General features: G+C 47.8%; 46 protein-coding genes and 1 riboswitch (1 of these 47 running past the window's edge). Of the genes, 32 read left to right on the top strand and 14 right to left on the bottom strand.

Going from position 1 to position 57,671, the window contains the following annotated elements; translation table 11 throughout:
- Nucleotides 1-376: the 5' portion of a RidA family protein gene (locus J2Z66_RS25370; RefSeq protein WP_209975531.1), read on the bottom strand. The gene continues 29 nt to the left of window position 1, outside the view; only the first 376 of its 405 coding nucleotides appear in the window; it begins with the start codon at nt 374-376; the stop codon falls past the left edge of the window.
- A 469-nt stretch (nt 377-845) separates the two neighbouring features.
- Between J2Z66_RS25370 and J2Z66_RS25365 the strand changes: the two genes are divergently transcribed.
- A complete protein-coding gene (locus tag J2Z66_RS25365) occupies nt 846-1,067 on the top strand; it encodes a hypothetical protein (protein WP_209975530.1) in 222 nt (73 codons plus the stop codon).
- 138 nt (nt 1,068-1,205) lie between these two features.
- Nucleotides 1,206-1,451, top strand: a complete 246-nt coding sequence (locus J2Z66_RS25360) for a hypothetical protein (RefSeq protein ID WP_209975529.1) — start codon at nt 1,206-1,208, stop codon at nt 1,449-1,451.
- A gap of 225 nt (nt 1,452-1,676) precedes the next feature.
- Here J2Z66_RS25360 and J2Z66_RS25355 read toward each other — a convergent pair whose 3' ends face one another.
- A complete protein-coding gene (locus J2Z66_RS25355) occupies nt 1,677-2,057 on the bottom strand; it encodes a hypothetical protein (protein ID WP_209975528.1) in 381 nt (126 codons plus the stop codon).
- Nucleotides 2,058-2,189: 132 nt separating this feature from the next.
- Entirely contained in the window at nt 2,190-3,107 is a 918-nt protein-coding gene (locus tag J2Z66_RS25350) for an ornithine carbamoyltransferase (RefSeq protein ID WP_209975527.1), read from the bottom strand.
- Between the two features lie 133 nt (nt 3,108-3,240).
- Here J2Z66_RS25350 and J2Z66_RS25345 point away from each other — a divergent pair, with 133 nt between their 5' ends.
- From J2Z66_RS25345 to J2Z66_RS25335, 3 genes are all read left to right on the top strand, one after another.
- Nucleotides 3,241-4,239 carry an MBL fold metallo-hydrolase gene (locus J2Z66_RS25345; RefSeq protein ID WP_209975526.1) on the top strand — a complete coding sequence of 333 codons (999 nt, stop codon included), beginning with the start codon at nt 3,241-3,243 and terminating at the stop codon, nt 4,237-4,239.
- Nucleotides 4,240-5,013: 774 nt separating this feature from the next.
- On the top strand, nt 5,014-5,472 hold the full coding sequence (locus tag J2Z66_RS25340) for a NucA/NucB deoxyribonuclease domain-containing protein (RefSeq protein WP_245375829.1): 459 nt from the start codon (nt 5,014-5,016) through the stop codon (nt 5,470-5,472).
- Between the two features lie 178 nt (nt 5,473-5,650).
- Complete coding sequence (locus tag J2Z66_RS25335; protein WP_209975525.1) at nt 5,651-6,247, top strand: YqaA family protein; 597 nt, start codon at nt 5,651-5,653, stop codon at nt 6,245-6,247.
- A 95-nt stretch (nt 6,248-6,342) separates the two neighbouring features.
- Here J2Z66_RS25335 and J2Z66_RS25330 read toward each other — a convergent pair whose 3' ends face one another.
- From J2Z66_RS25330 to J2Z66_RS25305, 6 genes are all read right to left on the bottom strand, one after another.
- Complete coding sequence (locus J2Z66_RS25330; protein ID WP_209975524.1) at nt 6,343-7,194, bottom strand: bifunctional 5,10-methylenetetrahydrofolate dehydrogenase/5,10-methenyltetrahydrofolate cyclohydrolase; 852 nt, start codon at nt 7,192-7,194, stop codon at nt 6,343-6,345.
- A gap of 57 nt (nt 7,195-7,251) precedes the next feature.
- A riboswitch (ZMP/ZTP riboswitch) is annotated at nt 7,252-7,332 on the bottom strand.
- Nucleotides 7,333-7,582: 250 nt separating this feature from the next.
- On the bottom strand, nt 7,583-8,734 hold the full coding sequence (locus J2Z66_RS25325) for a hypothetical protein (protein WP_209975523.1): 1,152 nt from the start codon (nt 8,732-8,734) through the stop codon (nt 7,583-7,585).
- A gap of 19 nt (nt 8,735-8,753) precedes the next feature.
- Nucleotides 8,754-10,028: a hypothetical protein gene (locus J2Z66_RS25320; RefSeq protein ID WP_209975522.1), complete on the bottom strand. Its 1,275-nt coding sequence runs from the start codon at nt 10,026-10,028 to the stop codon at nt 8,754-8,756.
- A gap of 2 nt (nt 10,029-10,030) precedes the next feature.
- Nucleotides 10,031-10,909 (bottom strand): ABC transporter ATP-binding protein, encoded by an 879-nt coding sequence (locus tag J2Z66_RS25315; RefSeq protein ID WP_209975521.1) that lies wholly within the window; start codon nt 10,907-10,909, stop codon nt 10,031-10,033.
- Nucleotide 10,910: 1 nt separating this feature from the next.
- Nucleotides 10,911-11,708 (bottom strand): hypothetical protein, encoded by a 798-nt coding sequence (locus J2Z66_RS25310; protein WP_209975520.1) that lies wholly within the window; start codon nt 11,706-11,708, stop codon nt 10,911-10,913.
- Entirely contained in the window at nt 11,647-12,252 is a 606-nt protein-coding gene (locus J2Z66_RS25305; protein WP_209975519.1) for an RNA polymerase sigma factor, read from the bottom strand. The genes J2Z66_RS25310 and J2Z66_RS25305 overlap by 62 nt, the downstream gene beginning before the upstream one ends.
- A gap of 209 nt (nt 12,253-12,461) precedes the next feature.
- Between J2Z66_RS25305 and J2Z66_RS25300 the strand changes: the two genes are divergently transcribed.
- From J2Z66_RS25300 to J2Z66_RS25255, 10 genes are all read left to right on the top strand, one after another.
- Nucleotides 12,462-13,046: a TetR/AcrR family transcriptional regulator gene (locus J2Z66_RS25300; RefSeq protein ID WP_209975518.1), complete on the top strand. Its 585-nt coding sequence runs from the start codon at nt 12,462-12,464 to the stop codon at nt 13,044-13,046.
- A 274-nt stretch (nt 13,047-13,320) separates the two neighbouring features.
- The gene (locus tag J2Z66_RS25295) at nt 13,321-14,091 is read left to right on the top strand and encodes an ABC transporter ATP-binding protein (protein WP_209975517.1); all 771 of its coding nucleotides are present in this window, start codon (nt 13,321-13,323) and stop codon (nt 14,089-14,091) included.
- A 103-nt stretch (nt 14,092-14,194) separates the two neighbouring features.
- Nucleotides 14,195-15,082 (top strand): ABC transporter permease, encoded by an 888-nt coding sequence (locus J2Z66_RS25290; protein ID WP_209975516.1) that lies wholly within the window; start codon nt 14,195-14,197, stop codon nt 15,080-15,082.
- A 75-nt stretch (nt 15,083-15,157) separates the two neighbouring features.
- Nucleotides 15,158-16,114 (top strand): formylglycine-generating enzyme family protein, encoded by a 957-nt coding sequence (locus J2Z66_RS25285; RefSeq protein ID WP_209975515.1) that lies wholly within the window; start codon nt 15,158-15,160, stop codon nt 16,112-16,114.
- A 91-nt stretch (nt 16,115-16,205) separates the two neighbouring features.
- Nucleotides 16,206-18,482 (top strand): arylsulfatase, encoded by a 2,277-nt coding sequence (locus tag J2Z66_RS25280; RefSeq protein WP_209975514.1) that lies wholly within the window; start codon nt 16,206-16,208, stop codon nt 18,480-18,482.
- 69 nt (nt 18,483-18,551) lie between these two features.
- Nucleotides 18,552-19,586, top strand: coding sequence for an NrtA/SsuA/CpmA family ABC transporter substrate-binding protein (locus tag J2Z66_RS25275; RefSeq protein ID WP_209975513.1), 1,035 nt, complete (start codon nt 18,552-18,554; stop codon nt 19,584-19,586).
- Between the two features lie 187 nt (nt 19,587-19,773).
- Nucleotides 19,774-20,916 (top strand): CAP and S-layer homology domain-containing protein, encoded by a 1,143-nt coding sequence (locus J2Z66_RS25270; RefSeq protein ID WP_209975512.1) that lies wholly within the window; start codon nt 19,774-19,776, stop codon nt 20,914-20,916.
- A 1,500-nt stretch (nt 20,917-22,416) separates the two neighbouring features.
- A complete protein-coding gene (locus J2Z66_RS25265; RefSeq protein WP_209975511.1) occupies nt 22,417-25,101 on the top strand; it encodes a hypothetical protein in 2,685 nt (894 codons plus the stop codon).
- 199 nt (nt 25,102-25,300) lie between these two features.
- Nucleotides 25,301-26,089: a phytanoyl-CoA dioxygenase family protein gene (locus J2Z66_RS25260; RefSeq protein ID WP_209975510.1), complete on the top strand. Its 789-nt coding sequence runs from the start codon at nt 25,301-25,303 to the stop codon at nt 26,087-26,089.
- 48 nt (nt 26,090-26,137) lie between these two features.
- Entirely contained in the window at nt 26,138-27,817 is a 1,680-nt protein-coding gene (locus J2Z66_RS25255) for a right-handed parallel beta-helix repeat-containing protein (protein ID WP_209975509.1), read from the top strand.
- A 285-nt stretch (nt 27,818-28,102) separates the two neighbouring features.
- On the opposite strand, the gene J2Z66_RS25250 is transcribed toward J2Z66_RS25255, so the two are convergent.
- From J2Z66_RS25250 to J2Z66_RS25240, 3 genes are all read right to left on the bottom strand, one after another.
- Complete coding sequence (locus tag J2Z66_RS25250) at nt 28,103-28,972, bottom strand: helix-turn-helix domain-containing protein (RefSeq protein WP_209975508.1); 870 nt, start codon at nt 28,970-28,972, stop codon at nt 28,103-28,105.
- A 179-nt stretch (nt 28,973-29,151) separates the two neighbouring features.
- The gene (locus tag J2Z66_RS25245; RefSeq protein WP_209975507.1) at nt 29,152-30,024 is read right to left on the bottom strand and encodes a helix-turn-helix domain-containing protein; all 873 of its coding nucleotides are present in this window, start codon (nt 30,022-30,024) and stop codon (nt 29,152-29,154) included.
- A 246-nt stretch (nt 30,025-30,270) separates the two neighbouring features.
- Nucleotides 30,271-31,101 carry an AraC family transcriptional regulator gene (locus J2Z66_RS25240; RefSeq protein WP_209975506.1) on the bottom strand — a complete coding sequence of 277 codons (831 nt, stop codon included), beginning with the start codon at nt 31,099-31,101 and terminating at the stop codon, nt 30,271-30,273.
- Between the two features lie 258 nt (nt 31,102-31,359).
- Between J2Z66_RS25240 and J2Z66_RS25235 the strand changes: the two genes are divergently transcribed.
- The 15 genes from J2Z66_RS25235 to J2Z66_RS25165 all read left to right on the top strand — a co-directional run bounded on the left by J2Z66_RS25235 (nt 31,360) and on the right by J2Z66_RS25165 (nt 52,886).
- Nucleotides 31,360-34,032: a hypothetical protein gene (locus tag J2Z66_RS25235; RefSeq protein ID WP_209975505.1), complete on the top strand. Its 2,673-nt coding sequence runs from the start codon at nt 31,360-31,362 to the stop codon at nt 34,030-34,032.
- Nucleotides 34,033-34,151: 119 nt separating this feature from the next.
- Complete coding sequence (locus tag J2Z66_RS25230) at nt 34,152-35,174, top strand: mannonate dehydratase (RefSeq protein ID WP_209975504.1); 1,023 nt, start codon at nt 34,152-34,154, stop codon at nt 35,172-35,174.
- Between the two features lie 49 nt (nt 35,175-35,223).
- Nucleotides 35,224-36,255, top strand: coding sequence for a mannonate dehydratase (locus J2Z66_RS25225; RefSeq protein ID WP_209975503.1), 1,032 nt, complete (start codon nt 35,224-35,226; stop codon nt 36,253-36,255).
- Nucleotides 36,252-37,115 carry an NAD-dependent epimerase/dehydratase family protein gene (locus J2Z66_RS25220; protein ID WP_245375828.1) on the top strand — a complete coding sequence of 288 codons (864 nt, stop codon included), beginning with the start codon at nt 36,252-36,254 and terminating at the stop codon, nt 37,113-37,115. Before J2Z66_RS25225 ends, J2Z66_RS25220 begins: the two co-directional genes overlap by 4 nt.
- 39 nt (nt 37,116-37,154) lie before the next feature.
- Nucleotides 37,155-37,784: a carbohydrate-binding family 9-like protein gene (locus tag J2Z66_RS25215; RefSeq protein WP_209975502.1), complete on the top strand. Its 630-nt coding sequence runs from the start codon at nt 37,155-37,157 to the stop codon at nt 37,782-37,784.
- A gap of 68 nt (nt 37,785-37,852) precedes the next feature.
- Nucleotides 37,853-38,989: an ABC transporter ATP-binding protein gene (locus J2Z66_RS25210; RefSeq protein WP_209975501.1), complete on the top strand. Its 1,137-nt coding sequence runs from the start codon at nt 37,853-37,855 to the stop codon at nt 38,987-38,989.
- The gene (locus tag J2Z66_RS25205; protein WP_209975500.1) at nt 38,980-41,991 is read left to right on the top strand and encodes an extracellular solute-binding protein; all 3,012 of its coding nucleotides are present in this window, start codon (nt 38,980-38,982) and stop codon (nt 41,989-41,991) included. The genes J2Z66_RS25210 and J2Z66_RS25205 overlap by 10 nt, the downstream gene beginning before the upstream one ends.
- Entirely contained in the window at nt 41,988-42,923 is a 936-nt protein-coding gene (locus J2Z66_RS25200) for a carbohydrate ABC transporter permease (RefSeq protein WP_245375827.1), read from the top strand. Before J2Z66_RS25205 ends, J2Z66_RS25200 begins: the two co-directional genes overlap by 4 nt.
- A 3-nt stretch (nt 42,924-42,926) precedes the next feature.
- Entirely contained in the window at nt 42,927-43,787 is an 861-nt protein-coding gene (locus J2Z66_RS25195; RefSeq protein ID WP_245375826.1) for a carbohydrate ABC transporter permease, read from the top strand.
- 45 nt (nt 43,788-43,832) lie between these two features.
- A complete protein-coding gene (locus tag J2Z66_RS25190) occupies nt 43,833-45,845 on the top strand; it encodes a YIP1 family protein (RefSeq protein WP_209975499.1) in 2,013 nt (670 codons plus the stop codon).
- 3 nt (nt 45,846-45,848) lie between these two features.
- Nucleotides 45,849-48,080 (top strand): DUF5696 domain-containing protein, encoded by a 2,232-nt coding sequence (locus J2Z66_RS25185; protein ID WP_209975498.1) that lies wholly within the window; start codon nt 45,849-45,851, stop codon nt 48,078-48,080.
- Nucleotides 48,070-48,990: a carbohydrate ABC transporter permease gene (locus J2Z66_RS25180; protein ID WP_245375825.1), complete on the top strand. Its 921-nt coding sequence runs from the start codon at nt 48,070-48,072 to the stop codon at nt 48,988-48,990. The genes J2Z66_RS25185 and J2Z66_RS25180 overlap by 11 nt, the downstream gene beginning before the upstream one ends.
- Entirely contained in the window at nt 48,987-49,967 is a 981-nt protein-coding gene (locus J2Z66_RS25175) for a carbohydrate ABC transporter permease (protein ID WP_209975497.1), read from the top strand. The genes J2Z66_RS25180 and J2Z66_RS25175 overlap by 4 nt, the downstream gene beginning before the upstream one ends.
- A gap of 145 nt (nt 49,968-50,112) precedes the next feature.
- Nucleotides 50,113-51,483, top strand: a complete 1,371-nt coding sequence (locus J2Z66_RS25170; protein ID WP_209975496.1) for an ABC transporter substrate-binding protein — start codon at nt 50,113-50,115, stop codon at nt 51,481-51,483.
- Between the two features lie 161 nt (nt 51,484-51,644).
- Complete coding sequence (locus J2Z66_RS25165) at nt 51,645-52,886, top strand: sensor histidine kinase (RefSeq protein ID WP_209975495.1); 1,242 nt, start codon at nt 51,645-51,647, stop codon at nt 52,884-52,886.
- 73 nt (nt 52,887-52,959) lie between these two features.
- Here the strand turns inward: J2Z66_RS25165 and J2Z66_RS25160 are convergent, their stop codons facing one another.
- Together J2Z66_RS25160 and J2Z66_RS25155 are read right to left on the bottom strand one after the other, a co-directional pair.
- On the bottom strand, nt 52,960-54,162 hold the full coding sequence (locus J2Z66_RS25160; RefSeq protein WP_209975494.1) for a glycosyl hydrolase family 28-related protein: 1,203 nt from the start codon (nt 54,160-54,162) through the stop codon (nt 52,960-52,962).
- A 92-nt stretch (nt 54,163-54,254) separates the two neighbouring features.
- A complete protein-coding gene (locus J2Z66_RS25155; protein WP_209975493.1) occupies nt 54,255-54,653 on the bottom strand; it encodes a putative phage tail protein in 399 nt (132 codons plus the stop codon).
- Between the two features lie 423 nt (nt 54,654-55,076).
- Between J2Z66_RS25155 and J2Z66_RS25150 the strand changes: the two genes are divergently transcribed.
- Nucleotides 55,077-56,348: an IS110 family RNA-guided transposase gene (locus J2Z66_RS25150; RefSeq protein ID WP_209975492.1), complete on the top strand. Its 1,272-nt coding sequence runs from the start codon at nt 55,077-55,079 to the stop codon at nt 56,346-56,348.
- Between the two features lie 1,021 nt (nt 56,349-57,369).
- A partial coding sequence (locus J2Z66_RS25145) for a transposase DNA-binding-containing protein (RefSeq protein WP_312894763.1) occupies nt 57,370-57,671 on the top strand: 302 nt, incomplete at its 3' end.

Genomic DNA, 57,671 nt, shown 5'->3' with positions numbered 1-57,671 from the left:
TCTTTAATTCAGGTAAACCTAATCCTGTAATATAAGCAATGGTCATTGAAGGAGGTGTGGGACCGAATACTTTATTCCAAATTCCATAGAAATGATCCCAATCAATTTCTTCTGTGGCCCAAATGTTGATTTTAACTACATGATCAGGAGTCAAATTTTGAGAGGAAAGGATTTTAACAATATTGCTCATTGTATTTGTTACTTGTTCATTAAAATTTGCGGGGATATTATCGTTTTCATCGATACCAATTTGACCAGAAAACACATACGTTTCAGCATGTCTACTTATTTTTGTTACATGACTATAGTTCCCAACAGGTTTCGATATGTTTTCCGGATTATATCTTTTCACTACATTATTATTTAAGTTTTCCACGTATAAATGCTCCCTTATAAATATGAAATATACAACTGAAGATAGTTATATATGTTCACTGTTTTTTAATTTCCCTTCATTTTGACAGACTTATCGCGTCAATAATCAATTCTAGAAAAAAACAGCAGTAGAGTACCCGATGCCAGAAGATAAGGATTTAATTGATTTCTTTTTCATCAGGTATTCCTCCTTCATATTTAAAAGTAAATAGCTTATCGCAGAACATTAGTATTATAACATGAAAACGAAATGGCATGAAAGCAAGCTACCAAGCCCTTGGGTCTCTAAGCAAGAAGCCGAAAGGGCAGGGGTTACAGCAGCATATTTTGTATGTAGTCCAAACCCTGGTCGGGGGCTTTTCATAGGATACAGAAGTTATATCAGAGAAATTGTGATTCTTTGATAGCTCTTATTTTGCCTCACAAGAATTTTTCTCGGATACGGTAAATATGATGGGGGGTGAACTAAAATGTATGAAATGTATGATTTATGTATGAGGCATGTGAATTGCAGAGTTCGCATTCATACTTGCTGCGGGTGCTTTGAGGGCGTTATTGAGAGCGTGGATAGAAACAATGTTTATTTGCGGACTTCGGGCGGAGTTCGGACTTCGGCATGGTTTGGGTTTGGACCGAGAAATGATATTTTAACTTTGTCTCTGTTTACTCTTCTTGCTATTGCCTTGATCTAGGGAACAAGTTGCTTCCGTTCAGACCATGCTTCCCAATTGATAAAATCTAGATGAACATCTAGTTAGTGGAAAAAACCTCTAAGACCCTTCTTTAGGGTCTATTTTTATATATAAGCAGACCCATTTCGAAGCGGGAGCATGTCTGGGTACAAAATGTGCTTGCGCTGGCCGAAGCGGCGGTATGTATGCGAAAGACTGCACACATTTGGCCCGCTTAACTTGACAACATTGCGCAGGAACCCGCCCCAAATGGAGTGTGTGCTGCACTTAACGATGTTTTTCATCGTTAAAGTAAGGTTTCCAGGCCAATCCGTCACTTTAACGATGATTTCCATCGCTAAAAGAGGACGAATGGCCTCTCTGAATGGTGAAAAGGGATTTTAACGATGTTTTTCATCGTTAAAGTAAGATTCTGATGCCGACCTCGTACTTTAACGATGAAAAACATCGCTAAAGTAGCAGCTCCTCGCAGATCTTCATCCCCAGCGTCTTTGCCGGTAGGAAATCTTCTCCAATCAAGAGAAAAACCCTGGCTGGTGTCGGTGTGGTCTCTTTTCGATGGAAACATGGGTTGGAGCGATATATGAATGTTATTTCAGAAGCGTTCTACTAGTCATATTGTGAGTAGAGCGCAAGCATATCATCAGCACAGCCAGCTATAATAGTATTTGCTTGTTCAGCATGGTTTACTGCCTCAGCATACAGTTGTAGATTAAAACTAACAGAAGCCATTATTAAATGCCATTCAGCGTCTGTAATTCCCTTATCAGAAACAGTTTGCAGCAGTCCGTATGCTTGCTCAAATGGATTGGTCTGGTCAGAATAATCTTGCAGAACATTCAGTGCCCTTGCATATGCTAAAATCATTTCATATGACCACTGTTCCTGAGGGTACTGCTTCAGGATTGATTTTATTTCATAATAATTATCTACAAGCTTCATTATATCCATCTCTGCTTCAAGTTCGTATATATACTGCATGTCAATCATTCAGCTTCACCTCTGGCTACAGTTATACTAATATACTAAACTGCATGCCGTTCTTTTTACAACATAAAAAATTTCGTTGCGTTCAGGTTCCATTTTCGCGGATGTTTGTATGTGAATTCCTCGCACAACAAATTAACGGCTCTCAAGCAAATAAAGCAGCAAAGCTTTCTGCACATGCATTCTGTTTTCAGCTTGCTGATAAATGATAGATTTCTCCGATTCAATGAGCTCCTCCGCAATTTCAAAGCCGGGATGGATCGGCATGTCGTGCATAATATAAGGGGTGCTGCCATTCAGGTTCTTTTTGTTAAGCTGAAAAGGTATCATCTTTTGGATTCGCTTTTCTTTTTCATCCTGGTTGTGGGTGTTACGGTAAAACTCCATGTCGATCCAGGTGTCCGTATACATATAATCAGAGATGGCAGCGGCTTCACTTAGATTATGCATATTTTTTATATATCCGCTCGCGTAAGCTGTTTGCATCAAATCTTCATCCCAGGAAGCATCGTTAATGATGGGAGTCACTAGTACAAGGGTGATTCCCAGTGTGATGCAGCCTGCAATCAACGAATTGGCAACATTGTTATGAATACCTACGTATGTGAGGGTTAAACCTTGAAATGTACCGGATACTTCATAGATCGTCATCAAATCAGCCAATGCTTGACAGGGGTGGTAGCGATCACAGCAGCCGTTAATGACAGGTACTTGGGCATACTCTACAAGCTGCATAAGGTCTGAATGTTTTTTTAGTCTGGCCATGATCAGATCACAATTTCTTGATGCATACTGCACTTCATATTTGATTGGAGAAATACTGAAATTACTTGAGTCCCAGTCCAAAGGAACAGCGTAACCACCCATCTGATTTATGCCTGATTGAAAAGATAAATTAGTTCGGGTTGAGGTTTTTTGGAACAGCATCAATAGACCTTTTCGCTCGCAAGCATTGAAATAAAGCTGTGGGTGTTTCTTGATTTCGATTCCCTTTTGAACGATGGCGTTGAGATCGCTGTGATTAAGTTCTTTTAAGGATAATAAATGGTTCAATAGCTACACCTCGCAACGAATTTGTATAGTCAGGCCTGCTGCCAAAGTTGAAAAAGGTATTTAAACCGTTAATTCCATATGTTAAGATTGACATGGAATCTTTTTGCAATCATTTTTGAGAGGATCTGCACATATGAACAATTTGAACGCATACATTCAAGGACAGGAAAAATTCGTACCCGATTTTCATGAGCATCTGAAGGTGATTCTGTTAGGAACGGGTTCTCCGCGCGCGGTTTACGGTGTAGCTAAGCCTGGGGCCGTGGTGCTGGCAGGGAACAAGGTGTTTCTAGTCGATTGCGGAGCAGGGACGGTTGGCCAGCTTCTGCTCGCGGGAATTATGCCGCAGTGGATTTCGGATGTGCTGTTTACGCATCACCATAGTGATCATAATTCGGGCTTTTTTGACGTGTTCATTAGCAGCTGGCGGACGCATGTTGTGCCTGGTGCCGTCTACACCAATCGGACCGTTCCGATGCAGGTGTATGGCCCCGAAACTACCAAAGCGATTATTGGGAAGATGGAGGAATCTTTCGCCTTTGACGTCAATCTTCGTATCAACTACAACAAGTCTGCTGTAGACGGGTCAAAAATCGAATATCATGAGTGCAACGAAGGCGTTGTCTATGATCAGGACGGAATTCGGATTACTGCTTTTGAGGTGGATCATCGGCCCGTATATCCAGCTATCGCTTATAAATTCGAATACAATGGAAAGTCAGCAATCATTTCTGGGGACACAATCCCCGTGGACAATATGATCAAGCACGCCAAGGGAATCGATCTGCTGGTGCATGAAGCCTACAATAAAGAATGGCTGGATGCTCTGATCGACATGTATCCGGACCAGGCAACAAGCCTCAATAATCCGGCAAAATATCATACGACGACGCTGCAGGCCGCGGAGATCGCCCAACAAGCCGAGGTGAAGCATCTGCTGCTCACGCATCATATTCCTGCACCAGCCAAAACAAAAGAAGCAGAAGAAGCTTACATCCAGGGGATGAGAGAGATCTATGCAGGACCGATCACGATGGGCAGAGACCTAATGGAATTCGATTTGGCCGACAAATACGCTGATAAACAAGCCGATAACAGACGGATAAGCAGGGAGAAGCAAGGGGACAAATAGGCTTTTAAATAGTGTTGGAAATAGGAACAAATGTTTGTTATAATGTCCATACAGCACTTAAGAGCTCCATTCTAAGGAATGACGAACTACTTATGGAACGTATGCCAGCCCGCTGTTGAAGCGGGTTTTTTTGGAGGTATAAGAAAGTTTAAGTGCTTTACAGTGTTAAAGCATAAGAGGGAAGAGCATACCCCGAAGCAGCCCGCCTCTGTCGAAATGAGCGTGTGCTGCATTTAACGATGATTTTCATCGTTAAAGTAAGTGTTCCAGATCAATCCATCATGTTAATGATGTTTTTCATCGTTAAAAGAGGAAGGATGGCGTTTCAGGGTGGTTAAAAGGGATTTTAACGATGTTTTTCATTGTTAAAGCAAGGATATGAGGCGACCCGGTGCTTTTAACGATGAAAAACATCGTTAAAGTAGCAGACCCTCTCGGTTGCGTGTGCTGGCGGGGCGTTCTTCCTTCCCAGCGCCTAAGCTCGTAGGAAATCTCCTCTAATCAAGAGAAAAACCCTTGCTGGCAGTCCGTTTGAGCTTGGTGTTCGTGCGAGTGTAGCTAAAGAGTGGGAATGGCTGTGGGCGGAAGAGCGAGAGCGTCCGCCTTTAAAGATTTGTTCCTACCTCCTCATCGATACCATTCAAGGGAATAATTCTTTAACAGCGGCTGGAGCCCACAGCCATTCCCTCCCGTAACGCTCCTAAGTTTCAAACATGCACCTCAAAGGACACCGCAAGGTTCTCACATCAAGGATACAACAGGAGGAAGCCCACATTGAAAAGAAAGTCTAAATTATTTACAAAAAAGAAAAACAGTTTATTTGCATTTTTAGTACTTCTTATTGCCGTATTCGTTGTTCCCCGATTAGATTTATTAAATGATGCATCCGTAACAACCTCCTCTACAGAGGCCGATGTTAAGATTGTATTTCCGTCGGATCGTTTTCCAGAGACGGCTAAGCATATTAAGGATGCGATCGCTGCGGGGGAGTCCCCGATTTGTACCATTGATAGAGACGGAGCGGAAGAGAACAGGAAGGAATCGCTCAAAGGCATTGCGACCAAGAAGGGGTACGATCGTGATGAATGGCCGATGGCCATGTGTGCTGAAGGCGGAGCAGGTGCAGATATTGCTTACATAACTCCGTCGGATAATCGTGGGGCAGGGTCTTGGGTTGGCAACCAACTGGAGAAATATACCGATGGTACGAGAGTTGAATTTGTCGTAGAGTAGAACAAACAATCCGGATAGAAACCGTGTTGTGGCATTCCCCGTCCCAGGTCTGGTTATAAAACCGCCGCAGGTCCATTTCGAAAAATGATAAAATAGCATATAATATGCTGATAGGCAATACCTTTGGATCATGGTGTTTTAAATCGCATAAGGCTTTAGGGAAGAGGAGTTTTCTGATATGCTGCAAAATGTAATGGATTTTCTAATGGAGTTCGGCGCATGGGGATTATTTATTCACTCCTTTGCCGATGCCGTCATCTTTCCGATTCCAGCATTTTTTCTACAAGTTTCTTTAAGCATGATGAATCCTTCCACGGCTTTGTGGCTTGCTACTGCGGGATTTATAGGCTGTATGCTTGGAACCCCGCTCGGATATGCTATCGGCAAATTGTTAGGCAACGCTGTCCTCTATAAGCTCCTCAAGAAAGAATGGGTAGATAAAGCAACAGCGATGTTTCAGAAGAACGGTGAGGCTGCAATCCTCATTGGCGCGTTCACTCCGATTCCGTTCAAGGTATTTACCATTATTTCCGGATGCATGAATTTTCCTTTGTGGCGGCTGATTTGCTATGCTGCTCTTGGCCGGGCCGTTAAATTTTATCTCGTTGGGCTTTTATTCTACTTGTATGGTAATGCGGCTGAAGGCATGGTAAAAGAGGTATCGCTGTACATCTTTTTAATTGCCGTTCCTGTTCTGCTGATTGCTATATGGCTTAGACGGAGATACGTGAAAAATCGTGAACGCAAGCTTCAAGCTGACCAAAAAGTCATATAGGGGAGCAACTCCTATTTTGAAATAACGCCTGCTGAGACCACTCAGCAGGCGTTATTTCATTTTTACAAACTTTTCATAAGGCGCCGAAAGGCCGTTTACCTCAAAAACGCCAGCTGCTCAGCTGCATCTACCGTATGCTTTAACAGTGTTGCAATAGTGACTGGTCCTACTCCGGCAGGCACTGGCGTGATCGCACTTGCATGTAATAGACAAGCCTCATAGTCCACATCGCCAACATTTCCTTCGTTGTATCCTGCATCGAGGATCACTGCACCTGGTTGAATCCAGTCACCTTGAATAAACTTTGGTTTGCCAACCGCGGCGACAACAATGTCACCTGTTCCGACAATGCTTGCGAGGTTCTTTGTTTTGGAATGGCAGATGGTAACCGTAGCATTTCTATTCAGCAGCATAAGGGAGACCGGCTTGCCTAAAATTGGACTTCGGCCAACTACCACCGCATGTTTTCCTTCAATCGGGATCTGATAATAATCAAGTATAGCGACAATGGCTGCTGGCGTGCAGGAGGGATAAGCAGCAAATCCAAAAGCATTCTGGGCAAAACCTAATGTGGTTACACCATCAACATCCTTCGTGATATCAATAGCGTCAAAAGCAGCTCTTTCATCAATCTGATGCGGAACCGGATGCTGCAGCAAAATGCCGTGAACATCAGAATCTTCATTAAGCTGTTGGATTATTGCGATTAACTGTTCGGTACTGGTGTCTTTGCCTAAGCTAATACGTCTGGACTCTATGCCCAGTCGTTTGCAGGCGTTGCCTTTCATACGGACATACGTAGCAGAAGCCGGATCATCACCGACTAAAATAGTCGCCAGACAAGGTGTGATTCCTTTTTCAGCTAGTAATTTCACCCTACTAAGCAATTGTTCCTTAATGTCGTTAGCTACACATGCGCCATCCAAAATAAGCTTTTCCGTATTCATCCCACATCGACTCCTCTAATGTATTAGAAAACATAAAGAGGTAAGGGGATATCCCCTTACCTCTGCCCAGGCGTACGGCTGCTTATGCTATGTGCTTCCTCATGGTTAAGCCATGTTCCGCCAGTCACACATAGTGGTTTGTTCTTTTCATAGTAACAAAGATTACCTGTTGTTTCAATATCTTCTTGCTTGGTGTTCGTGCGATTGTAGCTGGAAGAAGGGAAGGGGTGTGGGTGGAAGAGCGATAGCGTCCGCCTTTCCCACCTCTGCATCACCATTCCATTCAAGGGAACAAATCTTTAACAGCGGCTGGAGCCCACATCCATTCCCTCCGCAACGCACCCAAGTTACGAACACACACCTCAATGGAACACCACAAGGCGCCTACTCATCCTTTTATGTCAGCAACCTGCTCCTTTTTCCATCTCACAATAACCATGATCACTGCCGCCGCGGCTAAACTCAGGTACAATAAAGGCTGAACATACTGCGGATAGCGGATATTTATGGAATCGCCGATCAGAACATCTAACAGCAATTTTAATAAAATAAAGAGCAGAGGCACCTGAGCTCCGATAATAGTAATGTAATTAGGTGCGAGGCTTGAAATGAGCAGCGTTAATAGCGTGACAATCATGCCCAGAACATACAGGGCGACCACTGTCAGGACTATGTATTGGATAAAAGTTAGATCATACCAATATGCACCGTAGTTAAAAACCGAGTTAATGTTGGAATTGAAAAACATACTCACATGGTTCGCCGAATACAGCAGGAAAAAGCAGAGCAACTGGGCAGTAGTGATAAGGCATGATGAAACCATAGCCGCGGCTATTTTCTTTTTGAACAAGGGTCTTCCCGTTTTGGCGGTATATTGCAGATCAATGACATGATTTTTCCTGTCTTTTATAAACATCGGAGAGATCATAAAGCTAACACTTAACACGACCAGTACCGCTACATAGGTGATTAAAGTATTATAGTTTTCAAAAACAAGGTGGGGAAAAATGGCTGTGATGCTTTCATTATTCACCAATTGCTCGATTCGGGCTGCTTGCTCCTCTTTGATCGGACTCGGATAAGCATAAGCTCTGAGTTTATCTGTTTCTTTGTTTTCATATTTCTGAATAAGACCTTCCCTTGCTTGTAATTCATAAAAGATATCGACTCTTGATTTATTATAGGCATCTGAACGAAGGGCTTCCAGATCGGAATTAAAAACGGTATTTCTAAAATCTTCATAGGTCGTGATTCCAGCATCAACAAAGCCTTTGTTGGATTGAAGGTAATGATTAGCTTCTTCGACCTGCTCCTTATATTGCTGCTGGAAATGTAGAAATTCCGTTTCATCCATATGTGTGCCGTAATCCTTCAACATTTGTACGCTTATACGATAGTAATCCAGAAACGGTCTGCCGTTGGGAAAGTATTGGAAATAAAAGCTGATAAATAGTTGATAGATGATGGCGCTAATAACGATAAGCAGTGCGAACATTTTCAGAGTGAACACTTTCCTGATTTCATGGCTGAGGATTCTCATCAACAGTCTCCTTAATTTATTAGTCAATACTTTGTTTCATAAACCTTCTGATACTTAACCAGCACAACGCAACCAGCAGCAATGACCAGACAGAGACCGTAATGAGTTCATAATATTTAAATGTGCCAAAAGCTCCACCTTCCATAAACCACCTTTGTGGATTTAGAGTAAGGTTGAAAGGGGTAAATACGCTCAGCAGTATGGCGTTCGAAGAGAAAGGCACAAAGCTCGGGAGGAGCAGGATGACTCCAAATAAAATAGCAAAGCCTGTAAAAACAAGGTAACTGTTGCGGATAAAAGTAGACAGCACAAAGGTCATGGCGCTAAAGAGCAATTGACAGGCATAAGCCAGCACCACAGAGCAGAGTAAAAAGCTTATAAAGGACATTTTCCACCAGGATATATAAGGCAGCTTTTCCGCGTTAAAAAAACTGCTGATCGGCACATGCCACAGCCCGGAATAATCGTAAATGATAAAATAGGCAGCAAAAGTAAGTCCTACAACAATAGTGGTCACAATTCCGCTAGCTGCCAGGGAGACGAGAAGCTTGTCCACCGCCAGTTTTCGGCCCCGTTTCGTGGAGTAGGCAAGCAGATGTGTTTTATTTTCAAACTCATATTTACTTACATATCCGGTAATTAAGACGACCAGAATCATGATTTCGAACAGCATAGTCCGCAGCAGTGTTTTGAAAAGCTTGGTGTGCATTTGATAAATGGGTCCCATAAAGAACAGGTTTTTGTGCTCTCCGTTGGCGATGAGTGTATCCAGCCGTTCACTTAATTTCGCATATTGCTTTCTTACGGTTTCGGCAGCTTGTCCGCTCAAGCCGTACTTTCCGATTTCACTAGTGGCAACCATCATTAAATCCAGCTCATTGTAGGTACTATCGATATCCTGAATCTTGTAAAGGTACATTTCTATAACACGCAGCTCATGTATGAAATCCAGCTCCGCTGGGCTGTATAGCTCAGGCTGTTCCTGCACATAGCGGTTGTAGTTTTCATATTCAAAAAAGTCCCCGGCATACGCGTACGTTTGGCCAATTTTGCGCTGCGTTAATTCATTCATGGCACTGAGCTGTGCGGAATAATCATTTTGAAAATCATTTTGCATTTCAGTATCGATAGCATAGCCAAAACGGTCTACAAGCTTGTTCAAAATCTTTAAATCATCTTTGACATGAATATGGCTGAAAATAAGGAGAAGATTAAAGGCAAAAAATACAGCAGTTAGCGTCAGAATAACAGGCGAGGTGAAAGCTTTTTTCAGCTCGTATAAATAAATGCTCATCCTCATACTTCCTGCGCGGCGGCTTCATCCTGATAAATATATAGAAATACATCCTCCAGGCTTGGAAGCACGGCCCTCCATAGAGGGTCTGCCGTCCCTTTGCTAATAAATCTGACCTTCAGCTTGCCTTCCTCTTGTTTCTCGGACAAGGATAAGTACTGTTTCCTGAATTCAGACGCAGTCTGATGTTCGATTTCCGTTTCGTAAACCCAGCCTTCAATCACTTTGCAAATGTTAGCAATACTATCTTTATACAGCACTTGATTGTCTTTGATCATCACAATTTCGTTGGCAATCGATTCCACATCGGAAACGATATGCGTGGAGAGGATGACGATGCGGTCCCTGGCCAGTTCTGTCAGCAAGTTTCTGAAGCGTACCCGTTCCTTCGGATCCAGCCCCGCTGTCGGCTCATCCAGGATCAGAATTTCAGGATCATTGAGCATTGCTTGCGCGATCCCTACCCGCTGAATCATGCCTCCGGAAAATTTTTTCATCTTTTTATCCACGACCTGCTCAAGCGCCACCAGCTTCAAAAGCTCATGCACACGCTCCTTGGCCTTGCCGGCTGGCATTCCCTTCAGAGCTGAGATATACAGCAAATATTGCTTGGGGCTGTAATTTTTATAATAGCCGAACTCTTGGGGCAGGTAGCCGAGCAGCTCGCGGTAGCGCTCATCCATTTTGACAATGCTTTCACCCTTGTAGAGAATTTCTCCTTCAGTTGGAAACAGCAGGGTCGCGAGCATTTTGATAAGTGTTGTTTTGCCGGCGCCATTAGGGGCTAACAGGCCGTAGACACCATTGGTGAATTCAAGGTTTATTTGTTTAAGGGCACAAAAGCTGCCGAAATGCTTGCTTACCTGATGAACGGTTAACATGCTAAACTACGCCTCCTGTACTTCTGAACGTGATCAGTTTTTTGAGATGCTTGATATAAAAGAAGAAGCAAACAGCCGCTATAACCACATACACATAGATGGGCAAGCTGCTAAGAAACAACGTATACTGCTCCGTATTGAATGTAAATAATAAGAGATTAAGGAGCATCCAGCCGATGGTTAAGCCATATTTGGCGATGCTTGAAGACATTCTGATGATCGTATATAAAAAAGCGGTTGAAAATAAAAATAACGAAGCGGCGGACAGCATCAGGGCATACAGGAAGTTGATTTGGTGAAAAGAGGCCATGATGAAATAAATCAAAATCGCATTTAAAGCCATGCAGATCAGGCTGAATACAAGCATTCGAAAAGCGGCCAGCTGATAAATGTTGTATTTACAGGTCATTTCAACCTCATAGTTAACCCTGTTCTTTTTTTGGATAAAAAAGATTATAGACGTTATCAGATACAACACGGGAGAGAAGATGAAAATAAATGAATACATGGCATCAATTCGGAACGCTAGACTATAATGGGTTCCAATGGCCACAAATAAGAGGATCAAGAAGCCTAATACAAGGGCGAAAATAATTTCCGTGATATCACGGAACATATATTTGAAGCCTAGCTGTCCGTACATATTTTTGAGATAGGAGTAGAAGGATTCTTTGGGAGCCAGGCCTTTTGTGACAATGCTTTTGATCTGCGCTTCGATGGTGCTGTCATCCGGGAAATCAATCGGGAATGGGTCTTGATGGACTTGATGGCACTGATGATTTCGATGGTCTCGATCCATAGGAATCCGCCTCCAGGCTATTTTTGATCTTTTTGATCATGGCATAGTACTTTGTTTTTACCGTAGATTCAGAGAACTGCAGCAGTGCCGATATTTCCGCAAACGTATATTCCGCAAAAAATTTCAGCCTGAATATTTGCTGGGCGGATACGTCCAGCCGATTGACTACAGCGACGATATCTTCAACCTGCTGTTTGTTCTCGACCGTTAGCGTGAAATCCTCCGTTCCCATGAGCTCATCATCCAAGACTGCAGCGGTGCGGCCGGATTTGTAAGTTTTGGACCGGTAGTAATCGACGATTCGGTTCGTTGCTATTTTGTACAGCCAAGTGCGGAATGAAGCCCTTTTTCCATCAAAATGAGCGATAGATTTCAGCATGCTGATGAAAATTTCCTGCGTCAAATCCATAGACATTTCTTTGTTCATCGTCTGTTTGTAGACGTAGGCATAAATCTCCTTATAGTAGCTGGAAATGAGTGCATCGGCTGCAGCTTGACTAGATTTCAGCTTAATTTGTTTGATCCATGTTGCTTCTGTATCCATAACACCTCTCACTTCCGTAGGAGAAATACTGCTTATAAGATATATGCGTAATAGGTCACGAAAAAGTTTTAATCCCATAAGCATACTTTTCCGCTGAATAATTGACAAATAAGTCTCGAATGGTGTCCAATAGGATAAAGTTATTACTATAAGCAGGTTATTACTATAAGCCCAATATATTTACGTATAGCGGGTAAGGGGGAACAAAGTTGGCCAGGAACGTTGAAAGAGATGCCGAGTTCAGGGAGCGACAGCGAAATAATATTATGGAAAAGGCTACGCAGCTGTTCGCATTAAGCGGGCTGCGTGGGGTGCGAATGCAAGATATTGCTCAAGCAGTCGGAATTACAACGGCAAATGTATATCACTATTTTAGCTCAAAAGAGGAATTGATCAGGGAAGTGATCACGCATTCCCAAACTGCTTTTGGCGAAGCCCTGACTAAGCTTTCTGAGGGAAGCGGCACGCCATGGGACAAGCTGGTTTCTATTGGCAGTCCAAAAGAAAATAAGAAATCATATATTGTTCTGCTGCATTTGAATATTGCACTATCGGAAGCTTTGCCTGAAGCACTTAAACAGCAATATAAATCCCGTGCAACTGAAAACTTGAGGATCCTGTCTGGTATTGTTGCAGAAGGACAGAGGCAAGGACAAATTAAAGCAGGAGATCCCATGCAAATGGCGGCACGCTACGTGATATTGCTCACAGGCTTTAATGTCTACTCTTCAACAGAGCTATACGAAGGAATCCGGTTTAAATTTGAGGATATCATAGCACATCTGAGGCCGTAATTTAATTCCTTGTATACAAATGGGAATTATATAAATAATGGATTGACAGCCATTTTTAATCCTGATACACTATTCACAGATTAAACAAAAATTTAATTTGTGAAATTAGCATAGCTGACCAGACCACTGGAGGCGAACAAAGGATTTAAGTGAGGGAGACCTCCATAATCCTGCGTGAAGCCCATCGAGTGGATTTTGTTTTTGGTATTAATCCGATTAAATTCATGGGAATAGGTTGGTAAATGATTTTTATTTCTGGGGAGGGGTAGGAACGATGTCATCAGCAGCTTTAACCATTCGACAGTTGAACAAAACATTCCGTTCGAACGAGACTGCGACTCATGTGCTGGATAATATCGAAATGTCGGTGCAAGAGGGCGAATTCATTTCCATCATCGGCCCAAGTGGCTGCGGCAAGAGCACCCTGCTCAAGATTGTTGCCGGTCTGGATCTTGAGTATACCGGCACCGTGCTGCTTGGGGATAGAAGGGTAGAGCGTCCTTCAAAGGAGAAAGGCTTTATCTTTCAAGAGCATCGCTTATTTCCTTGGCTGACGGTGGAGCGCAACATTGCGGGAGAGCAGTCTCTGAAGAAGCCTGAGGTTCGCCGGAAGGTTGATGAATTAATCTCGCTTGTCAAGCTCCAAGGCTTCGAACGGTCTTACCCGAAGCAGCTCTCTGGAGGGATGTCGCAGCGGGTTGCCATTGCAAGAGCGCTGCTTCGCAGTCCTGAAGTGCTGCTGCTCGATGAGCCATTTGGTGCGCTGGATGCCTTCACACGCAGTCACATGCAGGAGGTGCTGCTTGATATATGGCGGCATAATCGGACGACGATGCTGTTCGTCACGCATGATATCGACGAAGCGGTGTTTCTTGCGAACCGGGTCGTCGTGCTGGATGCACGGCCAGGGAGAATCAAGACGATCATCCCGATTGATCTTCCTCATCCGCGCAAGCGTACAGGGTCTTCTTTCCAAGAATTGCGCAAAGCTGTGCTTCATGCGCTGGAGAAGCTGGAAGAGACCAAAGATAGCTACGAAATATAGAGGTAATGCCAAGCAATTCTAAAGCAATGCCAAGGAAGATACAAGGTAATGATAAGGTAATGCCAAGGCAATGCTATGCTCAAAGAACGAGAGGGAAGAGTCTATGTCCATTCGCACTGATGCTGCTGCATCGAATGTAAACATCAAACAATCCACAGCTGCACAGGAGCTAGATCTTCAAGCTCCCCTTGAAGCTCCCCAGAAAGCCGGAGCAAAGAAGTATTGGGGCTCCAAAACACGCCGTTTCGTATGGGGCAGCGTACTTCCTGCTCTGGTGCTGGTGCTGTGGCAAATCGCAAGCTGGCAAGGCTGGGTGTCTGATTTGCTGTTTCCTTCACCTATTGCTATTTTGAAAGAATTTTACACGATTGTGAAATCAGGAGATTTGTTTTGGCACTTGAAAATTAGTCTGCAGCGCGCGCTTATCGGGTTCGGCCTTGGCGGTTCTGCCGGTTTGCTGCTCGGCTTACTCGTCGGTATGTTCAAACGGGCCGAGGATTTGCTCGATCCAACGATTCAAATGCTGCGGACGGTTCCGCTACTGGCGATAACACCTTTGTTTATCCTATGGTTCGGATTTGGGGAGTTATCGAAGGATTTGCTCATCGCGATGGGAGCCTTTTTTCCACTTTATGTGAATACATTTCTAGGGGTTCGCAATGTGGATGCTAAACTGTTTGAAGTAGCCAAGGTGCTGGAGTTCAACCGCTATCAGCAAATTACCAAGCTTGTGCTTCCCTCCGCATTGCCGAATGTGCTGCTTGGCTTGCGGCTGTCGCTTAGCGTAGCATGGCTCTGCTTAGTTGTAGCTGAATTGATGGGGTCGGATCAAGGCATCGGCTATATGATTCAGGATGCAAGGTCGTTCATGCGCACGGGCGTTGTTTTCGTCGGTATTGCGATATTCGCCTTTGTTGGCAAGTTGACAGATTCACTCGTTCGGATTCTGGAGAATCGGTTGTTGAGATGGCAGGACAGCTATAAAGGATAACATCATCCAAGTCCAATCTGATAAACACGCCCCAAAAAGCTGTATATTATACTTTCAAAATAAGGGGGGAGGACCATGAACCAGCTAGAGCAAAGCTCCTGTTGTTCGGTCAGCCGAAGCGAAGGCGGCGGGCTGCAAGCGGTCAGCATGACCGGACTCGGTAACAAACAGGACCCTTTACAGGGAATGATCGCTCTGCCGGGAGGCACTTTTCTGATGGGGAGCAGCAGTGAAGAAGGTTTCAAGCAGGATGGAGAGGGACCCGTACGTAATGTGAGCATCGCCCCTTTCTTGGTTGATCCTTGTACGGTGACAAACGAGCAATTTGCTGAGTTTGTTCAAGCGACAGGGTATGTGTCGGATGCGGAGCGGTTTGGCTGGTCGTTCGTCTTTCACCTGTTCGCTTCCCCGGAGACGATCCGTTCGGTAACACAACGCGTGGACGGAGCGTCATGGTGGCTTGTAGTGGAAGGAGCGTCATGGGATAAGCCCGAAGGTCCCGATTCGTCGATAGCAGATCGCCTCGATCATCCCGTCGTGCATGTATCGTGGAATGATGCGAATGCATATTGCCGATGGGCGGGCAAACGGCTTCTGAGTGAAGCGGAATGGGAATATGCAGCGCGCGGAGGACTGATTCAGAAAAGGTATCCCTGGGGTGATCTGCTGAAGCCGGATGGCCGGCACGTCTGCAATATCTGGCAGGGGAAGTTTCCGGATAAGAGCAATAAGACCGACAGTTGCGGAGGCACGTCTGCAGCGCGTTCTTTTCCGCCGAACGGCTATGGGCTGTACAATGTTTCCGGCAATGTATGGGAATGGTGCTCCGATTGGTTCCATCCTGAAGCGTATCAGTTCGATACCCCTGACAATCCGAAAGGGCCGGCTGCAGGTACCTCGAAGGTCATTCGGGGCGGCTCCTACTTGTGCCATCGGTCGTATTGCAACAGGTATCGGGTAGCTGCCAGATCCTCCAATACGCCAGACAGCACGACAGGACATATGGGCTTCCGGTGTGCAGCTGATGCTTGACTGCAGTTGAAAAGAGAGCGCCAATGAATTGCAAATGAACTACGATCAAACTACGATCAAAAAATAACGAAATAAAATTGGAGGCATTGAAATGGCAGAAGACAGATTTTCCCGTTACGTTATTAATGAACATGGAACCGTGGGCCATACGCTGGAGGAGACAGTGCCCAGTTGGCCAGAGAAGGTCAAGGCACCAGAAGGGGCACCCAACGTCGTCTATATTGTACTGGATGATTTGGGATATGCGCAGATAGGCAGTTACGGATCGACGATTGACACGCCAAATATCGATGCTTTGGCAGCCGGGGGACTGAGATATACGAATTCCCACGTGACGGCTATTTGCTCGCCAACTCGGGCTAGCTTGCTTACGGGGCGCAATCCACATTCGATCGGAATGTCCTGCGTATCGGATTTAAATACGGGCTATGCGCATACACGGGGCAAGATTAGCAAAGAGACAGGCTTGATCAGTGAAATTTTGAAGGATAGCGGCTACAGTACCTTTATTTCGGGCAAATGGCATCTCGCGCCATACGAAGATCAGAGTGCTGCGGGCCCCTTCGATAATTGGCCGCTCGGGAGAGGATTTGAGCATTTCTACGGCTTCTTGGGCGGAGGTACGAGTCAATTCGAACCGGTGCTGCATCAGGACAATCACGAGGTGCTAGCTCCGAAATCTAGCGCGGAGGGGTATCACATTACCGAAGACCTCACTGACAGGGCTATTGGATATATCCGCGATCAGAAGGCGGCAGCGCCGGATAAGCCATTCTTCTTGTATCTGGCCTATGGAGCAACGCATGATCCGCATCATGCTCCGAAGGCATATATCGATAAGTACAAAGGGAAATTCGATGAGGGCTGGGACAAGATCCGCGAACAATGGTTCGAACGGCAAAAGCAGCTTGGCATCGTACCGGCAAATACTAAGCTGCCCCCAGCTAACGATGGCGTTCAGGCTTGGGACTCGCTGAGTGCAGATCAGCGAAAGCTTTATGCAAAAGCTCAAGAAGCATTCGCAGGCTTCCTCGACCATACCGATTATCATATCGGACGCGTCATTCAATTCCTGAAAGATATCGGACAATTCGACAATACGATCATCGTGTTCATATCTGACAATGGGGCGAGTGGCGAAGCGGGTGAGCATGGCACCTGGAACATGCTCAAGAGCTATAACGGAATCAAGTCAACCTTAGAGGCGAATTTGGCCCATATCGACGAATGGGGAGGCCCGACAACTAACAACCATTATCCCGCAGGCTGGGCTCAAGCAGGCAATACACCGCTGAAGCTATACAAGACATGGCTGCATGCCGGAGGAGTCAAGACACCACTGATTATTCACTATCCGAATAAGATTAAAGACGGCGGAGGCATCCGTCAACAATATCATCACGTTATTGATGTTATGCCAACCGTCCTTGAGTTGATCGGCATCGAGCCGCAGCCTTATATTAACGGTGTGCCGCAGCAGCCGCTTCAAGGTGTCAGCCTTACCTACTCCTTCGATGACGCCACGGCGGTGACCCGTAGAAGTACGCAATACTATGAGATGATCGGCCACCGTGCGATTTACCACGAAGGCTGGAAAGCTGTCACCAACCACCGTGCTGGTTCTAGGTATGAGGATGACGTATGGGAACTATACAATCTGGACGCAGACTTCTCCGAAACGACGAATTTGGCAGATGTGCATCCTGACAAGCTGAAAGAGCTGATCGACAAGTGGTGGATCGAAGCGGAGAAATACGGAGTATTGCCTCTGGATGGCCGTTCACTATGGGATCGTCTGAAGCAATCCTTTGGCGATGAGGGCAATGTTCCGCCTATGGCTAACCACACTTTCTTGAACGGTACACGGTTCTTGCGAGGACCCGATTTACGCAATCGCTCGTTTACTTTCGAAGCTTCAGTAGAACGTGCTTCAAACGGTGACGAAGGGGTACTTGTATCCGAAGGCAGCCGATTTGGAGGTTACTCTTTCTACATAAAAGACAATCAGCTTGTGTTCGTCTACAACTATCTCGGAGAAATCTACAATGTCATCGCTTCGGATATAGAAGTACCAATCGGCAAGTCTACGCTGGCTTTTCGTTATACGAAGACTGGAGAGCACACGGGCGCAGGCAAGCTTTTCATTAACGGCGATCAAGCCGGGGAAGGCATCATTGAGAAGACTGGAGCGGTCATGTTTGGCGGAGGCGGCGGGTTTACTGTAGGGAAAAATTACTTATCGCCGATCACACCTGCATACGAGGCGCCATTTGTTTTCAAGGGCATTTTGAGCAAGGTAGAACTATACACCAAAAATGGAGCGCGCGACATTGCTGCGGACCTGGCAGCGGAAATTGCAAGCGAGTAAATCATGCAATGAAACCATGCAAGAAATCATAGAAGAATCATACTGTGCTTAAAGAGGAGAATAATCATTATGAAAAAATCAGCCTTGTTCGGTTTCGCCCTCATTCTTGTGTTCGCAATGATGTTAAGTGCTTGTGGCAAGGATAACAACCAGGCCTCAAATACGCCAACTACCTCCGATTCATCTTCCTCAGCACCTCCATCTACTGGGGAGGCAAAGCCATTTAAGATTAGCATAGGCATCAATGGCGGCAGCAACCAACTTAAGCTTGCCCAAAGCAAAGGCTGGTTTGAGGAGGAGTTTGCTAAAATTAACGGTAAGGTGGAATGGTCCGATTTCCAAAGCGGACCGCAAGCGATTGAAGCCTTGGCAGCCAAGCGATTAGACGTAACGACACTGGTAGATGGCGGGGTTATTACGGCGATCTCCGGAAAAGTGGATTTGAAGCTGACTTCATTTCTATCCACTGGACTTAAAGGAGTTAACTATGTCATCGTTCCTAAGGGAAGTGATGTCAAAGAATTAGCTGATTTGAAGGGCAAACGCGTCGGATTGGCAAAAGGTACAACGAACCATGTATTTCTGGTGAAAGCACTGAAGAAATTTGATGTCAAAGAATCTGATTTGAACCTCGTGAACCTCCTTATTACGGATGCGCAGCCGGCGTTCGAGAGCGGGCAGTTGGATGCTTGGGTAACCGCTGATCCGTTCGCTTATCAAGAGGTTACTAAGAACGGGGCAACCATTATTGCCAGTGGAGAATCATTGAACATTCCATCCCCAGTGTTCGTGGCGTTCCGGGCTGAATTTACGAAAGAGCATCCGGAGGCGGTCGAAGCCTACCTAAGGGTGATGCAGAAAGCTATCGACTACGAAAAAGCAAACTATGACGAAGCACTGAAAGCATATGCCGAACTGAAAAAACAAGACATCACGCTAATCAAAGTGCTCGCAGATAATTATCAGGCCCAGAATGAACCGATTTCTGATGAGATCGTAACGGAATTCCAAGCGTCGGCGAACCTTCTGCTGGAGCTAGGCTTTTTGAAGGAAAAGATCGATGTGTCTAAGCTCGTGGATAATTCTTTTATTCTGAAAAAATAAGGAAGGAGAACAACCCTATATCTGTGCTACAAATAATGGTGAATATAGCGCTATTAACCTTTACACCCAGTTAGAGGTTTTTTGGGCTGCTGATGGCTCAATAAAGGTGTCGAGCTCTTGAAATGTTGACAAATAAGTATCGAATGGTGTCCAATAGGATAGAGCACTGACTGTAAGGAGGATTACGGTGAAAAAAGGAAAAATCACAAGCTTAAGCCTATTAATTGTTCTTTTTGTTATTGTATCTTTGGTGCCAGCCTATGCTGAAGATTCGCAATTTACTGATCTTAAGCCTACTCACTGGGCATACAGCGCTATACAGTGGGCGTATGAAAACAAGGTCGTTGACGGCTATCCGGACGGTACATTCAAGCCAAACAAGGAAGTATCTGAGGCCGAATTTTTGACGATCTTTATCCAAAGCTACGAGAAAATCGATCGTTCAACTCCGATGACACATTGGGCTGATAGCATTTACAAATGGGCTGAAAACAATAATTACCCGGTGCAGAGCTACAAAGAAGTTAAATTCCGGGATCGCAGCATTACCCGGAAGCAGGTCGCCGAAATCATTGTCGGGGCAAATGGCTTCAATCAAATGGGCGATAAGGCGATTCAATATTTGCTGGACCATGGTTACACACAAGGAAAAACAGGGCCAACCGTTCAAGGGTACAGAGGACAAGACTTACTGACTCGTGCAGAGGCTGTACAATTTATCAAAAACTTGAAAAGTCAGGGAATGGATAAAATTCTCCCTAGACCTCCAGGAGAGGAACCAAATTCTAACGGTTCTGCAAACGAAGGTTTTCCCGACAAGCTGTTGCTTGCCGATGGTATGTACCCGCTTACAGATAGCGAAAAGCAGTTGGCCAGTCTCATTAATAAGTACCGTGAAAAACTTGGCCTTGCAGCTTATAAGCTGTCCAAATCTATGACTAAAGTGGCGCGTTATCATGCTTACGATGCAAATGTGAATGGAGTCCCCGAAGGCGAATGTAATTTACATAGCTGGACTGAGCAGAAAACATGGACGGGAGGGTGCTATACGCCGGACCATCGCAATGCCGCTCTCATGTGGGATAAGCCTAGAGAAATAACAGATGGCAGTTACAAGGGTGAAGGATTTGAGATAGCTTATTGGCATTCCAGCCTTGCAACACCAAGTGATGCGCTAGAAGGCTGGAAAAAAAGCTCGGGTCATCATGATCTTATTATTGGAAAAGGGCCATGGAGTGATCTAAGTGTTATGGGCGTCGCTATTGAGGGGAATTACGCTTTCGTCTGGTTTGGAACGGAAAAGGATCCTAACGGATATTTTAGTGAGTAATGGGAAAAGCGAGAGTAGAATAATATCCGTCCTAGTCGCCTAGAGGCGGATTCGTTATGCCTAGCCAATGGATTGAAATGAGGCTTAGCCTCAATTTTCGGTACAAGGGGCTGGGCTCTTTCCTATGTTTGGCCCAAATCAACCACATGAATAAATTCCATAATATGGTATATTGTCATGCCGTTTTGGTTTAGCTTAACACGGCTGGAGCCTGCATCCTTCCTTCCATCCCCCCTTCCTTCCTCAATGCCATAAAACTCAAATTCACTTACTCAAATAAGAGACCAGCCCTTAGTGACTCTTTTTGGTGCGAAAAGGAGTCCATTTGGATTAGTCGCGTGGTGCGGCTTTAGAGTGATAAAGTATTCGGTATGACTATTCATTCACCAAGGGAATTAGAAAGGAATCAGAAAGGATGCGCAGAATTCCCTATCGCCACTATCCCTTTCTCTCAGGAAGCACCCTCTACTGGTAGTCCCTCCCCCGTTTTGGGCGTGTGCTTCACTTAATGATGTTTTTGAGGCTGTCGATTAACTGGGTACAACTCAAACTCTCACTAAAATCGATCAAAACTGGCCTCTCAGCCTTGGAGGCCAAAGCCTTGGACTCTACCCATAGTAAATGCTGCAAAAGTGCAGGGTTTTTCATCTGAAATCGGGTATTGGCAGAGAATTGCTGCAAAAGTGCAGGAAAATAGTCACTTGGATCGCTCAAACGGACAAAAGACGCCTAAAATCCTGCAGATTTACGGTAATTTCCGGTTATGGGTGTATTCGGGAAAAAATGATGTACTTATGCATCTTTTTGTCCCCCATGGTTGGTTCTTATTTGTCCACAGTTAATCGACAGCCACTTTTTCATCGTTAAAGCAAGTGTTTCCAGTCAACTACGTTAGTGATGTTTTTCATCGTTAAAAGAGGGGGGATGACTTCACTGGGGGGTTAATAGGAACTTTACCGATGTTTTTCATCGTTAAAGTAAGGATGCGGAGAGGATCCGGTGCTTTAACGATGAAAAACATCGTTAAAAGCACCGGGTCCTCTTGGTTGTGGGCCTGGAGGGCCGTTATTCATTCCTAGCATCTGCGTCCACTAGGAATTCTCCTCTAATCAAGAGAAAAACCCTTGCTGGCTGTCCGTTTGAGCTTGGTGTTCGTGCGATTGTAGCTGAGAGAGGTAAGGGGTGTGGGCGGAAGAGCGATAGCGTCCGCCTTTAAAGATTTGTTCCTACCTCTTCATCAATTTCATTCAAGGGAACAAATCTTTAACAGCGGCTGGAGGCCACACCCCTTACCTCCCAAGCACTGGCGTCACGAACACGACCTCAAAGGACGCCACAAGGCGTCTAAGGCGTCTATATTCAAGCACTTATTTTCGTGTCGCAAGATTATATACCCTCATCGCAAAAAAGTGGAATTGAACATGAATATGTTTAATTATACATTATAACTAACTTGGCGGGCGCGAACGCTAGGTATTCATAATTGAAGGAGGAGATCTATTGATAGTACATCATTCCAGAGTCAGGATATGGGCGTGTTTTCTGTCGTTTGTTCTAGTTTGGGGACTTGTCGTGTCCGCAGCTCCAACAATAAGCTACGCCGCAGATCCGATGGTGGTCAACTTGCACAATGCTGATTCAAGCTCCGGATGGTCCGGAGTGACGCTGGATACGAGTGACAAGAAAGAAGGAAGTGCTTCCTTGTCTGGTGACAGTAATCCGGGTATTTCTATCCCCGGATATCCGAGTGCCGTACACATGCAAGGGACCATGGCTCCGGTTCACACAGGGGTAACCTTACAAAATGGTCAGTTGAAGCTGTGGCTATACGTTGCGGATGTTACCAAGCTGGGTGGAGGCGTCGGTGCTATTGAATTGTCCTCCAACGATCAAACTACAGATGTGGATGAATTGGAATGGTATGTATCTAATTTATCGCTTGTGGATGGTTGGCAGGAGCTCACACTAAACTTTTCAGATGCGTATGTATCGGGAAATCCTGACTTGAGTGCAATTACACGTGTCCGTATTTACGCGTTTACAACGGCGGCTACGACGATGAAAGTGGATGATATTCGTGTGACTTCCATTCCAGCATCTGTTCCGTCTGTAGTTTTGCATAACGCTGATACAAGCTCCGGCTGGTACGGGGCGGGCCTTGATACGAGTGACAAGAAGGAAGGAAGCGCCTCTCTGTCAGGAGTCAGTGATACTAATTATTCGATTCCGGGGTATCCAAGTGCGGTTATCATGCAAGGAATTTTCGCTCCAGTGAACACCGGAGTAACCCTACAGAACGGTCAGCTAAAGCTGTGGCTGTACATTTCGGATGTTGACAAGCTGGGCGGCAGAGTCGGCGCTATTGAATTGTCCTCCAACGATCAAACGACAGATGTGGATGAAATTGAATGGCAATGGCCAAATATTAAGCTTGTGGATGGTTGGCAGGAGCTTACGCTAAAATTTTCAACTGCCTATGTGTACGGGACTCCTGACTTAAGTGCAATTAAACGTGTCCGTATTTACGCGTTCACAACGGGTGCGATGACGATGAAAGTGGACCATATCCGTGTAACTCCTATAGGCGGTATTTCGCCTGGAGCTGGAGGCACCGCTGAGTACACGGGAACAGAGCTGGAGGTTTCACTTGATGATGACAAATATGGGGGGCCTCAATTTATAGGGAAGCTGTTTACAGAAGGGTTGGGACGGCTGCCACAGGCTGAAGAGTATACCCACTATATTTCGATTATTGAGGATGAAGGCTGTACGATTGGGACGCTTGCTGATATTGCAGAGGAGTTTTTCGGTGATACGGCATTTACCGGGTTAAGCCTAACTGATGAAGAGCGGGCCTTGGCTGTCTATCGGGCTATACTGAACCGGGACCCTTCTTTGACTGAAGTGAGTGATTTTATCACCCGGTTGAATAATATGGAGTCAGCAGCCTCTATTGCGGAAAGCCTGACGGCGCATACGGAGTTTGCCGCCCTTATGCCGGATATCGTGATCGGACCTTATTATTGGGGTGTCAACAATGAAGATTTCTCACCGTCCAATACGATTATGACCGCATCAGATGTCCAGGATTTACTGGATGGTAATGACACTGTTATTGAGCTGCCCCGCGGAGCGCTTGTGCTCGTCGACGAGACGATAGACATCCCGGCAGGCAAGACGCTGCGAACTGTGGGAGAACCGTCGCATTACGCCAGCAAGGCGAGACTGCTGCGGGTTGCCAATGTGAATACGCCTGTTGTCACGATCCAGGAAGGAGGCACACTGTCCCATATTTGGGTTGACGGCAACAGGACTGCATTTCTCAATGACGTCGGAGGGCTCCAGTACGGAATCAATGTTGTAACGCGCGGAGACGATGTGAATGTGGTGTCAAACCGCATTAATGATGCTACTGCTGCGACGAATCTGTTCGGCTCTGACCTGCTGAGGGGTGCCTACTTTGCCAGGAATCTAGTTACCTGCTATGCTACCAGTCATTATTTAGGTGTTCACGGAGGATGGGCAGATGCTATCACACACGCAAGCACAGACAGCATTATTGAAGAAAATGAGGTTGTCGATGCAACTGACGTAGGCATCATTTTATTCCGTTTTGCATCCAACAATAATGATGTGCCGCAGACGACGATCATCCGCAACAACACGGTCGTCAACCTGGGCAACTCCGCCTATATTGGCTATGTTAACGATTCCTGGCACAGCCAGGGGGACAGGATATTAGATTTTGAGGGTTCAGTATTTATGAATAATGCGATATGGACATCTATGCGGGCGTTCGTGCAAGTTACACTTTCGTTTGCACCTTTGGCCTCAACGGGTAGTCTGGGGAATACGGGAAAAGGTGGCAGCATGATCAATAACTATACACCAGAGGGTTTGTATGTCATGACAGCTGCAGGAATTGTCGCCGACGGCATGGAGGATATTACGATGAGGGGCAATAACTTGAACCTGTATATCGGGCCGTGGGTGGGAAGTGCTAATCTCACTCCACGACTAATCTCTGTTAACGAGAGCACAGCTAGTGGAGAAGTGCAGGGACCTTATGCGGATCTGCCAATGTGGACTAGAAATTCCAGTTTTCTTCTCGTAACCAGCGGACCACAATACCAATCTGTCGTACTCAAAGAAGCTAGAATAAGGGATGCCACGTATTCCCCATAAGTACAGCGGAATTTTCAGCGGAATTTATTGTACTTATGTATTTTATGTATTTATGTATTTATGTATTTTATATATCTATTATATCTATTGAATTTATTGAAATTATTGTATTTATAGACCCGCTGAATAAACTTCTCGGGTCTCATACACCATCTAAAAATTTGCGATTATCTCGCACGCCTTTTAAGGAGGGCTTACAATGTCAACTTTATCTGACCAACAGCTTGATTTTTTTGAAACCTTCGGCTTTCTCAAATTTCCTGGATTACTACAGGACAGCATTGGCCTTATAATTGAAGAATTTGAGGCTGTGTTTAAACACTTAAATGAGTCTGGTCCGCTTGATGAAGGCTTACGCACCAGGATGATTGCCCCATTTATCGACCAACGGGTGCGCTTAAGCGCTCTGCTGGAGGAGCCGCAGATTCAACCTATTCTCACTTCACTGCTTGGTGAGGATTACAACTACATGGGGAGTGACGGCAACTATTACACAGGGAATACCCCCTGGCATCCGGATGGAAGCTCAAATGATTACAGGCATATCAAGATTGCTTTTTACCTGGATACGTTAGGTGCAGCTAATGGTGCGCTTCGGGTCATTCCGGGCAGCCACCTGCATCAGGGACCATTTGCCCAGAAATTGCTTGGCCGCATCCAACAATCCGCGGAGCTGTGGGGCATGAACGGAGACGCGCTCCCTTCTGTTTCGCTGGATGTTGTTCCAGGAGACATTCTTGTATTTGATCACAATTTATTTCATTCCTCATGGGGCGGGAGCCAAAGCCGGCGTATGTTTACGATCAATGCTTGCCAGCGTTATCAAGAAAATGATATCCATAAGTTCCGTGATTATCTGGTTCTTCATCATTCCTATCAGAACGCATCAGAACAATATTATGGTCCCAATATGCTGAAAACTGCGGACTCGCAGCGAAAAAAACATCTGGAGCAGGTATTGGCAAATGTTGATGTTTTGACGGTGTAGGTAGTAGGATAAGTAGGATAAGTGGGGTAGTACGTTAAGGATAGGTAGGTGTGGACAATTAAAAAGACTTGCAGTTTATTGTTGGCTATCTTTCTGCTGATGCTCCTTACTTCATGCGTCAACAAAGAATTGAGATCGCAGCCTAAGGAAAATGTAGCTGAATACACAGGTGAAGAGGTGAAAATATCTCTTGATGACATCAAATACGGAGGCCCTCAATTTGTCGGGAAGCTGTTTACGGAGGGGCTTGGACGTCTTCCGCAGGCTGAAGAGTATACCCACTATATTTCCAATATAGAGAAGAAGGGCTGTACGGTGGAGACGCTTGCGAAAATGGCTGAACAATTTTTCGGGGAAAACAAATTTGCAGAAGCGAAGTTGAGTAGTCAGGAAGCTGCAATGGCGGTGTATCGTGCCATATTGAATCGCGATCCGCGACTAGACGAGGTTGACGACTTCATGAAGCGTATCGATAAGAAGGAATCTGTCTCCTCCATCGCCAAAAGCTTGACTGGCCACAGCGACTTCGCAGCGCTTATGCCTGATATTGTGACCGGCCCTTATTACTGGGGGATCAATAACAAGGAATTCTCTCCAGCCGGCAGCATCATGACAACTACTGATTTACAAACCTTGCTGGACGGGCCGGATAAGATCATTGAGCTTCCGCGCGGAACGCTCGTTCTCGTTGAGCAAACGATTAATGTCCCGGCTGGCAAGACGCTGCGCACTGCAGGGGAGCCGAATCACTATGCGAGCAAGGCGAGGCTGTTGCGAGTGGCCAATCTGGATACCCCAACAGTCACAATTGAGCAAGATGGGACGTTGTCCCACGTATGGGTCGATGGAAATCGTACGGCTTTCGTGAATGATAAGGATGGACTTCAATACGGAATCAATGTGTTAACCCGGGGAGACAACGTTAACGTTGTTTCCAACCGCATCAATGACGGGACTGCTGCGACCAACCTGGTTGGCGCCGATTTGATGAAGAATGCTTATTTTGCCCGGAACCTGATTACCTGTTACGCTACCAGTCATTATTCCGGAAATCGCGGAGGCTGGGCTGATGCCATCACTCATGCCAGTACGGATAGTGTGATTGAAGAGAATGAGGTTGTCGATGCGACCGATGTTGGCATTATTTTGTTCCGCTTTGCATCGGATAATAACGATGTACCGCAAACGACCATCATCCGCAACAACACGGTCGTGAACCTGGGGAATCCAGCGTTTATTGGCTATGCGGTAGACTCATGGCACAGCCAGAAGAGGGTGCTTGATTTCGAGGGCTCAGCGTTCATGAACAATGCCTTATGGACATCCATGCGGGCGTATGTGCATACTGCGTTTTCGTTCGCGCCACTGGCCTCAACGGGCAAAATTGGGGATACCGGGAAAGGCGGAAGTATGATTAACAATTACACGCCTGAAGGTTTATATGCCCTGACGGCCGCCGGTATAGCTGTCGATGGGATGAAGGATGTTACCATGCGGGGCAATAATCTGAACCTGTTTATCGGACCATGGGGCGGAGATGAACAGCTTGGTCTTGCTCCGCGACTGATCTCAATAAACGGGAAAACTTCCAGTGGAAATGTGCAGGGGCCCTATGAAGATGTACCTATGTGGACTGAGAAGGCCAGCTTCTACTCGGTTACTAAAGGACCGCAAGAATCGGCAGTATTATTAAAAAAAGCTATTATAAGAGATACCTTTACCCAATGAAGGGTCAGAAATCAGAAAATCCCCTCTTTTCGCATCAAAATAAAAGGTTTAAACCATTGAATATATCAATAACCCGCGGTCAAGCTTCGCGGGTTTTCTTATGCTTTTGGAAAGCTTTCTGGACGATCTGCAATATTGCAGGTAACATCCGTTTTTTAGGAGTTGAAGGTTGAAGTTGTTTGGATAGATGCTGCATAGAATTCCTCGAATGAAAGTGCTGCTGAAGGCGGAAGAAAGAAATAGACTTGGAGGCTTATTCAAACGCTGGAGTGCGGAGAATGATGGTTAGGATCGGGTGTAGATATTCCGGTACTTGCCGGGAGGCATACTGGTATGCTCACGAAAAACTTTGGTGAAATACTTGCTGTTCTGATAGCCGATTTCCTGAGCAATATATTCCATGGTATGGTTCGAATTCAGCAGCAGTTCGATGGCCCGGTTGATGCGGAGCTTGGTTAGGTACTGCATGATAGTGGAGCCGGTATGGTGGTGGAAAGTACGTGTTATATGGAATTTCGATACGTCAAGTCGATCGGCTAAATCGTCCAAACCAGTCAAGGTTCGATAATCGTTCTCCATCAGCTCGACGATCTGCCTGACTAGCTCTGGCTTAGCGCTCGGTTGGGGCGGCATGATATGGGCAGTACGATATAATTCGGTTAAAAATTGATAAGCGGCTCCCGCCGATTGGAAACCATCGTTCAGATGACCCAGATAAGCTTCCCAGTAGAGACGTACCAAATAACGGATGACAAACGCATCTGTTTCAAAAACGGCAACACTCCCTAACTGCTCGCGAATAAATGACCAGCAGCTGTCTACATGCTCCCCGTTCAAAACGATAAACAACACAAGCCAACCATCATCCTCACCCGGATAATAGTATTCATGGTCGCTTGGCACGTCTACCATAAATGCTTTGCCTGCTTCGAGTGAATGCAGCTGCTCCCCGATTCGGATCATTCCCTTGCCTTTCAACGTGTACTGAAAAATAGAATTTCCTGCTTGTCCTCTCTTCAGTCCATTATAAACGTGGTCAGTGGAGGTTACCTGCATACAGCCAATAGATTTCAATTGAGCCGGTGCATGAGGAGGAGACTCAGCGAAATTAAACACAAATGCATCGGCTGGCATATTTATTTCATGAGATCGCAAGATTCCGTACCCTCCTCGCAGTAGCGTGGATCTGAATACATTTATGGATTAATTATACAGTATGCATATCGGGTTGAGCAACCACATTGCAATTGAAATGAATGAGATCATTTAGCCTGAGGCGCTTATTTTTTCGCAAGAATCAATAGCACGAGTCGTAATGAATCCTGGTGATTATGTTATGATCGGATGTAAATATTTCGGTACTGTCCTGGGGGCATTTTGGTTTGCTCGCGGAAAACTTTTGTGAAATATTTGCTGTTCTGATAGCCGACTTCTTGCGCAATGTATTCCACATTATGATTGGAATTCAGCAGCAGTTCAATGGCCCGGTTGATGCGGATCTTGGTGAGGTACTGGATAACTGTGGAACCCGTATGCTGGTGGAAGGTACGTGTGATATGGAATTTGGATGCATCCAGGCGATCAGCTAAATCGTCTAAGCCCTCCAAAGTTTTGTAATCGCTTTCCATCAGCGTGATGAGGCGGCGGACTAATTCTGGCATAGCATGAGGTTGGGGTGGAATCATATGGGCAGTACGGTATAATTCAGTTATGAACTGGTAAGCGGCCCCTGCAGATTGGAAACCATCGTTCAAATGGCCCTGATAAGCTTCCCAATACAGACGTATCAAATAGCGGATGACAGAAGCATCTGGTTCAAAAACAGCAACACTTCCCAGCTGCTGACGAATAAATGACCAGCAGTCATTAACGTGCTCACCATTTAATACGATAAACAATACACGCCAGCCATCAGCATCGCCCTCATAGTAATATTCATGGTCGCTTGGCACATCTACCATAAACGCTTTACCTGCCTCGAGTGAATACAGCTGTTCCCCGATTCGGATCATTCCCTTGCCTTTCAACGTATATTGAAAAATGGAACTCCCTACTTGTTCTAATCTCTTCAGTCCATTACAAATATGATCCGTGGAGTTTACCTCCATGCAGCCGATCGAGTCCAATTGTGCGGGTGCTTGAGGAGGAGACTCAACGAAATCAAACTTGAATGCATCGAATGGAATATTCATAACATGGGATCGCAAGATTACATACCCCCTTTACCAAAAAGTGGAATTGAAGAAGATGGGTTTATTATACATGATGAATAAGAGTTTAAGCAACAAAAACACATTTGAACCTAATGCGGGCATTCAGCTCTGCAGTGTTTGTGTTTTTCGCAAGAATCAATAGCCAAGTAAGCCAAGTATAAATACCAAGCAGGACCTAGGAAAGCAAAAGCAAGCCGCAGTAGTACTGAATATTGCATTACAAAAAGAGTGAACGGATGTTCACTCTCTTTGTTTGTGAAGCTCACGAAATTCACCCGGGGAACCCTTTTCACATTTCTTGAAAATTTGATGGAAGTAAGTATCGCTATCATAGCCGACGAGCTCAGCAATTTCTTTGATTGTATAAGGGAAATGCAATAAGTAGTGCTTGGCAACTTCCATTCTGTATTGAATTAAATATTGAATAGGGCTAATACCGAATTCGGTTTTGAACAAATGACTTAAATAAAACGGGCTGATATGGGTGAATTGGGATAGTTCCTTGAGGGTGATATCCGTATTATATTTATTTTCAATATAGCGTTTGGCTTTGACAGCAGATTCATGGGACGACGATTTGTTGGATTTGGAGAGAGGACGGCCATTCATAATCCGCATCAATTTACTCAGCAGCACAGACAGCAGCTGGTCTGCAGCAAATTTGGAATGAGGATCGTTGCATGATTTTTCCTGAATGATATCCATCATAAGCAGCTTGATAGAAGCAAAATGATCACCAAGCTGAATAAAAGGCGGCCGGCCGAGCTCCACAAAGTGATTATTGGGGAGATGCTTGACCTTCAAGCTTGTAAAAGTAAGATACAACGAAGAGAAATAGGGGGAAATACTGTGTTCCGCATGCCATATTCCGCTATTGTAGCAAAGAAGACTGCCTGAACCTACCTGATAGGTAATACCATTCACGGTAAATAGGCCTTCCCCGTCCATAATCAATAGCAGTTCAACCGCATCTTTATGAACATGCAAGGGATGATCTAATGAATCGTGTCCCTCCGTATGGATCTCGTAACCATATTCCAATGTTGGCAGCATGACGAATGACTGTTCCATTTTAATCCTTTTTTAAAATATTGATAGTAAATATCCGAATAATTCCTGTCCTCTTAAAGTTAATATTAAATTAACATGAGGGTATGCATCAGTCAATATGTCGCAAGATTATATACCCTATTCGCAATAAAATGGAATTGAACTTTACCTGGTTAAATACTACAGTTATATTAATGGATTTAGCAATATAAGAGCCGCTTTGTCCTGAGTCTAAGAACTGAAAATTTATGTGATCATGGAGAAGAGGGAAAGAAAACTATGGTTATAAAATCTGTAAAGCAAGTGGCTATCTTATGGCATGAAGGTCCTGCCGCAGGAACGATACAAGTGAAGAACGGTACTGTAACGCATGGTAGTTTCACAGGTGCTGGCGAGGACAGAGGCGAATACAAAGACGGATCGTTTCAAATCAAAGAAGCGCCATCTGCTCGCCTTGAGCTGACCGTAGACGGATCGCTGCAGACAGGAAGCGGAAGCGTTATTGTATCTGTCCTGTCAGGTGTGAATGCGTTTTCATTTTTCTTGCGCGACGTCTCTGCTGCTAACCCGATCTGCATTCCGGATTACGGAGTGGCAGTCACGGAAGCAGGAGATCCTCGTTCGTATGAGCAAATTACCGGGAGCATCCGATCGAGATCACTGCTCACGGATATCCAGCGCTTGAGCATAGAGCCTGAAGAGAGCTTTGAAGCAGCGGCAGCCTATACGAAAGATATGAAATTCCAAACGTGGCTGGGACTCTCGCGCGACATGCGCATCTTTGCAGTCGACTTTCACGAAGCATATGGAAGTGTGTTATTTGATTATGTGGAGCCGCGTTTTCACTTGCCGGCTGTGACGCTGCCGGAAACGGACAATGCGCCTGTACGTTACAGCTTCCGCATTGGTCGCGGGGTGGCTAACCGGCCGATTATCAAGAAGAGGCTGGAGGATGGTGTGCTGCCGATCCTGCATGGGGTTGTGGAAGACGGCGATATCATCTACAATACGACGACATTTGTCTCACTGGAACGAAATGAACTGACCAAGGACAATGTGCGTGGCACGCATTTTTTGGTGGCAGACGGCCATACATCGGGACAAATGTTCACCGAATCACAGAAGCAGGAGTATGATCGGCTGCTGCCGGAAGAGCTTAGCCAGGAGGAAGAAACGGTGCTGTATTACCGCATCGAGGCGATTAATACGGCTTCCGTTCCCCGCTACTGCTGGTTTTTTGCTCCGCTGCCCAATGGCCGGTCTTGTCCGACGAATGAAGTGAATACGCTCTCTTATGATTTCGATCCGGAGACCGGGTTTGGTGTTTATGCTTCCGGCCGGGTCTACGGAATTGTTACCGTGAACGGCGAACCGCTGAGAGATAACGAAATGGCTGTGCTGGTCAATCCGGGAGAAACCGCTAAATTTGACATCATCATCCCGCATCGGCCGATCTCGCGCGAACGCGCTGCAGCGCTGGCCGAACATGACTTCACCGAGAGGCACGAGCAATGCCGCACCTATTGGCAGGAGAAGCTTGCGCAAGGCTCACGCTTGCAGCTGCCGGAACGTCGCATCGACGAAATGGTGCGTGCCGGATTGCTGCATCTCGATCTTGTTACATACGGATTGGAGCCGGATGATGCAATTGCGCCGACGATCGGCATTTATGCTCCAATCGGATCGGAGAGCGCACCGATTACTCAGTTTATGGATTCGATGGGCTGGCATGATACAGCCAGACGTTCCATTATGTATTTTCTGGAGAAGCAGCACGACAGCGGGTTTATCCAGAATTTTCAGGAATACATGCTGGAAACGGGTTGTGTCTTGTGGACCATAGGCGAACATTACCGCTATACCCGCAATGAAGCGTGGATCTCGGAAGTCAAGCCAAAAATTGTTAAGGCGTGCCAGTACATACTCGATTGGCGTCAGCGCAATATGACGGAAGAACTGCGGGGCCAAGGCAAAGGGTTTGGCTTGCTGGATGGCAAGACAGCTGATCCGGAAGACCCATTCCGTTCGTTCATGCTTAACGGCTACGCTTACCTGGGACTGAAGAGGATCGCGGAAGTGTTCACGGATTCGGATCCCGATTATGCGGCATTCATCACCCGGGAGGCGGAAGCGTTCAAGCAGGATATTCGCACTTGCTTCTACGATAATTTGGCATTAAGTCCCGTTGTGCCGCTTGGCGATGGCACGTGGAGCCCGACAGCATCGCCGTGGGCGGATGCAACTGGCCCGGTGGCGCTGTTCGCCGACAAGGGCGAGTGGTATACGCATGGCACATTCATGTGCAGGGACTCTCTGCTTGGCCCCTTGTATCTAGTCTTTACCGAGGTGCTCGAGCCCGACGAGCCAGCCGCCAGCTTCTTGCTGAACTTCCACGCCGAGCTAATGCTGCTGAACAATGTTGCTTTAAGTCAGCCTTACTACAGCCGGCATCCTTGGGTTCATCTGAAGCGCGGTGAAGTGAAGCCTTTCCTGAAGAGCTACTATACCTGTGTCTCTGCGCTTGCTGATAGAGAGACTTATACGTTCGGGGAGCATTTATTCCCTTATACGAGCCCGCATAAAACGCATGAAGAAGCCTGGTTTCTGATGGAAACACGCTGGATGTTGTATATGGAGCAGGGAGACACGCTTAAATTGCTTCCAGGTATTCCGCGCAGCTGGATGGAAGAAGGCGAAACCATCGAACTGAAGGATGCTGCCAGCTACTTCGGCCCCTTTACCCTGAAGACGGAATCGAAGCTGCAGCAGGGAAGCATATCTGCTTCTGTGGAATGCCGCTCTGAACGGGCGCCAAGCCTCGTTGAAATTCGGCTGCCGCATCCACTCGGACGTAAGCCGAAAAGCGTGAGCGGTGGCGTGTACGATGCTGAGACGGAAACCGTTCGGATTGAGGCTTTCTCAGGCTTTGCTGAGGTCGAGGTTTACTACTGAAAAAATCAAGGCTAGGCTGAAACAGCTGTTGAAATAGTTGTTGAAATAGTTGATTGAAAAGTTTGTGAAATAGCTTTAGAAATCGCTGTAGAAATAGTAGATGAATAGAGGGATGACATATGGGAAATAAGCTGCGGGTAGCGCTCGGACAGTTCGGCGCATTGACGGATGAGATGGGGAAGTTCGCCAAACAGCTGGGCTTTGACAGCATTCAGCTCAACACGCTCGGAGAGGATGAATCACTCTGGGAATATGAAGGGCTGCTGGCTTTGAGACAGCAATGTGAATCATACGGCTTGACGCTCGAAGCGATCGAAAACGTGCCGATTCAGTATTTTTATAAAATTATGCTGGGTCTGGAAGGCAGAGATGAGCAGATCGCTAAATATCAGCAGATTATTCGCAATATGGGCAAAGCGGGCATTCCGATCCTGGGTTATCATTTTATGCCGGATGGAACCTGGAGGACTTCTTACACGGTGCCTCTGCGTGGCGGAGCGCGGGGAATGGGCTTCGATCTGGATCTGGTGCAAACCGGAGCGCCTGACCGAACAGGCAGCCTGCCGATTGCGCGTGACCCCGAATATCTGAAGCTGCTTAATTCCGTCGCCGACCGTGTATTTACGGAAGAAGAGAGATGGGAATATTACGAGTATTTCATCCGGGCGGTCATTCCTGTCGCCGAAGAAGCTGGTGTGAAGCTGGCACTGCATCCGGATGACCCGCCTGTGCCGATGGTGGGGGGCATAGCCAGACTGTTCCACAATATCGACGGCTTCAAAAAAGCAATGGAGATAGCAGATAGCGATGCCTGGGGCCTCGATTTATGCCTCGGCACGACTTCGTCCATGCTCGGCGGTGCAGATACCGTCCGGGAAATGATTGAATACTTCGGATCACGGAATAAAATTGTGTATGGTCATTTCCGGGATGTTCAGGGTACGGTTCCTAAATTCAACGAATGTTTCCTTGGGGAAGGCAATTTCAGCCCAGTTGAGATGATGCGTGCGCTTAAGAAAGTCGGGTTTACTGGATTTATCATTGACGATCATGTGCCATGGATCGATTATGACGAAGGCTGGGGTTACCGTTCTCATGCTCATCAGAGCGGGTATTTGCAAGGTATTATTGATGCGATTTAGATCTATATGCTGCATAGAGGTTATGCCTACACTTGGAGGTTGAAATTCAATGACCATGAGAATTGCGCTCGGACAATTTACGGAGATCACCGAGGAAACGATGACGTTCGGCAGGCAGCTTGGTATTACAAGCGTACAGCTTAATGTTCCAAGCTTGCCGGGGAAAGCCCGATGGGAATATGAAGACTTGCTCGCTCTGCGCAAAGAGTGTGAGAAGCATGGGATGAAGCTTGAGGCTATTGAAAACACACCTTTTGACTGGTATTTGAAAGCAATGCTCGGCATGGAAGGACGCGATGAGCAGATTGAGCATTACCAGGCAACAATTCGCAATATGGGGCGCGCAGGTATTCCGATTCTGGGCTATCATTTCATGCCGAATTCCGTATGGCGTACCCCCGGGCAAACCGGTCGCGGAGGATCCAAAGTCACTGCTTTCGATATGGGGCAGGTGGAGCCTTACCACGAACGGGACCCGCAAGCTGAGGAAGTGGCCGATCCTGACATTACGGTACAGCGGCTTATGGATGAAGGACCCAATCGTATGGTTACCGAAGAGGAGCTTTGGGATAACTACGAATATTTCATCCGTGCGGTCATCCCGGTTGCCGAGGAAGCTGGTGTGAAGCTGGCGCTGCATCCTGACGATCCTCCGGTGCCGCAAATCGGTGGGGTTTCCAGACTATTTTATAAAATCGAAAATTTCATACGTGCCAGAGAAATGGCCGATAGTGAGGCTTGGGGGCTCGATCTGTGTCTGGGCTGCTGCTCGGAGATGCCTGGAGGCGCACTGGATGTCAAAAAAATGATTGAGTATTTCGGTCCCTTGGGGAACATTTTATACGTTCATTTCCGTGACGTTCAGGGTACGGTTCCGAAATTTCAGGAATGCTTTCTCGGAGAAGGCAATTACGATCCGGCTGAAGTTATGCTTACGCTGAAGAAAAGTGGTTTCACGGGCTTTATGTCCACAGATCACGTTCCCGTCATCGTGAATGATTCACCGTGGCAGCACCGCTCGCGGGGCCATGCCATCGGCTATATGCAGGGACTGATGAAGATGATGGAGGTCCAAGTATGAATGGTCCAAGTATGAATAAACGGCTGACGATTGCAGTAACCGGTGGTGCCGGGACGCTGGGCAAGCAGGTTATCGTGGAGCTGCAGCAGCATGGATATGAGGCGGTATGTCTCGACCTCAAGCCGCATCCTGACCCGGCATGCCAAAGCATAGTTGTTGATTTGCTGAACTTCGAGGATGTATATGAAGCGCTGGAAGGATGCGATGCTGTCATTCATTTGGCAGCCATTCCGGATCCCCGTAACATATCTGGTGTTTTTGCTACCAATGTCGTGTCGACGATGCACGTGCTGGAAGCTGCAGATAAACGAGGGATCACCAAAGCCGTGACGGCATCGAGTGAATCAGCCTATGGTTTTCCGTGGGCGATTCATCCGCTTCTGCCTCAATATTTCCCGGTCGACGAGGCCCACCCGGAGCTTCCGCAGGAAGGATACGGACTCTCGAAGGTGGTAAACGAGCTTACCGGTGCTATGTTCAACCGCAGGTCTGGCATGCAGGTCGTATGCTTCAGGCTCTCGACAATTTGCGTTGCGGCATCGTATCAGGAATTGGTTCGCGAGGGTGAGAGAGACCCGGGTTTCTGGAAACGTATTTTATGGAGCTACATCGATGTTCGCGACGCTGCTGCCGCCTGCCGGCTGGCGATCGAGGCCGAAGGACTCGGCGCCGTAGAGCTGAATATGGCGGCGGACAATACGTTTATGTCGATTCCGACAAGTGAGCTGATGCAAACGTATTTTCCCGAGATAACCGATATCCGGCAGGTGTATGAGGGAAATGAGGCGTTCTACAGCAACAAGAAGGCGAAGCAATTATTGGGCTGGCAGCCGGTGCATGATTGGCGGGATCAAATCTAGAGATTTGGAAGGACCCTCAGCAGAAAGGGAAGTGTAACTATGAAGCTGTATAGATGCAAGCATGTTGCAGTAGATTTTGAAATTGACGGAAATGTGGAGAAACAGCAGTGGGCTTTAGCAGAGCCGCACAACCTTGTGAACACCGAGACGGGGGGAGCTGCCAGACAAGCGACAGAGGTTCGCTTGCTCTGGGGGCCAACGCGCTTATATGCAGCTTTTCATTGCGATGATACTGAGCCTAATGCCACAATGACGGAATTCAACGATAAATTGTATGAAGAAGAAGTTGTGGAATTGTTTATAGATGAAGGCGGAGATGGAACGGTATACATCGAAATTGAAGTGAATCCGCTGAATGCCTTGATGCATTACGCGATTTTCAATCAAGGGGACGGGCAGATACTCACCTTCGCCAGAACGGACCACAGGATTGAAACGGCGGTACGCAAGCACAGCACTGGCTGGGATGCAGAGATCGCTATTCCTTACAGCGAGTTTCGCACGGCGCAGCAGCTGCCTCCCCAAGAGGGCGTACAATGGAACATCAACGCTTACCGCATCGATCGTCCCACAGGAGAAGACATGGAATGCACCGCATGGTCGCCGACGGTGATCAACAATTATCACCTTTCCTCCCAATTCGGTATTCTGGAGTTTGTACAGGAATGAGCGGAGGCGCTTAGTAATTTTATTGACGAACGAAAATGGTTTGTACGATGAGCACTGGGGGATTCAAAATGGGAGCAGTCATCTTTCATCATGTGTACAAAAAATACAAGGGCGAGGTGCAGCCGTCAGTCAAAGACTTTCATCTGGATATCGCAGATGGCGAATTTCTCGTGCTGGTTGGGCCGTCAGGCTGCGGCAAGTCAACGACACTGCGTATGCTCGCCGGTCTCGAAGAGCTGACGGACGGGGATATTTACATTGATGACCGGCTGATCAACTATGTTTCGCCTAAAAACCGTGATATCGCTATGGTTTTTCAGAACTATGCCCTTTATCCGAATTTATCCGTATATGAGAATATGGCACTTGGGCTCAAGCTGCGTAAAATAGCCAAGCACGAAATTGAACTCAACGTCAACCGTGTCGCCCGGGTGCTTGAAATATCGCATTTGCTTGAAAAACGTCCGCATCAGCTTTCAGGCGGACAGAAACAGCGGGTCGCGCTTGGACGGGCGATCGTCCGGGAACCGAAAGTGTTCCTGATGGACGAACCCCTGTCCAATCTCGACGCCATGCTGCGGGCGCAGACGCGGGCTGAGATTATCCGGATGCACAGCCAGCTGAAAACGACGATCGTCTACGTCACCCACGATCAGGTGGAAGCGATGACGATGGGGACGCGGATCGTGGTGATGAAATCAGGAGAAATTCAGCAGGTCGCTCCACCGCAGCAGTTGTACGACAGTCCTGTCAACCAGTTTGTCGCCAGCTTCATCGGCACACCGCAAATGAATTTCATTAAAGGAAAAATTACACATGCTGAAGATGTGTATTATTTCGAAACGAACCGCTGGAAGCTGATGCTGCCGGAGTCGTATACGCCCATTCTGCAGCAGTCTCCGTACAGCTTGCGGAACGTGGTGCTTGGACTGCGGCCTGAGCATATGATGCTGGACGGGGAACAGCCTGTTAAACGGGAAGAGTGGACGGTGAACGCGCAGGTCGATATGAAGGAGCTGATGGGCTCCGATACTTTTCTCTACGTGGATACAGGGCACGGCTCACAGATTGTCCGCGCGCAGGCGCATACGCATGTTGCGGCAGGAGATCCGGTCCGTGTTCAGCTGAATATGGCTAAGGCTCATTTCTTTGACGTGGACACGGGGAATGCGATCGGCCAAGGAGGCGGCCCGAAATGCGACTGAAGTTGTCGAGATGGTCGGGACGCAGTAGAACGATTGTCATTGTATTGCTCTGCATCGTTGTTTTTTATGCGGTGCGGGCCACTTTTTATAATAAGCAAGCAGAATACGAGCCGTTTGATGCGGCTTCCCTTATTAGCAATATCGCAACGGACGGCGTTCCCTACTATATGATGGCCATGCAGCGGGAAGCAGCAGCCGGCATTCAGCAGCCAACTGAACCGATCCTTGTGGACATCGACGCAGCACGCTACCTTACAGCATCGCCTGAAGCCAATACAGCCATTGTGCCGGACGGCAAGCTTGGCAGGGATGTGCTGCATTGGCAAAGCGGGGAGGGTTCAGTTGAATGGGACGTAGAGATCCCGCAGGACGGATTATACGAAATTCAGCTCGAATACATGCCGCTCCCCGGCACATCGGCTTCTGTCGTTCGCGGGCTTCAGATCGACGGCTCCTACCCGTTCCGCGAATCGGAGAAAATCGAGCTCGAACGGCGCTGGAAGGATAGCAAATATCCATATGACCGCAATAAGCTGGGGAATGAAGTGCGCGCTCCGCAGGAGGAAGTCGTCGGCTGGTCGGCGAAGGCGGTTGCAGATTATGCAGCATCCTCATTGCCGCTACAGTATCGCCTTACCAAAGGCCATCATACGCTGCGCATGATTGGAGCACGGGAACCGCTCGCGCTTGCAAGTATCCGTCTTGTGGCAGCTGCGGCTGTTCCGGAATACCGGGACTATGTTGCTGAAAATGAAGCTGGCTATGGAGCAGAAAATGCAGCAGTCCTAGCGACTGAGCAGCCTGAGCAGACGCAAAGCGGCTGGTTTCAAGTGTTTGAAGCTGAACACTTTATCCAGAAGTCCCAGATCGGCATCCAGAAGTATGCGGTGATGGAAGCCAGGGTATCCCCTGATGCTCAGGGAAGGGTCGTCTACAATACGCTGGGTGCAGATCGCTGGCAGCAGCCGGGCCAGTGGCTGGATTGGCAGCTTGAGGTGCCTGCTGATGGCTGGTATGAACTCGATGTGAAATACCGGCAAAGCTATAAGGGCAGTTCGAATGTGTACCGGACGATTATGCTCGATGGCACGGTGCCTTTCAAGGAAATGCTGCATTACAAATTTGCCTACGATAATACCTTTGACATGCATACGCTGCAGGATGACAGCGGAACCCCGTACAAGTTTTATATGACGAAGGGCAGCCATACGCTGCGGATGATCGCTGACGGCTCACCGGATATGCCGGCACTGCTTGCCCTGCAGCAGACGCTTGCGGAATTGCGGCAGTTCGATGCTCCTCTGCGCGCGGTAATCGGTGATTACAATCAATTCAAGGGGCCCAATATCGATGCGAACCGGACATGGGATATTAAGAAATATGTGCCGGACATCGAGCAGAAGCTGGCCGGGTTTATAGATCAGCTGCAGAATATTATGGCCTATATTAATGGTCTGAACGGCGCTGAAACGAATCTGGCCTCGACGATCAGGCCCGCTGTTCTCACACTGCAGTCCATTGCTGAAGATGTGGATGATCTGCCGAATAGGCTGACACAGCTGACGGCGATTCAAACCCAGATCGGCACCTGGATCGGGACGGCCGATTATCAGCCGCTCTTGCTGGATTATTTCGTCGTACGCGATCCAGATACGGTATCACCTCTCCAAACACCCGGACAACTGGAGAAGCTGGCTTATTCGACGAAAAACTTTGTCAGAACCTTCTTCTTGAACTATACGGCGGAAAAATCAGATGATGAACAATCCATTGACGTCTGGGTGCAGCGTGGACGCGATTATGTTGACCTGCTTCAGGAGCACATCGACCAGGATTTTACCCCAAGAACGGGGATTAAGGTCAATTTGAATTTAATGCCGAACCCGAATGCGCTTGTGCTTGGCAATGCGGCGGGAAACCAGCCTGATGTGGCGCTTGGGGTCGGCATGGAGATGCCTGTTGATTTCGCCATGCGCGGAGCAACGGCTGACTTAAAACAGTTTCCCGGCTTCACCGAAACGGTGAGCCAATTCCATCCGGGACTTATGCGCTCCTACACCTATGACGGTGAAGTGTACGGCTTGCCCGAAACGCAAAACTTTCTGCTGTTTTTTTATCGCAGTGATATTTTCGACAGGCTGGCTCTGACGCCCCCAGATACGTGGGAGGACATCTACCGGATGCTGCCGACGCTGCAGGAGAATGGCATGACGTTCTATATTCCGCCTAAAGATTACGTGCCATTTTATTACCAGCATGGTATCGACTTTTATACGGAGAACGGTATGAATACGCGGCTTGATGAAGAAGCGGCTCTCCAGCCTTTCAAGCAGTGGACCGATTTATTCAAGAAATACTATATTCCGCTTGAGGTCCCGGCCTTTTACAACCATTTCCGGTATGGCACCATCCCCGCAGGAATCGCTGATTTCACCACGTATGTGCAATTAACAGCTGCTGCCACGAACATCGCAGGACAGTGGAAGGTTGCACCGGTTCCGGGAACGAAGCAGCCTGACGGGACTGTAGCCAGGTGGACACAGCAGGGGGCCACAAGCATGATGATTATGGAGAAAAGCCGGAAAAAAGCGCAGGCATGGTCGTTCCTGCAATGGTGGTCGGACAAAGAAACGCAGCTTCATTATGCGCAGGAAATCGAATCGTTCTTCGGCATCGAATACCGCTGGAACTCTGCCAATATGCTGACTCTGGCACAATCACCCTGGCCTGATGGCGATTTGCAGGCGATCAAGGAGCAGGCGCGCTGGATCAAGAACGTTCCGCTTGTACCGGGTTATTACTCGCTTGGCCGTGAAATGGATTTTGCCTGGAATCACGTGCTTGTTGGAGGCATCCCTGCCAAGGAAGCGCTGGAGCAGGCAGCTGTTTCCCTGCAGCGGGAACTACGCCGCAAGCAGCAGCAATTCGGGTACGAACCGTCTTCTTCCGATCTGCACATCCCGCAAATTGACCAGCCTTATGATTGGAGGGAAAGCGAATGACGCCGATGCTCCGGGTGGTTCGCGGTCTGAGACAGCTGGCATTTGACTGCTGGCACAGCCGTACGGCCTATCTGTTTATCGCTCCGTTCATGATCTCATTTGTGATCTTTATCATTATTCCCGTCTGCATGGCGATGGGGCTTAGCTTTACCGACTTTGACGGGTTCTCGTTCCCGTCGTTCGTCGGCTTCCAGAATTATATCGATCTCATTACGCAGGATCATATCTTTCAGAAGTATGCGCTGCCGAATACGTTCAAATTCGCACTGCTTGTCGGTCCGGGAGGCTATCTGCTCTCCTTCTTCTTCGCCTGGCTGATCTATCAGCTGCCGAAGAAATGGCGGGACGTGTATACGCTGGCGTTCTATGCGCCATCGCTTGCCGGAGGCGTTGCTCTGACTGTGGTCTGGGCGGCGGCTTTCAGCGGTGACCGTGTCGGCTATCTGAACAACTTCCTGCTGAACCTGGACTTGATCAACCAGCCCGTCATCTGGCTGCAGGACCCGCGATATTTGTTGAACATCATGATCATTGTCACCTTATGGACCAGCTTCAGCATCGGTTTCCTCGCTATGATGGGCGGGCTTGCTACAGTCAATCCGGAGCTGTACGAGGCAGGACGAATTGACGGCATCCGAAACCGTCTGCAGGAAATTTACTACATTACGATTCCGTCCATGAAGCCGCAGATGATATTCAGCGCAATTATGGCCATCGTCACGACGCTGCGCTCCGGAAGTATCTCTACAGCGCTGAGCGGAATGCCGATTACGCCGCAGTACAGCGGCCATCTGATCATTAACCATGTAGATGATTACGCTTTTATCCGTTTCGAGTTCGGGTATGCCTCCGCCGTTTCTGTCGTACTGCTTGTCATGTCCTACCTGATGATGCAGTTCTTCTATAAAATATTGCGGAACAAGGAGGGCTAGCTGATGAGAATGCGGCTATTTGCAAAGCGGCTCCGAAACGCTAAAATGAGCAACGTCATTTTGTACGTTATATTAACCGCTCTTGCTGTATTTATGGCGCTACCGCTTGTCTATATTTTCAATCATGCCTTTAAGCCGCTGCACGAGATGTTTCTGTTTCCGCCGACTTTCCTGGTGCAGCAGCCGACGATTGGCAACTTCACGCAGCTGTTTAACAGCTCGACAGGTGATTTGGTGCCGTTCACCCGATACCTGTTCAACAGCGTTCTCATTTCCATCGTTACGATCGCCAGTGTCATTCTGGTCAGCTCGCTGGCTGCCTATGCGCTGGCTGTGAAGCAGTTTCCCTTCAAGGCGCTCGTTATGTCTCTCATTATGGTCTCGCTGATGTTCGCGCCGGAGACGGTAGCCATACCGCGTTATCTCATCGTCAGCGGACTCGGTATTACCGATACGTACTTCGCCCATATTTTGCCGTTCCTTGCATCTCCGGTCGCCGTGTTTCTACTGATCCAGTTCATGGGTCAAATTCCGAACGAGCTGATTGATGCGGCCAAGCTGGACGGAGCGTCGGAGTTCGGTATTTTCCGCAAAGTGGTGCTGCCGCTTGCTGCTCCCGCCGTTGCCACCATTGCGATCATTTCGTTTCAGGGTGTGTGGACGGATGTGGAAGGCTCGACGCTGTTTGTGCACGATGAAACCATGAAGACTATGGCCTATTATGTGACGACGCTAGCGACCGGCATTGCCGGACAAAATATATCGGCTGCGGCCGGCCTGCTGATGTTTTTGCCAACCTTTATTATTTTCCTTCTGTTTCAACGCAAAGTGAACGAAACGATGGTTCATTCGGGCGTGAAATAAGAATTGCGGGCGGAACTATACAATCTAAGACAAGTGGGGAAGACAATGACCAGAACAACGGTGAGAATTGCTTGTTGCCTGCTATGTTTGCTGCTGACGTTACCGTCCGGCTTTGCGCATGCTTGGGTGACGTATAAGACGAACTATTACGATGATAACGCGAATCGAATACGTATCCAGCCCGTGTATGTGCCGGCGGGAATACTTCCACAGCGGTTTGTGGAACCGGTCGATCTATTCGTCGCGGAGAACGATCATGTATTTGTCGTCGACAAAGGAAGCAGCACCGTGATCGAATTCAGCGGCGATAACAAGCCGGTCCGCAGCTTTGGGGATCAGGAGGGGGAAGGAAGTCTCAGCGAGCCTGAAGGTGTGTTCGTCGACCAGGAAGGCACCGTCTATGTGGCGGACACCGGCAATGAGCGCATCGCCGTATTTAATGAAGCCGGCAGCTTTGTTAGGGCGTATGGGAAACCGGAGTCACCGGCGCTCACATCAGACTTTTACTTTGTTCCCACTAAGCTTGCGGTCGACAGCCGGGGGGTTATGTATATTGCCTGTAAGGGCGCCGAGCTTGGTCTCGTCAGAATGAGCCCGGACGGGGAATTCCGCGGTTTCTTCGGCGTTAACAAGGCGAATGCTTCCTACCTGGGCTGGGTGAAGAAGCTCATACTGACGAAAGAGCAGCTGGCCAAAGAAGTGGCGAACAAGCCGCGTCCGGTTGCCAATGTTACGCTCGATCCATCCGACTTCATCGTGACCGTGAGTCCGGGGTTGAATACCACCGGGAACATCCGGAAATTGAATGCCGGGGGGATCGATATGATGCCGGCAGAACTGCTGATCAACACCGGAAGCGTGGCAGACGCGGCGGTGGATCGCAATGATTTCGTGTACGGCGTCGATCAAGAGAATAGTAAAATATCGATTTACAATCCGCAAGGCGACATTGTATTTGACTTTGCGGGCAAACAAATGAGTGCACAGTGGGATGGTCTGCTCGTATTCCCAACCGCCATCGGCGTCAATTCCCGCTTCGAGGTGCTTGTGTCTGATGGCGGAACGGGAATCGTCCAATTGTACAAACGGAGTGAATTTGGCAATGCCGCGTTGACGGTCAGCTATTTATACGATCAGGGACGCTACGAGGAGAGCAGGCCATACTTTGCACAAATTGCGGTACAGAACGAGATGTTCGACCTTACTTACCATGGACTTGGCAAGCTTGCGCTGCAGGATGGTGATTATGAGAACGCCTTGGAGCTGTTTAAGGAGGCTAAGAATACCAAGGATTATTCGGTAGCGTTCTGGAATGTGCGGATTGACCGCATCGAAGCCTACTTTGTACCGGTATTTTTCACATTGCTGATCCTGTTTGTGCTTTACCGGTTGCTGCGCTCTAGATTGGCGGCCAGGCTCCAGACCGTATCCTGGCCGGAGGGGCTGCGCTTATATGGAAGCGAGATGAAGGCCTTCTTCCTCATCCTGTTTAAACCATACGACGGGTATTATCGGCTGAAGGACCGTAAAGTCGGCCTGCTCGTCATAGTGACCATTCTGCTGCTTGCGGCTCTGGCCAGAGTCGTGACGGTGTACGGATCCGGATTTCTTTACAACCCTGTAGAACTGCGGTCCATTAACATTTGGTATCAGCTCTGGCTTCCTTTTCTCCCCTGGATCACCTGGGTGATTGCCAGTTATCTGGTTTGCAGCATCAAAGGCGGTGAAGGCCGGTTCCGGGAGGTCGTCCAGGCGAGCACCTTTGGCCTCGCTCCTTATATCCTGTTTGCGATAGTGATTGTGCCGCTCACTAATGTGACTGTGCTGGAAGAGAGTATTCTTGTGCAGGCCGCCACGCAGCTGATGCTGCTGATGACGGTTATCCACTTTTTCGTGATGAGTCAGGTCATTCATAATTTTGATTTTCTGGAGACGGCGAAGAATCTGTTGATTTCCATTTTTACTGCTTTGCTGATCTGGTTTTTTGCAGCTATTATCGGCGCGCTTACCTTTAATTTATATGAATTCTTCTACGAACTTTACCGGGAGGTGAGGTAAGACGTGTTCAATCTTCGCAGGCTTCTACACATTCGCTGGATATGGCTCTTGCTTGCCGGGATCGCTGCATTATCTCTCATCCTGGTGATCATTTGGCGGCTGCTGCCCGGCTCAGCGTCCACCGTGCTGGCTGACATGAACATTCAGCCTGAACCGCAAAACGGCTTTCAAGTCTATGAGGGTCCGTCTTGGCAGCCGGGGGATGGGGCTGATGCAGAGGGCTTCGTCCCAGCGCTGGACAATGAGCAGTTCACGCTGCGCATCCATCCTGCGACAACGCAAATTACGCTGACAGATAAACGAAGCGGTTACGTATGGCGCAGCAATCCGTCTGCGGAGCAGCTGCAGCAGGAGACGGTCAAAGGCTTGCTGCAGACCAATCTGCAGTCGCCGCTCGTGCTTGAATATGTACAGCTGAGCAAAGACGGCAAAACAAACAGCGAAACGACGAATACGCTGGACCCCAAGTTAGAGAAATCGTTCATCAAAAATACGCAGGGGATTCAGGTCACATACCGTTTGCCGCAGCAGGGAGTGCAGCTAGCCATCCAGTATGAGCTGACGAAGGATGGGCTGCAGGTACGCGTACCCTCAGGAGGGATCAAGGAGGACAGCAATTTTGTCGTTGTGAAAGCCGGCATTCTTCCGTACTTCGGCTCGGCTCAAGCAGGCAGCGACGGGTATATGCTCGTACCGGATGGTCCTGGAGGTCTGATCGAGTTTAAGAAGGATCGGATTGCAGTTGGTCAGGGGATGACATTCCGGCTGTACGGAACGGAATTATCCAATATGAAGGATGATATGAGCGTCTGGTCTCCTTACCCGGTGTTCGGAGCCAAGCATGGCGAGCATGCATTCGTGGCCGTGATTGGTGAAGGTAAATACGAATCGGAGCTGAGGATGCTTCCTCCCGGAACGAAATCGAACGTATACAGCATCAACCCCAATATTATTTACCGGGAGGAGTATTTGCGCAAAGTCAGCCGGGTGGCCCCTCCGGTTGTGGCGATGCAGCAAGCGCGGGCTGATGTAGACTGGGCGGTCGAGTACAGGTTCTTAAATGGGGCGGAGGCCGGATACACCGGTATGGCGGAGTCCTATCGCGATGCCATGCTGGCGAGTCAGACGCTTCCTGGTCCGCTCGCACCCGCCGAGCATATCCCGCTGGATCTGACGATTATCGGGGGCGATGTGCGCAAGGCATATAACGGGTACGAATATTCAGCCGTTACGACCTTCCAGCAGGCCGCGGACATGGTCCGCGAGCTGACCGAGGCGGGCGTAGGCAAACAGCGGATTACGTTCTTCGGCTGGCAGAATGGCAGTTCCACCGATAGGACGAAGCGGTTCCCTGTGGAAGCCAAGCTTGGGGGAGCGGACGGTGCGGCAACCTTTATTGAAGAGGCGCATAAGCTTGGCCACCAGGTCCTGTTTTCAGAAAATTACGCCTTCATGGGTTCGAAATCTTCCCTGACAGTTAAACGAAAAGGCATCTATGGGATGGACGGTACGGTCTGGTTTGAAGAGGACGGCTCATTTATGCTGAATCCACTCGAGACACTGAAGCAGGCTTATGACAGCATGGATAACTTGCAGCAGCTTGGCGTTGACGGTATTCATTATCAAGCGATTGGGGAAACCGTTTTTCGCGACTTTCGTCCCGATAACCAGTTTTACCGGCGTGATACCGCCTATCTGTACAATTCACTGCTATCCTATACACGCGAACGTTTCGGTGCAAGCGGTATTACAACAGGAGCGGACTACGCATTATCCGGAACTGGTTATGTGACGTATATGGATATAGAAGCGAGCGGCGCCTTATTGGTCGACGAAACGGTTCCGTTCTATCCGATCACCCTTCACGGGTATGTCTCATACTCCTCGCAGCCGGGCAACCTGCGCAATCTTCCTGCCGACTTGCTGCTGAAGTCCATCGAATACGGGGCAGTGCCTGCCTTCGCGCTTACGCATGATACGGTCCGCAATCTGAAGGATACCAGCTATGCATTCACATATGCCGGCAAATTCAGCAACTGGAAGGAGAAGGTTGTTGCGGAATACCAGCAATACGACCAGCTCTCGCATGTATATAATCTTCGTATTACCGCACACGGAAAAGTAAGCTCCGGCGTGTACGAGACGACTTATGAGGATGGGACCCGGGTCATCGTCGATTACAACAAGCATACATTCAGCGTGGTGCGCGGGGGAGGAGTGCAAAATGGCAGCTAACCGGAATCCTGATCGGAATTCTACTCGGAATCGCAGGATGGAGCTTTGGAAATATCGGTGGAAGCAATACGGGGTCGGCTATATTTTCGTATTGCCATGGCTGCTCGGTTTCTGTGCCTTTATGGCTTTTCCGCTGCTTACCTCCTTCTTTATGAGCTTTCACAAAGTGAGCATAGGCGGCGGCGCGTTCAAGTTCGATTGGGTGGGTCTGCTTAATTATCGCAATGCTTTTCTGAAGGACAATGTTTTCCCGGTGGAGCTGATCCTTTATTTTCAGGAGATGCTGCTGATTATACCGATCATTGTTATCTTTGCTTTACTCGTATCGCTGCTGCTCAACCAGCAGTTTCCGCTGCGGTTTTTGTTCCGGGGCGTGTTCTTCCTGCCGGTCATATTTGCTACAGGGCAAGTGCTGACCGAGCTGTTTGCCCAAGGGGCGGGAGAACTGCCCTTTCTCGACCAGTATCAGCTGGAACCATTGATCAAGCAGTACGTGGGGCCGCAGCTCGCTGATCCGATCCTGAGTGTACTCAGCCGCTCTATCGTGATTCTGTGGTATTCGGGCGTACAAGTCATTATTTTTATTGCCGGCTTGCAAACCATTCCGCGTGCGGTCTACGAAGCGGTATGGATCGATGGCGCATCGCCTTGGGACAGCTTCTGGAAAATTACACTGCCCAGTATGATGCCTTTCATCAGTCTTTGCACGCTGTACACAATTGTTGAGTTGTTCACCTACCCGCTTAACCCGGTTATCCGGCATATCAGCCTGAACATGTTTAAAGCCGATACCGGATACGGGTACGCCAACGCGCTTGCCTGGAGCTATTTTGGTTTCGTCATTATTCTAATCGGCTTGACGATGCTGTTCATCCAAAGAAGCATGAGGCAAAGGAGGGATGTCCGTTGAAAACGGCACGTAGGTACCAAGAGCTGACGATGAAACTGAGGAGCTGGACGAAGGGAAAGCCGGGACAAAAGGTCAAGCTTGTTGTAATCGGCCAGCATGTAAGTGACGGCTGGCTGGCCAAACTGGTGACACTGTTTCTTTTGTCCATACTCGCTTATCTGTATTTGCAGCCTATGCTGTACATTATTACGACGATGTTCAAATCCGTCAGCGATCTGATCGATCCAACGGTCAAATGGATTCCGCGCACGCTGTATCTGGACAATTTCAAGCAGGCTTGGGAAGGACTCCGTTATCCGACGACGTTTGTTAATACGTTCGTGATTACGATTGGCTGTTCGTTGATCCAGGTGTTCGTCTGTGCTTTTACGGGATATGGGCTGGCTAAGTTCCCATTTCCGGGACGCGGGCTTATTACCTTTCTTGTCCTGCTTACGTTTCTCATACCTCCGCAAATTATTGTGATTCCGCTGTATATGATATACAGCAAGCTGGGCTGGCTGGATTCTCCGCTTGTATTTCTTGTGCCAGCTTTGTTCGGGCAGGGAATGAAGAGCGCGCTGTTCATCTTTATCTTCCGGCAATTTTTCAAGGCACAGCCTGCTTCGCTGGAAGAAGCTGCCCGCCTGGACGGCGCGTCTTCGTTCCGCATGTTTTTCCGGATTATGCTGCCGCTCGCAAGCTCCGCTTGTCTCGTGGTGTTCCTGTTCTCCTTCATCTGGTATTGGAACATGAACTATGAAGCGGCGATGTTCCTGCCGAAGCAGTATCCGACACTAGCGATCAGCCTCGAGCGGATGCAAGATAATCTGGCGGGCATGTCGGCCCAGTTCGTCACGGTCAAGGGAGTGGATCCGGTCACGGAGGGGATGAAGATGGCAGGTGCATTCCTGATTATTTTCCCGCCAGTGCTTCTGTACATGATCGCCCAACGCTGGTTCGTAAGAGGGATTGAACGTTCAGGCTTGGTGGAATAAGAAATCCGGGAGTAAGTATATAGATGTGTTGCAAGCAATACTCGGATATTCAAGCTTGCAGGAAAGGAGGGGAAGCAGCTTAAGTACAGCATAAGAAGTCAGATATAGAAATGTCAAATAATTACAGAAATTATAGGAGGTAACTATGAACAGAACAATGAGGGGTAAGACAGTCAAAGGTAAAATGTTAATTGTGGCACTATTGCTCGTGGTATTCCTGACGGCCTGCTCAAGCGGCGGTACGAAGGACCCTGGTAAAGCGACACCGACACCTGCCGCGGGAGGCACATCTTCTCCGGCTGCAACGGAGGAGAAGCATGATCCGGTAACTCTCCGCATGGCGACTTGGAACGATACGTACCAAGAGCTGTACGATATGTTTCACCAGAAATATCCATGGATTACCGTCGAGCCGGTGTTCCCGGCAGACGGCGATTTAATGGCAACGATCAAAGCGAATGATGCTGCAAATACGCCAATTGACCTCACTTGGATCATTGAAATGGCGCCATTCCTCAAGGACGACATGCTGGAGGATTTGAACCCGTATATGGCCAAAGACGAATCGCTTAAAAACAAGCAGTTCGATCCAGGTTTTCTTGAAAACTTCGACATCAATGGCAAACGCTTTGCGGCGCCGTTCGTCTATGTACCTACCTTCCTGACTGTTAACCTGGATATGCTGCAAAAGCACGGACTGGAAATGCCGAAGAACGACTGGACCCTGGAAGAGTTCCGTGAAATGGCGAAGAAGGCGACCGATCCGGCAGCCCGCGAATACGGTCTGGCGTATAATTCGCTGTGGGGGCTGCACTTTATGTCGGCTGTAGCTGTGGCCAATGGGAGCGCTCCGAACACAAGCTATATGAATGCGGATTGGACCCAATCCGTGATGAATACACCGGCTGTGCTGGATGATATCAAATGGATGCAGGGCTTCGTGACGAAGGACGGATCTCTGGCAAGCGTGAAGAAAGGTACGGAGCTTGGTCTTGATATTGGCAGTGATTTTCTGAAAGGTAAATCGCTGTTCGACTTTGGCGGTGACTGGGTACTGCCGATTCTGGAGAAAAGCGCCACCTTCAAATGGGACATTTTGCCGATTCCGAAGGGGAAAGTGAAGCAGGTGACGCATGGCATGATCGGTGCTCTGGGCATTAACAAGGCATCGAAGCATAAAGACGAAGCTTATCTGTGGATCAGCTTCCAGTATGAGATGGAGGCACAGAAGTGGAAGATCGACCATGGAGCGATGGCTTCGGTCAAGGATGATGAGCTGCTGAATTATTACAGCCAATCGCCGATGTGGCAAGGACGCAACGCTGATGCGCTCAAGCATATTAGTGAGCTTGCCTGCTGCGTTGATATGACACAGAAGCTGCCGGCCTTCGCTGAGTATCCTTGGTCACTTGCTTATGAAGTTATCATGGGCGAATTCAAGGTGGAAGAAATCATACCTAGAATTGAATTATTTAACAAGCGGACGATGGAAGTGCGTAAAGAATTAGGGTGGTAACAGCTTCAATGATATCAAGATCAGCCTGACGATGCAGGTTCTATCTGCTTGACCAACCGCCCGCAGGGAAGCGATTGCTACCTTGCGGGCGGCTTCGTCAGCTGGAGCATTCTGTTCAGCATAAGATGTATTTTGGATAGCTATGAAATGGGGTGATTCGTATGGGAGAATTTTTAAAGGAATGGTTGGACGAGCTAGTTGTTAACCGCAAATCCATTGAACAAAGTCAGAACCAATGGATCGATAAGAAGCTCTATATCAGGCTTCAGGAAACTTTTATGGCCGCTACCGGACTGAATGCGAATATCGTGGATTCCATGGGGAGATCCGTTACACCGGAGCAATCGGAGAGATCCCCAAAGTTTTGCCAGCTTATCCAGGAGAGTCAGATGGGCAGACAGCGTTGTTATCAATCCGATCTAAGCGTAACGAATGCTTCCATTGCGGAAGAAAAAGCGATGATCTGCAAATGCCATGCAGGTCTGCACGATTGTGCAGTGCCGATTCAATTCAATCAGCAGGGCTTGGGCTCCTTCATAACGGGGCAAGTCCTGCTGGAGCTGCCAACAGAGGAAACAGTTGCGGATATTCTGAATCGGGTAGCCGATTTAAATTTGGACAGGGGGGAGCTAACGAAAGCGATTTACGAGGTCCCGATAATGCCCAGGGAAAGACTGATGGCGAATACGGACTTTATTACCATACTGGTGGATTACATCATTAAAAGTTTAAAAGAAAACGAATTTATCCGGCAGGAGGCAGAACTGCGCCATCTATTGCGGGAAGCGGAGATGAAGGCTGTTCAATTCAAGCTGCATCCGCATCTTTTATTTAATACATTAAGTTTAATATCAGGCCAGGCTTTGCTGGAGAACGCAGCTGCAACGCATATCATTGTCGGACAGCTATCGAAAATGCTGCGGTATATGTTGAAATCCTACCGTCCGATGATTACAATTCGTGAGGAATTTGAATACCTGGATTCTTATGTCCAATTGCAGATTTTTAGATTCGAGGATCGGCTAACCTTTGAGGTAATCTATGAGGATAAAGAATTGCAGAACTGCACGATCCCCAGCCTGTCCATTCAAATTTTGTTAGAAAATGCAATAAAGCATGGAATCGAGCCCAAGGAAGGCCCCTGCCAAATCAGGATTCGTATAGACTCGTTGGGGGATAAGCTGATTATTGAGGTAAAGGATAACGGAGTGGGGATGAATAGGGATAAGGTGAAGCGAATTATGCAAAAAGGAGGGGGATTTGATGACCAGCTGTCCGGAATTATGATGGTTCGCAAACGGCTCGAATACTATCATGGCGATAATTTTACCTTCAACATTCATTCGATAGAAGGAGAAGGAACTTCAGTGACCTTATCATGTCCTTTAACAGATCGTAATTAGCCGAAGGGAGAATGAATCGCAAATGCACCTCTTTCAATAAGGTGCATTTGCTGATAACCTTTAAGTACGAATATTAAGGTCTATTACCAACGGCAACGTTGCCAGTCACGTTACCTCCCATAAAGGCTAGCGAGTTCCCGCGGAAATCGCAACCGATGAATGAATCCCCTCCCGCCGCGCCGTTATAAGATCCATTCTCTTGCCCGTATGCGCGCACTCCAACACATTGGATACTGCCATCAATAAGTACCACGCCGGAATTGTACGCCGGACCAGACGGACCGCCATAGCCGTTATTCGAAAGGATGACGTGATTCAGCCGGACACCTCCAGGATTGGGACATGCTGAATAGATGCCGCTGTTGGCGTTGCCATTGATGGTACCGCCGTTTACTGTGAGGTCTGGCGTATTGGCGGTTACCACGATCCCGAAGCTATTATAGCTGGCTGGGGTGGCATATGCGGGGCCGGTCAGACTATTTCCACCCAGCTCAATAAAGCAATCCTCGAATGTATGCAGATTGCCATAAGTGTTCAAATACACCTCATCCATGCCATCCTCGCCGAAGAAGCAGCCTTTGGCCCGTACGGAGTAGATGCCTACCTCGGGAGTGCCAAATACAATTAAGCCGCGGCCGGAGTTAGCGAAGGTGCGCACGCCGCGCAGTTCACCGAGAGCCATATGGCCGCCTGCCGGAGATGTAGCCACTGACTGCACACGAACACCGTCACCCGCGTTAAGCTGGCAGAGCACATCGCTTATGTACCACTGGCAGGTGGTGAATGCATTGCTGTTCGTAATATCAAGACCGTTGCCATAATTACGCTCGCAGAACACATCCTGCATAATGGAATAACCAGTGCCGCCAACAGCAACGCCGTGGTAATTGTTTTTGGAATAGATCCTGTAAATAAAGCCGTCAGCAACGCCTCCCTTGGCAAAAGCAATGCCATCGCCGCCTGGAGTCCCGGCTACAGTGCGGTCCAATGTCAGGTCTTGCAGCGTGACGTGATTCGATCCTGAATTGACCACAAGTGTCGGAAGATTGGCCGTGGTCTGCCGAATCGTTGTGGCATTGCGGCCTGCGCCAGTAACGATAACGCCTGAGCCTCCCACAGTAATCGATGCTGAAGTCCGATAGATCCCTTTTGGGATTACGAGTCTGCCGCCACCTTGCGCGGCAAGTGCGGCGGTGCATGCAGTAAATACTGCGGCATTATCAAAGGAGTCATCGCCTTTAGCACCGAATTCGTCTACATTTATATCACTATTCATCAATCATTCTCCTTTGAATATAGTTAATGATAGACTAGCGAGATAGCATTTTGTGCATAAAATAAGGCGACAACCTGCTTGTTTAGACTTATTTAGGCTCGTTTCCATCTCCCGGTTCCAGCATACCCAGTAGGGATGATAACGCTTCCACCATTATCCGCGCTAGTAGAGGATGCGTCCCAATAAAACTCTCCGCCACCTCCATCGCCTGCAGCATAGTAGCCTGCAATGTAATATACATCGTTTGCGGACAAACCCGCGGGACTTATGGCTTTAAGGTCTGCCATATTTTTTACGGTAAAAACAGTTACCCCTGCTGCTTCTGCTTTTTCAATAAAACCAGAGCTGTTGCCGAGTATACTTCCTGCTGCTAGTGTAACTCCCGCCATTCCCAGAGAGGCCAATAACGTTCTCCTGCTGACCAAAGAATTCGGCTGGGCCAATTCCCCTTGTTCACTACCATTTAATTCTTTGAATTGTTGCTCCGACATATCGTATTCCTCCTTTGAATTAAGGTTACCGCTTTCTTTACTATAACAAGCCGCCAGGGGATTCAACAACGGAGGAATGAAACTTCTTTTCTTAAAAAAGAAACCCAAATATTAGAACTTGTTTGCTCTAGTAAAGAGGGCAGAATTGGAATAAACATAGTCATGCTCCCAGCCTTGAAAAAGGCTGGGAGCATGACTATGTTTCAAGGAAATCAGGAATGAGGTGTAGTTTTTCCATATCGCTACTATCTCTTTCCCTCAGCAAACCTCTCCTGGCAGTCCGTTTGAGCGCGCGCTTGACTTAAGCATTCCTGTAGGTCGTTAAATATCGAAATTGCCAAAAAAGAAGCATCCTCGGTATGATGGGTAGTGTAACGGGTCAGACGCCCTAAAATGTTACCCAACTAAGGAGGATGCTCTACTATGAAGTTTAAACAAAAAGACAAAGAAAATCAACGTATCGAAAATATTTCCACAACACATCTGGTGGTTGGTATCGACATTGCGAAAGAAAATCATGTGGCTCGGGCTACGAATTACCGGGGTAAAGTTCTAGGAAAGCCATGCTTCTTCACAAATGATCTTGATGGATGCAATAAATTGAAAGCCTGGATCTGCGCCTTATTGAAGGGAAATGGTTTCCAGTCCGTCATTTTGGGTATGGAGCCTACAGGGCACTATTGGTTGAATCTAGCCAATTGGTGCATGGAGGAGTGGCAGGTGGTTCTCGTCAACCCTGCCCATGTGAAGGGTGCCAAAGAAAACCGGGATAACTCGCCAACCAAGAGCGATGTCAAAGACGCTTTGGTGATCGCTGATCAGGTGAGAAACGGATTCTATTCGGAGCTGAGATTACGTGAGGGTGTCTACCAGGAATTACATGTGTTCATGGGCATCTATGAATGTGTGAATAAACAGTTTGTAAGCATTCAGAATCGCATTCACCGATGGCTAGATATGTGGTTTCCCGAGTACCGTCATGTGTTCAAGAAATGGACATGTAAAACATCCCTGGCTACACTTCAGCTCTTTACCCTGCCGGGTGAGGTGAAGAATATGACGGCCGAAGCGATTTACGAGGGGTGGAAGCCACTCATGCAGCGTAGGGGCAGTAAGCAGTTTGCCCACGAGCTAGTTGAACAGGCCAAAAGATCGATTGGACGAAAAGAAGGGGCCATGGCTGCAAAGTGGGAGATTGATCTTCTAATGAGGCAGTATCTCCACTGTGAGAAAGAAATGGCGGACTTGATGGAGCAAGTAACCGATCTATTAACCCTTATTCCAATGGCCCGGAGGATGCTGGAAATGAAGGGAATAGGACCCGTTATGACGGCGACACTTCTGGCTGAAACGGGTGATTTGAGCGGCTACGTGCATGGCCGGCAGATCTTACGCCGGGCTGGGCTCCATCTATGTGAACACAGCTCAGGCAAACATTCAGGACAAGTCAAACTAACCAAAAGAGGCAGTGCAGCACTCCGAAAAATCATGTATATGACGGTCATCAGTCTGGTTTCAAATAACGAAGGATTTAAACGTTTGCATGAAGACAATGTAGAGAATAAAAAGATGAAACGTAACCAATCCATTATTAAACTATGCGGGAAATATGCCCGAATTCTAGTCGGCATGGCTCGAGCAGGCGACGCAGCGTATGACCCTGAAAAAGTCGCTGATGGATCCAAAGCCGCCTAACTATCGGTCCTATGCACCCGTAATCCATAACCAAGAGAAGCTCATGTAGGATAAGATTAAGAAGGTATTAGATCCGTTTGTACATGTATACACATATGTTGGCTCGTTCGCAGGATAGTTACACACAGCGCACCGAGAAACCGTAGAAAACATCGTAAGGGCTCAGACCCGTTTTTTAAGCAGTTACGGTCTCCACCCCCGGAATAGGTATAACGAAGGAATGTAAGGGCTCAGACCCGTAGAGGCATGGGAGGGAAAACCCCGGGGCACGAATGGAGAAAAGGTGATATATAACCATATGATGGGAATTTCTAGCGTATTCCCCTAGCCTTTTGCGCCCTAATAGCCGAAATGGATCCTGAATGCCATTGCAATTCAAGTGTTATCTAAACTGGATGTTGTGAAATCCTGCGAATAAGCGAGCATATGTGAGTAAAACCTATCAAACCGAGGGACGATGTTTTTCATCGTTAAAGTAATTGTTTCCAGACCAATCATCACTTTAATGATGATTTTCATCGTTAAACGAGGTCGGACGTCCCCCCTCAGGGTGGATAACAGGGATTTAACGATGTTTTTCATCGTTAAATAAGATAATGGAGAGGACCTGGTGCTTTTAACGATGAAAAACATCGTTAAAGTAGCAGATCCTCTCCGTTGTTCGTTTTGGTATCCGTTCTCAGCCCCAGCGTCTTTAACAGTGCCTGGAGCCCACAGCCCCAATGTTGTCAGGTTAAGAAACTCCTCAGGCGATACGCCAAGCAACCCGAGCAACGGCACGCAGAGAGCAGAGAGCGGACGGATTTCTAACGGACATGGTTGCCTAAGCTTGCCCCACAGTTGTTCCAGATTTTGGATATCGAAAACAAAGCTACTCAACGAAGAAGCATGGCGTTATGATGGGAGTAACTCTATTAAGGTGAGGCAGTGATAACCCATGACCATGCAAACCCATACGCCTTCTTTGGCTGAACCGGACTTTTCCTTTTTCAAGCGGATGCGCCTCTCGTGCGGACGTATCGTGAAGCGAGTGATCCAAACGATGACGACCCTGGCACGCCATCCCGAACTACCCATCTCTGCGGCCAGTGCAGATAAGGCGGAAGCCAAAGCGATCTATCGTATGTTGGGCCATTCGAATCTGACCGAAGAGGTCATCTTGGATGCTTACCGCAAGGAAACCTTGAATCAGATGAAAGCCAGCGGCGAGTCGGTATTCTTATGTGTACAGGATACGACCGAAATCGACTATGGCGCCAGAGAGAAGACAACGGGACTGGGCGAGTTCCGTTCGGCCAAGTCGAAAGGACTGCTAGCCCATTC

Source organism: Paenibacillus eucommiae (assembly GCF_017874215.1).
Classification (GTDB): Bacteria; Bacillota; Bacilli; order Paenibacillales; family NBRC-103111; genus Paenibacillus_AI; species Paenibacillus_AI eucommiae.
The sequence above is the reverse complement of the archived record's forward strand: the minus strand, read 5'-3'. Positions and strand labels throughout refer to the sequence as shown.

Bases quoted from the DNA above. Each gene is read 5' to 3' on its own strand.
- J2Z66_RS25365 (WP_209975530.1), top strand. From the start codon at position 846: ATGTATGAAATGTATGATTTATGTATGAGGCATGTGAATTGCAGAGTT.
- J2Z66_RS25360 (WP_209975529.1), top strand. From the start codon at position 1,206: ATGTCTGGGTACAAAATGTGCTTGCGCTGGCCGAAGCGGCGGTATGTA.
- J2Z66_RS25355 (WP_209975528.1), bottom strand. From the start codon at position 2,057: ATGATTGACATGCAGTATATATACGAACTTGAAGCAGAGATGGATATA.
- J2Z66_RS25345 (WP_209975526.1), top strand. From the start codon at position 3,241: ATGAACAATTTGAACGCATACATTCAAGGACAGGAAAAATTCGTACCC.
- J2Z66_RS25335 (WP_209975525.1), top strand. From the start codon at position 5,651: ATGCTGCAAAATGTAATGGATTTTCTAATGGAGTTCGGCGCATGGGGA.
- J2Z66_RS25330 (WP_209975524.1), bottom strand. From the start codon at position 7,194: ATGAATACGGAAAAGCTTATTTTGGATGGCGCATGTGTAGCTAACGAC.
- J2Z66_RS25325 (WP_209975523.1), bottom strand. From the start codon at position 8,734: ATGAGAATCCTCAGCCATGAAATCAGGAAAGTGTTCACTCTGAAAATG.
- J2Z66_RS25320 (WP_209975522.1), bottom strand. From the start codon at position 10,028: ATGAGCATTTATTTATACGAGCTGAAAAAAGCTTTCACCTCGCCTGTT.
- J2Z66_RS25315 (WP_209975521.1), bottom strand. From the start codon at position 10,909: ATGTTAACCGTTCATCAGGTAAGCAAGCATTTCGGCAGCTTTTGTGCC.
- J2Z66_RS25310 (WP_209975520.1), bottom strand. From the start codon at position 11,708: ATGGATCGAGACCATCGAAATCATCAGTGCCATCAAGTCCATCAAGAC.
- J2Z66_RS25305 (WP_209975519.1), bottom strand. From the start codon at position 12,252: ATGGATACAGAAGCAACATGGATCAAACAAATTAAGCTGAAATCTAGT.
- J2Z66_RS25295 (WP_209975517.1), top strand. From the start codon at position 13,321: ATGTCATCAGCAGCTTTAACCATTCGACAGTTGAACAAAACATTCCGT.
- J2Z66_RS25290 (WP_209975516.1), top strand. From the start codon at position 14,195: ATGTCCATTCGCACTGATGCTGCTGCATCGAATGTAAACATCAAACAA.
- J2Z66_RS25285 (WP_209975515.1), top strand. From the start codon at position 15,158: ATGAACCAGCTAGAGCAAAGCTCCTGTTGTTCGGTCAGCCGAAGCGAA.
- J2Z66_RS25280 (WP_209975514.1), top strand. From the start codon at position 16,206: ATGGCAGAAGACAGATTTTCCCGTTACGTTATTAATGAACATGGAACC.
- J2Z66_RS25275 (WP_209975513.1), top strand. From the start codon at position 18,552: ATGAAAAAATCAGCCTTGTTCGGTTTCGCCCTCATTCTTGTGTTCGCA.
- J2Z66_RS25260 (WP_209975510.1), top strand. From the start codon at position 25,301: ATGTCAACTTTATCTGACCAACAGCTTGATTTTTTTGAAACCTTCGGC.
- J2Z66_RS25240 (WP_209975506.1), bottom strand. From the start codon at position 31,101: ATGGAACAGTCATTCGTCATGCTGCCAACATTGGAATATGGTTACGAG.
- J2Z66_RS25235 (WP_209975505.1), top strand. From the start codon at position 31,360: ATGGTTATAAAATCTGTAAAGCAAGTGGCTATCTTATGGCATGAAGGT.
- J2Z66_RS25230 (WP_209975504.1), top strand. From the start codon at position 34,152: ATGGGAAATAAGCTGCGGGTAGCGCTCGGACAGTTCGGCGCATTGACG.
- J2Z66_RS25225 (WP_209975503.1), top strand. From the start codon at position 35,224: ATGACCATGAGAATTGCGCTCGGACAATTTACGGAGATCACCGAGGAA.
- J2Z66_RS25220 (WP_245375828.1), top strand. From the start codon at position 36,252: ATGAATGGTCCAAGTATGAATAAACGGCTGACGATTGCAGTAACCGGT.
- J2Z66_RS25215 (WP_209975502.1), top strand. From the start codon at position 37,155: ATGAAGCTGTATAGATGCAAGCATGTTGCAGTAGATTTTGAAATTGAC.
- J2Z66_RS25210 (WP_209975501.1), top strand. From the start codon at position 37,853: ATGGGAGCAGTCATCTTTCATCATGTGTACAAAAAATACAAGGGCGAG.
- J2Z66_RS25205 (WP_209975500.1), top strand. From the start codon at position 38,980: ATGCGACTGAAGTTGTCGAGATGGTCGGGACGCAGTAGAACGATTGTC.
- J2Z66_RS25200 (WP_245375827.1), top strand. From the start codon at position 41,988: ATGACGCCGATGCTCCGGGTGGTTCGCGGTCTGAGACAGCTGGCATTT.
- J2Z66_RS25195 (WP_245375826.1), top strand. From the start codon at position 42,927: ATGAGAATGCGGCTATTTGCAAAGCGGCTCCGAAACGCTAAAATGAGC.
- J2Z66_RS25190 (WP_209975499.1), top strand. From the start codon at position 43,833: ATGACCAGAACAACGGTGAGAATTGCTTGTTGCCTGCTATGTTTGCTG.
- J2Z66_RS25180 (WP_245375825.1), top strand. From the start codon at position 48,070: ATGGCAGCTAACCGGAATCCTGATCGGAATTCTACTCGGAATCGCAGG.
- J2Z66_RS25170 (WP_209975496.1), top strand. From the start codon at position 50,113: ATGAACAGAACAATGAGGGGTAAGACAGTCAAAGGTAAAATGTTAATT.
- J2Z66_RS25165 (WP_209975495.1), top strand. From the start codon at position 51,645: ATGGGAGAATTTTTAAAGGAATGGTTGGACGAGCTAGTTGTTAACCGC.
- J2Z66_RS25160 (WP_209975494.1), bottom strand. From the start codon at position 54,162: ATGAATAGTGATATAAATGTAGACGAATTCGGTGCTAAAGGCGATGAC.
- J2Z66_RS25155 (WP_209975493.1), bottom strand. From the start codon at position 54,653: ATGTCGGAGCAACAATTCAAAGAATTAAATGGTAGTGAACAAGGGGAA.
- J2Z66_RS25150 (WP_209975492.1), top strand. From the start codon at position 55,077: ATGAAGTTTAAACAAAAAGACAAAGAAAATCAACGTATCGAAAATATT.